Source organism: Microcystis sp. LE18-22.4A (genome assembly GCF_027531105.1).
GTDB classification, from domain to species: domain Bacteria; phylum Cyanobacteriota; class Cyanobacteriia; order Cyanobacteriales; family Microcystaceae; genus Microcystis; species Microcystis aeruginosa.
Window position 1 is genome coordinate 1 of the sequence record NZ_JAPZRB010000151.1, and the last position, 53,205, is coordinate 53,205.

Here is a 53,205-nt window from a genome sequence, read left to right on the forward strand (position 1 = left end):
AGAAAAACTTGATTAATAATGTACAGGATTAATTCTACTACAAAATTGGAAGGAGGAGGCAACCATCGACCCCTACCTCCTACACTCCGAGAATGATTATTATTCTTGAGCATGAATAGTTTATTTTTTGGAAGTCCCTTAGTCCTTTAATTTCTGTAGTTAGTCGCTCATCTAAGGCTTTAATGTCCCCTCTGATCTCCGATTGTCCTATTTCTACTTTGGTTAACCGTTCATCGATTTTGTCGAATTTTTGATTGACATCTCTTTGTAGGGAGTCTATTTTCCCCTCGATCCTTGTCAGAACAGCTTCTAGGGAATAAGTAACGGTTTCGTTAGCCATTTTCTGTCTCCTATATTTTCTTTAATTGCGATCGCTCGCGAGATTGGGGATACCTAGATAGGGTTGGCTGAATAATGGTAAAACCCTTTTAAAATAAGGCTTTTGACCTGTTAAAATCCGATGTTCATGCTGCGAAAATCCGATTGGGACTCTCAAAAACCTTGCATTATCCCTCTCGTAGTACATAAATTGGTACAAAAAAGAGGGCAACAAAGCCTGAAACGACCAGCTACTGACTCCTGACTCCTGACTCCTGACTCCTAACCCCACCAACAAACTTTTTCAGCAAACCCTAGGTAAGAATCAGAGCAGCACAAGGCTGACATTTAGGGGCTGGGCGCGATAGGATGAAAAAGTGCTAGATAAAAACTCCTCTCCCTTAGAGTCCTTAGTTGCGGGTCACTGGTTCAAGCTCATCTGTGGAGCCAGTTACCAAGATTTGCCCACGATTCGCAACCTCGCTTTGACCTATACTATCGCCGGGGCCGATTGTATTGATGTGGCCGCCGACCGGGCCGTGATTGTTGCGGCCAAAGAAGGCATCGAAACCGCCGCAAAAATCGCTGGATTATCTCCCAATCGACGACCTTGGTTGATGGTCAGTCTCAATGACGGGGAAGATCCCCACTTTCGTAAAGCTGTCTTTAACCCGCAACTCTGTCCGGTCGATTGTCCCCGTCCCTGCGAAAAAATCTGTCCCGCTTATGCTATTGATGGGGGAGGAGTGATTGAACAGCGCTGTTATGGTTGCGGTCGCTGCTTACCCGTTTGTCCCCGGCAAATAATCGAGACAAGATCCCGTGTCTGTCAACCCCAAGAAATTATCCCCTTAATTATCGAAATGGGAGTCGATGCGATCGAAATTCATACCCAAGTCGGTCATGGAGAGGAATTTGCTCGACTCTGGCCAGCGATCGCACCTGTCAGTAAAAACCTAAAAATCCTGGCCATAAGTTGCCAAGATCATGAATATATCATTGATTACCTCCACTATCTGCGAGAAACTATTTCACCCCTAAGCTGTCCTCTGATTTGGCAGACTGACGGCCGACCGATGAGCGGCGATATCGGCAAAGGAACCACCCACCCGGCCATTAACATGGCCAAAAAAGTCCTCTGTGCCAATCTAGCCGGATTTGTGCAGTTAGCTGGGGGAACCAATGACCATACCGTGACCAAATTACAGCAACTGGGACTGAGAGAAAAAATCGCTGGTATTGCATCTGGAAGTTACGCCCGTTCATTGATTTTGCCAATTTTAGAGCATTTAGACCAGCCTAACCTTGAAAATGACCCCCAAGCCCACCAAGAAGCCGTTAAAGCCGCTTCTATTCTCGTTGCTCAATTGAAAGCCTAGCCTTGGTCAAAAAACTATAATATTTTTTTAATTGACAACTAACCCCTAAATGTGTTAGACCCCAAGAAAATCTTGGCAATAAAAACAGCCAATTATCGCCAAAACCTTTTACTATTAATGCCAGAAACCCTACCCTCCTCTCGGATGCCAGTTACCGACGATTTAAACAAACTCTTGGCAATTCTACCCGCGCGGATTCGCACCAAAATCGAGGAACACCCGCGGCAGCATCAACTGATCGAAGTGGTTATGGATTTGGGACGCATACCAGAAGCGCGTTTTCCCGATGGGGCGATCGATCTGGGGGACGAACCGATCTCAAAAGAAGAAATCCAGTATTCGATCGCCCGGGTGGGCAGTTTTAGCGGCGATAATCGCGCCGGGATTGAACGCACCCTGCACCGCATCAGTGCCATTCGCAATCGAGACGGGGAAATTATCGGTTTAACCTGTCGTATCGGTCGGGCCGTTTTCGGTACGATCACCCTGATTAACGACCTAGTGGAAACGGGTAAATCCCTGCTGCTGCTCGGTCGTCCGGGGGTAGGGAAAACCACCGCTCTCCGGGAAATAGCCCGAGTTTTAGCCGACGACCTCAATAAACGGGTAGTGATTATCGACACCTCCAACGAAATCGCCGGGGATGGAGATATTCCCCATCCGGCCATCGGTCGCGCTCGTCGGATGCAGGTGGCCCGTCCGGAATTGCAGCATCAAGTCATGATCGAAGCGGTGGAAAACCATATGCCAGAGGTGATCGTGATCGATGAGATCGGTACGGAATTAGAAGCTCTGGCCGCTCGCACGATCGCCGAACGCGGGGTGCAGTTAGTGGGAACCGCCCACGGCAATCAACTGGAAAATTTAATTAAAAATCCGACTTTATCGGATTTAGTCGGGGGAATTCAGGCAGTAACTCTCGGAGACGAAGAAGCGCGCCGCCGGGGTTCCCAAAAAACCGTTTTAGAACGCAAAGCACCGCCCACCTTTGACATTGCCATCGAAATGTTGGAACGTCAGCGCTGGGTCATCCACGAAGACGTATCCACCACTATCGACCAACTGCTGCGGGGACGGGAAGCAATTGCCCAAATCCGTTGGGTAGATGAGGAGGGAAAAGTACAGGTCACTCAGGAAGAACCAAAACCGGAAAAGTTGACCCCTTTGCGCGGCAATTATCTGCCGGAAATGGATAAACCCAAGGGATGGCGGGCCGATGGCCGGATGACTCCCGTGGCCCGTTTCGGTGCAGGCGGACTCAACCAGGAAAACGATTTCGATCGCCTCCTCGAACAATCCTGGCTGCAGGAAGAACCGGAAACGGAAAAAATCCGCATCCCCGGTCCCAATGGCGAAGATTGGCCGGTTTATGTCTATCCCTACGGAGTCAGTCGCGCCCCGATCGAACAGGTAGTACAGGCCCTAGATTTGCCGATCGTTTTGACCAAAAATTTACAGGAGGCCGACGCAGTGCTGGCCCTGCGTTCCCACGTTAAAAATCAGTCAAAATTGCGGCAAATTGCCAAAGTAAGACAAATTCCCATCCACGGCATCAAATCCAATACCCTGCCCCAAATTTCTCGCGGTTTAAAGCGGATTTTGGGCATTGATGACCCGATGAATCAGGAAGGTGCGGATATGCGTTTATTTGCCCGCAGCGGTAGCGATGACGAGATCGAAGCTTTGGAGGAGGCCCGGTTAGCGGTGGAACAAATCGTTATCCCTACCGGCCAACCGGTGGAGTTACTGCCGCGATCGGCGAAAGTGCGGAAAATGCAACACGAATTAGTGGAACATTACCGTCTCCAATCCGATAGCTTCGGAGAGGAACCGAATCGCCGTATTCGCATCTATCCAGCTTAGGAGTCGGGAATTTGAAGCGACGCACGCTAATTATTATGGGTACGGGGGCGGCGATCGGTGCGGTGGCCGTCCGGATTGTCCATCGTCCCCAATCGGCGGCGGAATTGCGGGCTAAAATGCCCCTAGCTGCAAGAATTAAGCTCTGTCTCGATCTGGCTAAGATTAAACTAGATACCACGATCGACTATCTCGATAGTTATGCCCGTCGGGGAATTCTCTATCCCTATCTTACCCATCCAGAGCCATCGGGTTTTAATTTCTTCAATTGGCTACGGAGGAGGAATAGTCCCACCCCCGGCACTTGGAAGTTAGAAAAGGCTGATTTTTGGGCAGCCGGAGCTTTTGCTGCTTTATTATGGAAAATTGCTGACTTAGAATCAAACCCTATGGATGCGGGATTTTGGGCAGCTGCCGCGAAAAAATGGAGCGATCCCTTAAAAGAAGCGAGTTTGAAGAACAAAGACATCGCTCTCAATAATGTGCTGGTGTTTGCTCCTTGGTTTGAGTCGGGACGGGGCCAGGAAAAACAGGCAGCTTTAGAGATAACTTTACAGTCCGCCAGACAACTAGCGCAACCTTTTCAGGATGGCAAAGGGAGTTATCACACCGATATCGGGACTTTTGGCTGGTTACGCAAGGCCGATCGCACCGATCAGCAAGAACATTGGCAGGTTTTTATCGACCATACGATCAATATAGAACAAATGCTCTGGGCAAGTCTCCACAATCCTGACCCCAAGGAGGCAAAAGATTGGCAAGAAAAGGCCCTTTCCCACATCCGCACCATTAGCCGCACCTTTGGGGCTAACCGTCGCCCGGGTAAAACGGGAACTTGGCAAAGAGGCTATTTTGATCAAAATGTCAACTCTCCTACCTATAGAAATTTCTTATTTAATGAGGGAAAACAGGGCTGGCGCGATGATAGCACTTGGTCCCGGGGTCAAGCTTGGTTTATTTATAGTGCCACGACGGCCTATATTTACACCGGCGATCCGGAAATGTTAACCATTGCCAAGGATGCCATTAATTAGGGTCTGCTGAATAAAGCTAAAAACCTTACAGGAAAGGGCTTTTAGCTTGATTGAGAGCTTCCCAAATGCACTTAAATCTGCTAGAATCGCTCAAAACCCCTGCATCTTCTCTCCTTAGTGCTAATGTACCGTAAAATCGAGTTACCCTCAACCCCACCGGAAAACTTCGAGCTGCCCTTTGAGGGGAAATTATCCCAAGACAATCGTTGGGTAATTATGACCAACTTAATTCCCTGGGAAAAATTTGAAGAAAAATACGCAAAAAGCTTTTCCGAAAACAAGGGGGCACCCGCCTTACCATTTAGGATAGCATTGGCAGCATTAATTATTCAAGAAAGATTAGGAATAAGCGACAGAGAAACCGTCGAACAAATTAGGGAAAACCCTTACCTACAATACTTTATTGGGCTAACAAACTATCAAATAGAAGCCCCATTTGATGCCTCAATGATGGTATATTTTCGGAAAAGAATTAAGTTAAATCTCCTCAACAAAATTAACCAAGAAATGGTGAAAAAAGGACGAGAAATTCTCGAAGACAAAGAATCTGATGCCAGAGCAGAAGAGCGAGGAGAAGAAAGTGAGCGGCCCAATTCAGGAAAATTAATATTAGATGCGACTTGTGCGCCTGCCGATATTAAGTATCCCACAGATTTAGACCTATTAAATCAAGCTCGTCAAGGAACGGAAAAAATCCTAGATTGTCTCTACAGGGAAGTCAAAGACAAGTTAACTAAGAAACCAAGAACTTCCCGAAAAATAGCGAGAAAAAACTATTTAAAAGTCGCTAAAAAACGTCGTCCCTCTCAAAAAGAAAGACGGAAAGCCATTGGTCAACAACTGGGATATATTCAAAGAAACTTAGGTTATATAGACCAACTAATTGAATTAGGAGCCTCCTTAACTTGTTTAAGTAAAAGACAATATAAAATGCTATTAGTCATTGAAGAAGTCTCTCGTCAACAACGGGAGATGTGGTCAGAGAAAAAAACAAGGGTTGACCAGAGAATTGTCAGTTTAAGTCAACCTCATGTACGTCCTATTGTGAGAGGCAAAGCCGGAAAACCGACGGAATTTGGGGCAAAGCTCTCGGTGTCTTGTGTGGATAATTATGTATTTTTACACCGTTTGTCTTGGGAAAACTTTAATGAATCTCAAGATTTGAAAGCGCAAGTAGAAAACTTTAAAGAGACTTATGGTTGTTAGCCAGCAATCCGTTCATGTCGATAAAATTTATCGAACCAGAGAAAACTTGGCATGGTGCAAGGAAAGAGGGATAAGATTAAGTGGATTACCCTTGGGAAGACCACCGAAGAATCGCAGCGCTGAACTAAAAAAACAAGCTGAAGAGGACGAGAGTTTTCGCAATGCAATAGAAGGGAAATTCGGACAAGCTAAGAGAAGATTTGGTTTAAATCTGTGCATGACAAAACTACCTGAAACTTCAGAAACGTCCATTGCTCTTACCTTTTTGGTTGTCAATCTTTCCCGACTGCTTCGGCAGTTTTTTGGGCTTTTTTTGTCTTTCTGGCTTTTTCGGCGAACAAATGAACTAAGATGCCGCCAACGCTTTAATAAAAATTATGTTAAAAGTTATTTTACTCAAGTAAAACTTATCATTTGAACGACAAATTATTGGCACTTAATAGCATAATTCTTTGAGCGACTTTTTCAGCAAGCCCTACTTAAGTGGCAAGTGCGGAGCTTTCTTTTCACTGATTACTGATTAAGCTAAGACGCATTTAAACCGCTTATTCTTAGATTAGCCCCCCTTGCCCCCCACCCCCCCGATGTTGGTAGTAGGGTTGATTCATGAATCAACCCTACCTTGAATCAACCCTAGGGGGGGTGGGGGGTTGCCCCTTGCCTTCAGAAGCTGATAACTGATTTAATCTAGAGTTTCACTGTATAAGCATCACGGATACCGGGGACTTTAGTAATTTCCGAGAGAAGACCTTCTGGTAAAGGATCATCGAGACTCAGGGCCATAACTGCGTCACCGCGAATAATTTTGCGTCCTACCTGCATACTGGCGATATTGACATTAAAACTGCCTAAAAGTGCGCCAATTTTGCCGATAATACCGGGCATATCCTGGTGAAGGGTGAATAGCATATGATTACTCGGTGGCACGTTAATTGGGAACTCATCGAGGTCAGTAATGCGGATTTCTCCGTTACTTAACAGCGCTCCGGTGACGGAATGGGTCCCCATGGAACCATTGGCTTCCAAATGAATCGATCCCGAATAGTCCCGGGTGGAAGCATCCCGGGTTTCGATTACCCGGATACCGCGTTCCTTAGCTTCGATCGCCGCATTAACATAGTTTACCCGTTCCCGGAGGGCTTGGGAAAGTAAACCCTTAATTGCCGCTACCACCAGAGGTTGACTGTCTTTAGTGGCCAATTCTCCCTGTAAACGGACATTTAACGAGTCACAGCGACCTCCTGCCAACTGACTGACAAGATTACCCATAGTTTCCGCTAATTGCAGGTAAGGGCGCAGTTTTTCCATAACATCGGGAGTTAGTCCGGGGATATTAACGGCCGAACGCGCTGGCAAACCGAGGAGGACATCGCGAATTTGTTCGGCCACATCAATAGCCACATTCACCTGTGCTTCCGTAGTCGATGCGCCTAGGTGGGGAGTGAGGATGACGTTAGATAATTCTCTTAATCTAGATTCGCCTAAAGGTTCCTGTTCAAATACATCCAAGGCTGCCCCGGCGATTCTACCGGATTCGAGGGCTTCAATTAAAGCCAACTCGTCGATAATGCCGCCGCGGGAACAGTTAATGATGCGGACCGTGGGTTTCATCTTAGCGATGGTTTCCCGACCGATGAGATGCTGGGTTTCGGGAGTTTTCGGGACGTGGAGAGTGATAAAATCGGACTCAGCAAAGAGTAATTCCAGATCTACCAAGGTGCAACCGAGTTGATCGGCGCGTTCTTTGGAAATAAAGGGATCGTAGGCGAGAATTTTCATGCCCAGAGATCTAGCAACGGCGGCGACGTGGGAACCAATTTTACCTAAACCGACGACTCCTAGGTTCTTTTTATAAACTTCTGTGCCGATAAAGCGATTTCTTTCCCATTTATTCGCTTTTACCGACTGATTGGCATCGGGAATATGACGGGAGAGGGATAACATCATGGCCAAGGCGTGTTCGGCAGCGGCGATCGTGTTACCTTCGGGAGAGTTAACGACAATAATACCCTGACGAGTGGCTGCGGGAACATCGATATTATCGACTCCTACCCCCGCGCGGCCGATAATTTGCAGTTTGCTGCCCGCTTCGACGATTTCTTTGGTGACGCGGGTACTGGAACGGAGCATCAGTGCGTCGTATTCGGGGATAATTTGAATGATTTCCTCAGCGGATAGTCCTGTTTTCACGTCCACTTGGGCAACCTGTGACAGAATTTCTACTCCTACCGGATCGATCGAATCGGATACCAGAACTTTGGCCATAATCTTTATAACGTGCTTTTTTCAGTCTACGGGCAAATGCTAGACCAATATTGGTATCTAGCCGCAATAGCCCATTTTAGAAGCAAAGGGTGCAGTCTATGGCAAAATTAGCGAAAAGATTTTAGGTTGTCATTCTTAATTGTCGTCCATGGTGTTGATGTCAGTCTCTTGCCGTTGTCACTGAGATATGGCTAATTTAATCACGGTGGCGATCAAGTTTTCTGCTTCTTTTTCTAGGGCCTTTTCTAGGGCTGCCATTGCTTCTGTTTGAAAATTTCTAAGTAGCTGGTTATAATTAAATTAAGAATAGATTTTAGGTTCGATCCCCCCTGCCCCCCTTGATAAGGGGGGTGCCGATCCTTCCTTGATAAGGGGGGTTTCTGATAATTTTTAACGCCTACCTACTTATGCTGTTCACATAGTAGAGAAAAAGCCAAAAACCTCCGTTAAGTATAACGGAGGCTGGTTAATTAATTAACAATTTTCGGCTACAATTTCGCCCCACATTCAGGACAGAATTTATTATTCCAACTGTTAACCGCGCCACAACTGGGACAATTGTGCATTTCACAACCCCCGGTGACAATTTTCGGTAAACCAATCATACGGGCATTACTTTGGCCGGGGGCGACCATGGGATAACAATTTTCGTCCTTAGTCACGATCGCATTGACCAAAACCGGACCATCATGGGCCAACATTTCGGCAATTTTTGCGGCTAATTCATCTCGATGGCGAATAGTAATCCCTTTAATGCCGTAAGCTTGGGCTAACAGTTCCACATTTGGCATTCCCGCTTCCATATTGGAATTAGAATAACGTTCCCCATAGAAAGCTTCTTGCCATTGACGTACCATACCCTGCCAACCATTATTAATAATAATCGTCTTGGCATGGATATTAAATTGGGTTAGGGTGGCCAATTCCTGTAGATTCATTTGGAAACTGGAATCACCACTAATACAGATGACCTCCTCATCGGGAATAGCCACCTTTACCCCCATCGCAGCAGGTAAACCGAAACCCATCGTCCCCAATCCCGCGCTAGAAATCCAACGTCGGGGTCCATTTTTGAGGAATTGGGCCGCCCACATCTGATGCTGGCCCACATCGGTGGTATAGTAGGCGTGGGGTGCTTGACGACCCACCTCAACGATTACTTCTTGGGGGGAAAGTCTGCCTTCTGGTCGAGGTACTTGCAGGGGATAATCTTGTCGCCAGCGCTCGATCTGGGCTAACCAAGCTTGGGTGCGATCGGAATTAGTGGGATAATCAAATTCTCTGGCTTTTTGGAGTATTTGTTCTAAAACTACCCGCACATCCCCGACAATCGGCACGTCAGGGGCGCGATTTTTGCCCACTTCCGCCGGGTCAATATCCACATGGATTACCTTAGCTTTTGAGGCGAATTCGTCCAATTTCCCCGTTACTCGGTCATCAAAACGAGCGCCGACGGCAATTAATAAATCACACCCGGTCACGGCAAAATTAGCGTAGGCAGTGCCGTGCATTCCTAACATTCCCACCGAGAGGGGATGATGTTCATCAAAAGCACCAATCCCCATTAACGTGGTGGTAACGGGTAACTGAAAACGCTCGGCAAACTCGGCAATTTGGGCGTGGGCATTAGCTGCGATCGCACCTCCGCCAACGTACAGTAAAGGTTTTTCGGCGGTTTCCAAGAGGTGCAAAGCGGCCTCGATTTGACGGCGATTACCCTTAACCGTGGGACGATAACCGGTTAGTTTCACATCTCCCGGTTCGACGGGGATATAATCGCATAGTTCTAAACCGACATCTTTGGGAATATCGACTAAAACCGGTCCTGGTCGTCCTGTACTGGCGATATGGAAGGCTTCAGCGACGATTCTCGCTACTTCCCGGGCGTTTCTAGCCACATAGGAATGTTTAACAATCGGGAGAGTAATGCCATAAATATCGGTTTCTTGGAAAGCATCGGAACCGATGGCCGCCCGACTCACCTGACCGGTGATAATTACCATCGGGATGGAGTCCATGTGTGCGTTAGCGATGCCTGTCACCAAATTGGTCGCCCCGGGGCCGGAAGTACCGAAACAGACTCCCACTTTGCCGGTGGCCCTAGCGTAGGCATCGGCGGCATGGGCGGCCGCTTGTTCGTGGCGCACTAAAATATGTTGTAATTCTCCCCGCTCTTCAAAGCGGTAGAGTTCGTCATAGATGGGCAGGATCGCACCTCCGGGATAACCGAAGATGTGCTTAACACCATGACGTTTGAGACTGTCCATCAAGGCATAAGCACCAGAACAACGCTGGGGAACCGTTGTTAAAGAGTCATTGGGCTTGGGAAGTGATGAAACCACAGGGCAAACCGTCCAATTTCTAACTAGAGGGATAATTGCAATTCTGTTGCCTAGGATGCAACTTGAAAAATAGCAAAATTGATAACCTTATACTTTTAGTGTATTCCATCTCACCTTTTTGGCCGCAGTTTTTTTTCTTTTTGCATCTTACCCATGCAATATCTGGGGAAGTGGGAAGTGGGGTGATGGGGAAGTGGGGTGATGGGGAAGTGGGGAAGTGGGGTGTGGGGTGTGGGGTGTGGGGTGTGGGGTGTGGGGTGATGGGGAAGTGGGGAAGTGGGGAAGTGGGGAAGTGGGGAAGTGGGGAAGTGGGGATAAGATGATAAATATTGGTGATTTTACCTGATCTTGACTGAGCCTGGGAGTTTTATGAATAGTCTTTTGATTGCGGCTACGGATACCGATGCGGGTAAAACCGTTGTCACCACTGCTTTAGTGGCTTATTGGCAAAAATACTATCCCTCCAAGGCCCTGGGGCTGATGAAATTAATGCAAACGGGTCAAGGCGATCGAGAATGGTATGAGGGCTTATTTCAGGGTCAATTAGAAATGATCACACCGCTGCAATATCAAGCACCCTTAGCACCTCCTGTGGCTGCTGATTTGGAAGGTCGAGATATTCCTTTGGGGACAGTGTGGCAAGCTCTGCTGAACCTACAAAAAAGCCAAGATTTGGTTTTAATTGAGGGTTTGGGGGGTTTAGGTTGTCCTGTCACTCACGAGCTAACTTTGGCGGATTTAGCGGCTCAATGGCGGTTAAAAACCCTTTTAGTGGTGCCGGTGAAATTGGGGGCGATTTCCCAAACGGTGGCTAATATTGCCCTAGCAGAGCAGAAAAAGGTCAATTTGGGCGGAATTATCCTTAATTGTCTCGAACCGCGCACGGAGACGGAAATAGAGCAGTTAACACCGATCGATTTAATTCAATCCTTGACTAATTGTCCGGTTTTAGGTGTTTTTCCCTTTATCGAAGATCGTCGGGATTTGGATAAATTGGCCTCGGTGGTAGCTAGTTGGCCAGAAATTAAGCTGCCCGCGCATTTAAATTGCTTGTTGACATGAGGCAAAAGGCACAAGGCAAAGCGGATTCCCAGCATCTTTCAATTTGACAACACCCATTGTAGGGCTAATTCATGAATTAGCCCTACAGGACATCGGGGGGGTAAGGGTAGGGTTGATTCATAGTAGGGTTAATTCATAGTAGGGTTAATTCATAGTAGGGTTAATTCATAGTAGGGTTGATTCATAGTAGGGTTAATTCATAGTAGGGTTAATTCATAGTAGGGTTAATTCATAGTAGGGTTAATTCATAGTAGGGTTAATTCATAGTAGGGTTGATTCATTGTAGGGTTGATTCATTGTAGGGTTGATTCATGAATCAACCCTACACGACATCGGGGGGGTAGGAGAATAAATTAGGGTAAGTCCAGATATTCTTGTTCTGTTAGGGCAAATTCTGGATCAATGATTTTTACTTCATTATAGGTGAGTTGATAGAGTTTGTAAACTAAGTGATCAATCTGCTTTTCTAATTCGCTTGTGTCAGCGTTAGGATCGTCTTTTTTAGCAGTGAGAATTTTGTCAACTAATAACTTAATTTTTATTTGATATTTGTGATCTACAATTTTAATAGGAATCGGCGAAATAAATTGTTTATTCGCCTCGAAAAAACCATTGTCTTTTGGCTTGCCAACTAATTTAAAATAAAAATTTGCAACTTTAGAGTTTAAAATACCCAATAAATATTTTATATCTACTTCATCTTCATTGATAGGTTTAATTCCATTAACTCGAACGTTATTTAAGAAAAAATCTCCTTTTTCATCAAGAAAACATTGTAAATCAGAGACAGTTTGAGCAACTCCTATTTTAGAGTAATGTTGCTTATCAATATTTTGGTTCCTTCCAAATTGATACCAATAATCATCATTATTAAATTTATTGTTTTCTCGACTTCTCAAAATAGCTTCATTATCTTTTAAATATCTAAAAGCTTTTGGATAATTATTTCTCAACAAGTTAATGTCAAACAAAGCAAAATTACCACTCGCTTCATAAGGATGAAGCAAATATTTATTTGTATTTGGAATTTTATACCGTTTAGCATCTGTTCCTGAAATTAGTGGTTTCATAATAGCGTCTTCAATTTCAACTTCTTTATCTAGTATTTTTGAAAAATATATTCCTTGCGAAATTTTTTGTAAATGATAAATATTGTCTGCACTTGTTTGAATACCAACAAAAATTTGCGCTATTTCACCTAAAGGTTTTGAATTTAACTCAAGCTTTTCTTTGATTAACAAAATATGTTCTTTTCCCAAACTCCAATTATTTTCATTTAAGCTAGAAAAATAAATTTCCGAAAATCCTTCAGTCTCAAAGTTATCAGCTTCTGTTTTTAAATATCTAAAAAAAGGTCTAGGTCTTTTACTAAATTGTTGACAAGCAGTATAAATAGTTGCATCAATAAAAACTTGGGTAGAGCCAAAATCTAAAAATCTTAATAAATAATGAGATTTAATCATTAAGCTTCTTAGGGGTTTTCCGTACTCGTTATAAATCCAAAGAGAAGGCATTATAAAATCAACTATACCGTGCGAATTTAACAAGCTTAATGATTTTTCAACGAAAGGAAGATAAATATCAAAGTTACCTTTTTTTGCTGTTTGATAATTTTTAGAATAATAATCACAAACCAAAGAATTAGATTTTTTTAAATCTTGTATTGAAATATAGGGAGGATTCCCAATCACCACATCAAACCCAACAAAATCCCCGTCATCATTCAACACTTCAGGAAACTCAAACCGCCATTCCAAAGCATTATTATACAGCTTACCGCTTTCAATATCTGCAATTTCAGCAGTTAGCTTATCAATCTCATTATTTAACTTAGTTACTTTTTTCTCCCGCGCTTTTTGCTCCGTCTTAGTCTGCTCAAACAATAAACCCTGATTTTCCAGATTATAAAGCTCCCCTTGTAATTGACGTAACTTCACCTTCTTAGGATCACTAATTAATAAATTAGCACTAAACCCAGCCTTAATCTTAGCAATCAGCGTTTCCATCTGCCGCTTTTGTTCCTTATTTTCCGCATTGCGATAAGTCTGTACCGCATTGCGATATTCCTCAATACTAAACTTCTGCTTCTGTAAAACCTGTTTAACATCCACATCCAAAGCAAAGCGACTAATCAAAGAATTACCACACTTGATATTAATATCAATATTTGGCAAAGTTTCTAAATTGCCATCCTCTCGATAATAAGCATTTTTTAAAAGCTCAATCCATAACCGCAACTGACAAATAGTCACGGAATTAGGGTTAATATCCACCCCAAATAAACACCCCTCGATAATCGTCTGTTTCTCATGAAATAAGGCTTGCTGTACCCGTTGCTTTTCTTTATTATTCGGATGATAAGCAAATAAATTCCCCTCATCATCGTAAACCAATAACTTATCGTTTCGCACCTCTACCCGATAATCTTTTAAGGACTTACCCGAACTATCTAATAAAACCCGTAACTCACTCTTAATCGCGATTATCTCATTCAAAGCTGAAACCAAAAAATGTCCTGAACCCACGGCCGGATCGCAAATCTTCAGGCTATTAATAATAACATTTGCCTCTCTTTTATCCTCAATTCGTTCATATAAATCATCTAAACTTTGACAATTCCAGCCTTTTACTTCATTAAACTTCTGCACGATCGCTCTTCCTATCGTTTCCCGACACATATACATGGTAATAAAACTCGGCGTATAAAAAGAACCGTCCTTATAACCATTAATCTTTTCAAAAATTAACCCCAACACCGAAGCATTAATTAACTTTTCGCTATCTTCTTGAGGATTTTCTAACTCATCTCGATCAAACTTATAAGCATCCAAAAACTCAAACAAATAAGCCAACGCATTTAACTCGCCTACTCGCTTATTACCCTGATTATCTTTTAGCACCGTCGCTGTAAAAATGGGTAAAGTTCGCTCCCGCAAATTGCCAATGACAATCGTTTGCTGTTCCGTCTCCGTTGGTTCAAATAGCGAACTATTTAAATAAGGTACATGAGCAAAAGTCGTTTTAACCTTAGCCTCGCGCTTATTTGTCTCCTTGGCTAACACATCAAAAAACAAACTATCGAGATCATCATAACTGGGAACTTTCGCCAAATTGAGAAAGGCAAAATCTCGATCGCCTTGATGATATTTAATTAACTGCGCTTCCAATAATTTGAGAAACAAAACCCGATTAATCCAATTAATTGATAACCGCAACGCCACATTATACAGCCGTTCCTCATCCGTAGTTCCAAACTCTTCAGTTAATTTTGAAGTCTTATCTAGACTATCCAACCGACTAATCGCATTTTCAATCAGGGAACCATCACAGCGATCGCCTTCTTTCATTCGTCCGATTAACTTCTTCCCTTTATCCTTAATTTCCGTCAAACCAATAATATACAAAAGCTCATTATAAAAAGGCTTATTTAAAGTATTACTGTCATTAACAAAAGGTAACTTAAGTAAATGTTCTGGCGAAAGAATCTTGTAAATATCAAGCAAATCTAAATTTTCCAGACCTCGCAGATCAAAATGGGTAAATTTAATTTGCTCAATAACTTTAGTGATCGCTGGTTCGGCAATTTGTTGATAGAAAAAATCCGTTTTCGTACTACTCAGTCTCCCGGCTTCAAAATCGCAAAACTGGTTAACTAGAGCCTTATTAGCAAAAAACAACTCCTCAAAAATCTTCGCATCGAAAATAAACCACTCATAAATATTTGTCACGATCAAGTGTTTAATCTCAAGATTTTTATCCGTCACCCTTTCGCGGAGAAAATATAAAACTAACTGCTGAAAAGCCTTAGTATTGAGATGATCCAGTCTTGGCATTTCTGCATTTATTGTCCGAGTAGGCTTCTTCGTCTCAAAAATGACCCCCACTGGACTTTTAACATCCTGGTTATTATGAATCACCAGATCAATGCGCTCTTTTGTATTGATAAAATAGCGATCAGCATAATAGGTATTTTTTAAAAAATCTATCAGCAAATTTTTATTAAACTCTTCCGACTTTTTGCTGTCACATTGGTCCAACAAGCGCACCAAATTAGCTCGAAAAACCTGAATTGTTTCAGCATCAGGCTTGATTTTTAAGTACACCCGATTTAAGGCTTGCTTGAGTTCTCGCTTATTGACAATCATAAAAGTTTACCTCTAGGGAAACTACCGACTAATTTTATTATAAGTAGGGAGGCACAATTATTTGTAGGATGGGTTAGCGGTAGGACTTAATTAGTCGTCGCCGGCAACTTGTCGAGATGCGGACTGCCGAAAAGAACCGACGGGAACGCGCTCGCGGTAAAGCTTTGGCCGATATCGAAGCCGATCTTGAGTATCTCGATAACTGCCTTGAAAAACTCAATCAAGAAATTGAGGAATTGACCCAAGCTAACCAACAATGGCCCGAGAAAGTCAAGTAATTTCTACTACTCTCGTCTCCGACTTACCAGAACTCGGTCAATTAACCGCCAAACAAATCTCTCGCTTAGTTCCTAGAGATTCACACTTTTTGTTATCTCTAATCAAGGGTTGCGCTTGCTTTGGTTTAACCTGAGCAGCTTAGCTTTTGCTGCGCTTTTTTCCGGCTTGAGATTTTGAGTTTTACGGCAACTGCTTGAGTTTTTTTGAATTACCCCTTGACCATCAAGACAGTCGCTACACTATACTCGTTGTCAAACAGCCAAGTTATGGTTCACAATTGTGCCATTTTATGGGTAAATTCACAAACTGTCACAACCGTTAGTGAAACTTGATCAATCTTTTTCTAACATAAAAGAAAGAGAAATAAAAATGGGGGGATTGAGATGTTTTTAAGCTATCTAGGATTTATCGGATTTTGTGTGATTTTTGGAGCCTTAGTCTTACTAGCTTTTGGAATTTTACAATGGTTGCACATCCCGTCAGGAAATTTAATCGATTGGTTGATTGGGATCGCCAGTTTTTGGTGGTTGTTAGTGATTGTGACTGTTCCTTGGAACATTTATTTTGATGCCCAGGAAGTCATCGCAGAAGCAGCAATTTCTCAAGAAAAAAATATTCCCGTAGATCGGAAACAAGTTGATTATGTTAAGACAGTAGCGCGTTGGTCAATTCGGCTCGCAATCGCCTTACATTTGCTGTCAGGAATTGGACTTTATACCTTAGCAGCAACGGGAATTAGTGCAGTAGGATATGTGAGTTCCGGTGCAACTTTATTATTGACAGCTTTACGTCCGGCGATTCGGGCTTATCAATATTTAGCCGTGCGTTTGTCAATGATTCGAGAACAGATTAAGTATCCCAGAGAGGATGTAGTAGAGTTGCGCGTTTGCGTCTCTAATTTAGAGGCTAATGTGGCAATAATTAGGGAAAAACTCGATACAGAAGCAAATATACAGCAACAAGAAGTCAAAATAACTCGCCAAGAATTAGCCCGTCTGAAAGCCTTACTAGAAAAATTAGAAGCTAAAAATCAGGTTGAACATGAAACCTTATCTCAGGAAGCACAAAATGCGATCGCACAACTGACAGAAGACAGTCAATTTCTCAATCATGTACGAGAGATTATTCGCTTTTTCAAGACAGCTTAGATGAGATTAATTTCTTAAGAGATCTAACCAAGGCTGAAACCCTTACTGTTCCCTGTTCCCTTGTCTCCACAGTTAACTTTAACTTTACCTTTAAGTGGTCGGACAAAAGTAAAGTTAACCGTGGGAGTCAGGAGTCAGGAGTCAGCAAGAATTGCCAGAATTACATTTCTTAAGACAGACGAGAGAATTTATGTCCGACTACTTATCTGATTACTTATGTCCTTTCAAGAGAAGCGAATCATCCCCATAGAAATCGTCAATCCCAACTCGCCAGCCGAACTTTTACTAGCTCTCAATCAATGGCTAGAATTAGAGTTGATTGCCGACAAAAGACTAGAATTAGCAATAAATGCGAGAGAAAATTCAGTTCAAGAAACCCTCGCTCTGACAATAACCACCAGCGTCCCTTTATCTAACTTTTTAGAAGGTTTGGGGCAATGGCAGGAGCGAGGCTGGCTGACTGCTTCTCAAATCCGGGTTGTTATAAGAGTGAGAGCTTCCCATCCCTCTCTACTACAAGGTTTAGAACAATGGCTCCAATTAGGATTACTTGGGGAATCTCAAGTCAAGCAACTGTGTCGGGAAAACCTCTCCTGTGTCATGCCTATACTGACAACTGCCCCTACCAGAGAGCCGCTGCCAGACCCCATCTCCTCCCAGCCGCCTCCCCCACCCGCGCTACCTTCTCGACGGCCAGAAGCTCCCCGTAGAATCCCGCCACAGCCGCCAACATCTCCTCGACGGCAGGAAACTCCCAGCCAGTTTGGACAAATGTTACAGTCTCTGATGGCAGAATTGAGCGTCCTCTGGCTGCTGCTGTTGGGAGTCTTCATGGTGGTCATCTCCTCTGGTGTCCTCGCCGCCAACTTTTGGGAAAAATTCTCAAGCGCCGGACAGTATGGGGTTTTGTGGCTTTATACTTTAGCTTTTTGGGGAGCCAGTTTTTGGAGTAGCCAACAGCCGGGCCTGCGCCTGACCAGTCAAGCTTTGCGCCTGGTTACCCTGTTGCTAGTACCGATGAATTTTCTGGCCATGGATAGCTTGGGCTTGTGGCGCAACCCTCTAGACTGGTTGATTGTGGTAGTGGCTGCCCTTTCCCTTACCGCCGTAACAGTTCAACTATTCCGGGGGAGGTACGGGGGAACTGGCCCGGCAGGATTTTCTCAAAGTCTGCCGAATCACTTGGGATTGAGCTATCTGCATTGGGGATGGGCAATTGGGGGTTTTCCCTTGCTGGCAACTTACTTGGGCGTGGTGGGAACAACTTTGATCTCCCTTTCCCGTGTTCCTGAAGGAGCCGGACAAGAAGCAGCATCAAGGAGAGAAAGATTAGCCCCTTTTAGCTTAAATGAGGCAATTGTCGTCTATGGGCTGGTTATCCTGCTGGTGCGGGCAATTTTTATCGCTCAGGTAGAGATTAGCCAATTGGGGCTGGCTGTGGGGATTTGCGGCTGGTTAGCCAGTTGGCAGACCAGACAATCTGTTTCCTTGTGGCAGCGTATCGGCGGTAGCTTGCTGCTGCTAGGTTGGTTACTGTCGGTGGGTGAAACACCTTGGCAAGCCCTAGCAGTGAGTGGTTTATCACTCCTGTTTTTTGCCCGACGCATCGGTTACTCCTGGCGGAAGTTCGACTTGGCAGCAGCCTTGCTGATTGGGTTGCAGGGGTTGTGGCTGGCTTGGCGCTTACTTCCAGACACTTTCAGGCAAGGGGCAATCACCTTGGGGACTGGTTTAACTGGCGCTGAAGCTACCCCTTGGGCGTTACTAAGCTTAGTTCTCTTTCCTTACCTAGTCTTGATCCTATTCCTGACAGATTGGTTCTCCCAATTGGGCAAGCGGGAATTAGCCTCTTTTACCGGCTCGATAGCCTTGTTCTGGGGAACAACCTTGACCTTTTGCTCCTTAGTCAATCCTGCCTTGAGGACGCTCAACTTGGCAGCTTCAACCCTGGCGTTAGTAATTTTCAGCCAACGGCAAGTCAAACTAGCTTCCCTTCAAGAGATTTCCCGCCGTTTTCTCTCCCTGGCCTATCTCACTCACCTAGCTGGCTTGCTCACCCTAATTTTGGCGATTGACTGGGGATGGCCAAGGCTGAGTTGGGCAGTTTGGGGCGTGATTTTAATCATGCTGGCGGTGCTGGAATTGGCATTCAGCGTGAAACAGCCCTTTCCTCCTACTTCCTTGCTCCATCTCCTACACCACACAACTTGGAAGCTGGGACTAATCTTGGCAGGGCTATCCTATGGCTTGTTTGTCCTCAATCAGGTGGCAGTTTTCGCCCAGTTGACCTCTGTGTTGGAGCGCCCGCTTATGGGGCTAGAGTGGGGCTTAGTCTGGGGTTTGGCTCCCCTGGCCCTGACTGGGGTGGGAACTTGGAATCTGGCTCGGCGGGAAGTTGCCAGTTGGTTGAGTATAGACGCTTTAGCCCTGTGGCAGTGGCTTATCTTAACAGCCCGACCCCCGCAAGGGTTGGAACCAGGAATTGCCTCAATTAGCTTAGGGATAGCTACAGGATTGATGTTCGTCAATAGCCGTAACTTAGAGCAGGTAGCAGCAGCAGCGATTACCGTAGGTTTTGGCTTGAGTTGGCTGGCACTGTCTTTGTGGGATGGCAGTTTTGGTTGGGCATTGCGGCAAGAAGCAAGCTGGCTGTTGGCAGGGGTAATTACTGCGACAAGCTTGTGGATTCTCCGCCAATGCTTAAGGGCATTACCGAATAATTTGGCGAGAATTTATGCCCAGGTTAGCGATGGTTGGGCAACTTGCCTCTCGCTCCTGATGTTATTGGCGCTTTCTGGTAATGTCCTTAATGCTCCAGACGGTAGAGAAGCGATCGCCACTTGGCTGCTGATGGGGGCGACAGCTTATCGCAGTTGGCAACCCTCGCGCCAACCTAACCTAGTCATTTGGTTGAGCATCTCAGTCCTGCTAGTTGCCCAAATTCCCACCTGGGTAGGGGAAGAAACTCGTCTCGTCACCCTAGCGATCGCCACTGGTTTGATGTTCTTTCAGACTCATCGCCTACAAAAATTAGCAGCGGCTGCCATCACGGTCGGCTTGTCCTTGGGCTTGAGCGTTGCCTTACTAGAGAGATTGCCTCTCCCTGGATTAGATTGGCTGTTGGCGGGGGCAATCGCCCTTATCCCCCTCTCCCTCTGGCTGTTGCGCTATTGGTTGAGCCAGCGTACTTCTGCACTTGCTCTCCTCTATGCCCGCGCCTGCGATGGCTGGGCAATTGCCCTCTGTAGTCTGGAGTTAGTCGCCCTGACTCTCCATTCTCTAGCCGTTTACTCGGATTGGATGGCTGCCTCGAGCCTTCCTGTCCTAGCGGCTGCCCTGACTTTAGGGGCGATCGCCTATCGAAGCTACCTCGAGCCGAGTAACTGGGGCATCTACGGGGTAGGCTGGAGCTTGGAACTGTTCACCATCGAAGTTCTCAACCTAACTAAGCAGTCTTTAATTGCCCTAGCGATCGCCAATATTCTCTTGGGATTGCTTACCCAACTGTTGGGAGATTGGTGGCACAGAGATCACAGGCGGGAAATGCTCAATAGCTGGAATATCCTACCCTTGCTCTATGGGGCCTTAGGAGCGGCTCTGCGTTGGGGATTTTTCAGTAGTTGGACTGGCTTGAGTTCTCTGGGACTGGTACTGATTGCCATCGGGGTTGGGCGGCGCTCCCCGGCAGGGAAGCCCTTGTTGTACCTGGGAATTGGCGGGATCTCCATCTCAGCCTACGAGCTATTGTTTTATCAAATTGCCGACCTGTCCCAAGGCGATCAATTTTTGGCAATGGCAGCCCTGGCCGCCAACTTGGTTTACGGCTATCGGTTGCTCTCTCCCTGGTTGGCTGGCTACTTGTATCTGACAGGTTCAGAATTGAAGTTGGTTGCCCACCTGCACTGGGCTTTGGGCAGTTGCCTGTTACTAGGGGCTTTATTCTATCCCGTTGCAGTCAATCAACTGTTGGGATTGGCAACCGGTATCTTTTTGACTCGTTATGCTATCTGGCAAGGGCGCAACCATCCTGACCAGGCGATCGCTGAAATCTGGGTCTATCTGGGTATTCTAGAAGCCACTGGGATTGGGGCCTATGCTGCCAATACTATTCCTCCGATGGAATTCTTCTCTCAATACCTAGTTTCTTGGTTGGGAGTAATCGCCTCTGGGGTGGCTGTTTTCACCTATCTGCTCCCTTGGCGGCTTTGGGGCTGGCCGCCTCGTCCTTGGCAATTCCTCGCTCTTGTTCTTCCAGGACTCGCCCTTGGGGGCAGTTTAGACAAGCTCAATCCCCTAAGTTTGCTGGTGGTGGCTGGATTCTATGCTTGGCTGGCTTGGCTGCGGCAGCAACCCCGGTGGCGCTATCTTACCCTCTTGTTAGTGAATTGGGCGATCGCCCTTGGGCTGGCGGATTTCTCTCTGGCAACTCCCTTCGCCTACAGCAGTCTTGTCGGATTGTCTATCCTCTGTCTTGTCTGGATAGAACCTACCTGTCAGGGGAGGCAAGGCAAATCCTTGCGCCACCTGCTTCGCCTCTTGGGAACAGGCATTATTGCTAGTGCGGCTCTCTGGTTTCATCATCAGACGGGAATCCTGCCTGGCATCCTCAGTTTAGTGGCAATTTTTGCCGGATTAGCCTTACGAATTCGCGCCTTCCTCTATCTTGGCACTTTTACTTTTGTGGCTAATGCTTTCTATCAGTTGGTAATTTTGATTTCCCTTTATCCTCTGCTTAAATGGATTATCGGATTGCTGGTGGGGGTTAGCTTGCTCTCAATTGCTGGCAATTTTGAAACTCGCCGTACTCAATTAACTAGCTTGCTGCAAAATTGGCTCAGAGACTTACAGGAGTGGGATTGACATACTCCCACCGTCACAGCCTAACTTGACGGGGGGAGTATGTCACTGTTGTAATGCTTTTAAGAAGCGTCCCATAGTGGCAAATAAACCGGACTTTTTGGCTTTATTAGCAGGATTAGAACTATCATTAGGAGTATTACTAGAAGCTTTCAGAATCAGATTTTCTAAAGCTTCGCCCATGGGTTTAGTGGATTGTTCGGAAATTAACTCGTAACCGTCTTCTTTTTCGAGCCAAACTTGCCACAAAGAAGGATAGGAACGATACACAATCGCTGATTCCAAGGGACGAAAATAATAACAACTTTCTAGGGTACTTAAAAATCTTTCTCGCAATTGTCGGGCTGCGTAACCGATACCCACTACCGATACATCTTCCAATTGGGGAATCAGAAGAACCACGGGGCGATCTTCGGCCAGGTTACAGAGTTTTTCTACGGAATTAATCTCAACCGAGGAGGGACAAACAACTAAAAACGCTTCATCTTCGGGCTTAATTTTGTTTTCGATGGGAATAAAACGACTACCTAAATCTCCCAGTTGAAAAACTGTTTCTCCCCAATCCCGTCGGGCTAACATGGCAGCCCCGGTATCGGGAAAAATTACCCTTAAACCAGAACCATAACTGTCAAAAATAGATGTAAAATCAAGGGCTAAAGCTTGCGCTTGTAGAGCAATTTCTGGGATAACTAATTCCACTTGTATGCGTCTGTCTCCCGATTCTAGAGCCAGTTGAGTGGCGGCTTTCGCTTGCAGGATCGTTTCTTCTAGGGAATTGGGTAGGGTCATTTCAGTTATCAGTTATCAGTTATCAGTTATCAGTTATCAGTGACTACCTCTGGTCGTCGGGGGCTTAAAATCAGAAAGATTTTAATTTTTATAAAAGGTAGGGTTGATTCATAGTAGGGTTGATTCATAGTAGGGTTGATTCATAGTAGGGTTGATTCATAGTAGGGTTGATTCATAGTAGGGTTGATTCATGAATCAACCCTACCCTTAATAGATGAAGTGTGAGAAGACTTGGCATCATCCCCAGCATTAAGATAAATCCTATAAAATACTTTTAGTTTTTAAGAAGAAAGTCGGTAATCGGGGAAAAGGTGAGGAGAGAAAGCTTAGGAAAGCTGATAGGAGCCGTGACGTTGGGCATAATAATCGAGAATTGCCGTCACCAGAGGGCGATCGCTTTCCTGAAAAGTCTCGGTATAGTTAATTTCTAGACTACCGATCTGACTTTGATGATAATCGAATTGTTGGAACTGCTGGGGAGTGAGATGGGTTTCCACACCCTGAACCTGTTCTAAATGGCTGGCTATCTCCCGATAGATAGCCAAGGGCATTCGCGGATAAATAATGGTTTGTTTTTGTTGAATAGCAATCGATCGCACGGGTTTTATTCTCCTGATTCGGAAACATTATAGCTGATCGAGGCTTGCGGTGCGGCGGCGGGTTCGGGGACACCATCCCCTAAACGACGGGTAATAGTTCGACCGTATTGTTCTAAGACAATATAGGGGTTATCGGGATTAGTATCGATCGCTTTAACTAAAATTAAACCATTAGAGAGGGTAGAACCGGGGATAACTCGACGTTCCGTGGCTTCTCCGGGGGCTTTCACGATCGCCATAGGAGTGGTAGGTAACTGGACGATGCCCGATACTTGCACTTCTTCCGCTTCCGTCGGTTGCGGTGGTGGCGGCGGCGCTTTAACTATCGGTCCTCTGGGAGTGGCACGATTGCCTACGGATGCGGATGGGGGTGCGGCTGCGGTAGCCGCCGGAGTCCCAGCTGGGGGTTTTTCTTCCGCTGTAATCGTAATATTTGGTTGTAGGGGAAAGGGGGCAAAGGGATCGCTGCGACCGCGATTAATTTCTGCCCGTTTTTGGTCAGGATCGGTGGCGGGAATCAATCCCGCTACCCTTGGGGGGGTTGGTTCGGTGGCCGGTTGCACAGCACCGCTAAAGGCCGGTGGTTGGGCAGCCGGGGGACTAGGAGAGGGGGTGGGGGTTTCTTGGCTGGGCGGTGGGGATTGATTAGCTTGGTTAGAAGCTGGACATCCCACCAACAATAAAGCGACACTCCCCACCGATAGGATTAGCGGCAATTTTTTCATACGGAAACAAAGACGAAATAGCCCGGTCGGATAACCTTACATACTAACATAACCTATGTTTCCCAGAAATCTCGATGATAGGGGGAAAGTCAGGAGCTTTGCCCCGGTAGTCCAGTTTTAATACTGACTACCGGATTTGCGATGACCGATGGCGGTGACACCGTTACTATCCAAAACTTGACCCCGCTCGACGGTAGCATAGAGTAACCAGCGATCGCCGCAGAGTTGTCGCTCTTTGACCGTACACTCTAGATAGGCGAGACTTTCGCTTAAAATCAGACAGCCATTTTCCCCGACTTGGGTTTCTAATCCCGTAAAGACATCGCCGCCGGATTTGATGCGATTGGAAAAATGACGGCGTAAATTGCGCCCTTCCTTGAGAATATTCAAGGTAAAGGCGGTTCCCGAGTTAATTAGGCGATCGGCGGCTTGTTCGTCAGCAACGGCGATAATTAGCCCCGGGGGGTTAAAACTGGCTTGGGATACCCAAGAGGTCAGGAAACCAGCATGATCCTCGCCCTGACGAGTGGTGAGAACAGAGAGGGAACCGACAATCCGACCAACGGCCTGGGCAGTGCGATCGATTTGTGTTTCGGTCATTCCCTGTTGGGGAACCCGCAATTTTTTGGTTTTTTTCAAGGCCCTGGCGAAGGTTTCTCCAGCTAAATAACCTGCTTGTAAACAGCTTTCTGTGGGGCTAAAACGCACGCGCAAAGATTCAAAACCGAGGCGATAATTAGCATCTTTGAGTTTAGTTTCAATTAAATCTACAGCTTCCCCACTCCAACCGTAGGAACCAAAAACCCCGGCTAATTTAGTTTTTGCTGCCGTGGAAAGAACGATTCCTAAAGCGGTTTGGATCTGGGTAGGAGCGTGACCGGCTAAGGTGGGAGAACCGATAATAAATCCGTCACAATTTTCGATCGCTTGACTAATTTCGGCGGGGGTGGCAAACTCACAATTTATTGATTCTACGGCCAGATCATTTTCTAATAATCCTCGTTCGATCGAGCGGGCCAGGGTGGCAGTATTTCCGTAGGCAGAAGCATATAATAAAGCCACTTGTAGAGGTCGAGTTTTTTGTTCTTGACACCAATAACGATAATCGTGGGCAAGACGACTAAGACTATAACGAATTATCGGACCGTGGGCAGGTGCATAATATTGGGCGGGAAATTCTTTAATTTTGTCGAGGGCTGTTTCTACCGCTTTGGATTGCACGGCATGGAGACAATCAAAATAATAACGACGATCCACATCTAATTCTTTCCAATTTTTATCCCAAAGAGCGTCACTGCACAGATGTACACTAAAGAATTTATCGCTGTATAAAATTTGGGTTTTTTGGTCAAAAGTGCAGATACCATCAGGCCAGCGGGGCGTAGGGACATTAATAAAACTTAGTTGATGACCTTGCCCTAAATCAAGGATTTCATCGCTTCGTATGCCCAAAATTTGGGCATCGGGAAAGGCATTTTTAAGGGTATTGACGGCAGATTTAGAACAGAGGATGGTGATTTGATGGGTGGCGGCTAATAAGGCCTTTAAAGTGACGATACGGTTGGGATTAACGTGACTGAGAATCAGATAATCGAGACGATGTAAGGAGATATATTGACGAATTTCTTCTAAATAAATTTCCGTGAAGGATTCTCCAGGGGGATCGATTAAGGCGGTTTTATCGCCACAGATAAGATAGGAATTAGCCGTGGTTCCCCGTTGACGAGCATATTCTATTTCAAATTTTAATCTGTCCCAAGTACGGGAGCGAAAAACCCAAGTTTTATCGGCAATTTCTGCGGTTTGAACATCGCGGGAGCGATTATTGATAGCAGGATTGGGAATTAAGGTATTAGTGGTCATAATTGTTAAGTTGGGTGTTGGGTGTTGGGTGTTGGGTGTGGGGTGTGGGGTGTGGGGTGTGGGGTGTGGGGTGTGGGGGGAGTGAGGTTTTAGAGTTTTAGTTGAAATTACTCTATCTCCCCATTACCCTATTCCCCCATTTTCCTATCCCCTTCTAACTGATAACTGATAACTGATAACTGATAACTGATAACTGATAACTGACTAAATTTTGCTGTTTATTTCAGTTAATTCTTTAACTAAATGTTGACGATAACGTTCAGAAACTTTTTGTTCAGGATCGATACCTTCAAAGGTGGGAGGAAGCCAAACTCTTAACACCATTAATGTACCGAGAACTATTAGAAAAGCACAGGCAGCTAATACTTGTGTCCAATTAGTTTCTAGGACTCCTCTGACAATTAATTCTCGCAAAACCGAGACGATAGAAACTTCCACGGCAACACCGATAGAAACTCGTTTTTCTTGCAAATAAATAATCAACAATCGGAACAATTCTACTAGAATTAAGAGGAATAAAATATCGGCGGTAATAATCCGAAATTGAATCGGTGGCAGCAGAGACATAAACATTTCTCTGACTTCTAACACCATGAAGCTAAATAAACCGATACAGAGAGAAATGACAATTAAATCTTGAATCATTTCTAAGACTTGCACTACTCGCACCATCATTGGGGAAGGGTTTTTAATTGGTTCGTACATTTTATTTCTCCTAAGATTGATAGAATTGGATGTTTCAGTGATCAGTGAGCAGTAAACAGTAATCAGTGAAAAGAAAGCGGCAACTTCCTACTTAACACTATCCACTGAACAATCAAATCTGATAACTAAGTAGGTGGGTGGAATTAAATATAAGATGAACGTAGGTTGGGTTGAAGCATGAAACCCAACGCTCGATTATGTTACGCTACCGCTAACCCATCCTGCAAATAATTGTGCCTCCCTACTTAATAACTGATAACTGATAACTGATAACTGTTAATAATGGTTGCCAACTTTGCGATGATGGACAGCAGTTAAGACATCTAAACGGGCAACTCGTCCGGTATTAACGGTACAATAAACTACCCAATGATCGCCGCAATCTAAACGACTGGTGACTTCACATTCTATGTAAGCTAAGGCATCCGCTAAAATTGGTGATCCATTATTGGCAGTATAGGTTTTAATGCCTTCAAAACGATTGGCACCGGGAGAGAAACGCTTGAGGAAATGTTTCATTAATTTCTGGTAATTATCCTCAGCTAAAACATTTAAAACAAAGGTATCGCTAGGCTGTAAAAAGGATACCATTGCCCGATCTTTGGCCACTGCAATCGCCACACCTAAAGGATTTAAACTTGCTTGTGTCACCCAAGAGGCAATCATGGCACTAGATAAATCGGCTTTTTGGGAAGTAATTAGATACAATCCGGTACTAATACGGCCTAAAGCTCTTTCTAAGTCGTTGTTAATCGATTTAATTTGTTTAATCGTTTTTTCTCGGCTTAACCATTGGCCGAGGTCGGTTCCTGCTTCATCGGCAATAAAATCGAGGGATTGATTGGGATTGTCTTTAACTAAAAGAGGAGGAAAAGCTTCGATCGCGACCATTTCCTGTAATTTATTTCTCAAGGGAAAAATTGGTTCATCTTCCCCACCTCCTGACTCAAATAATCCTACCGCTTGTTTGCCATTAACTGCAGCAAGAATCGTGCTTAAAATCGTCTGGTTAGTCAGGGAAGATTGGGGAGGCATTCCGATGACAACTCCCTTAGACTGATTGATTAATTCTCTGACTTCGTGGGGATCAGCATTATTCATATCGACTAATTCTGTCACCACATCAGTTTTAGTCAAACCCTGACTAATCATAGTAGCTAAATGTTCGCTTTGTCCGTAATCTTGGGTAAAGAATATAGCCACTAAAGTATCGGCAGAAGTTTGTTCTTGACTCCAAGTTTGATAGCGTCCCACCCAATCAGAAATATGGTGTTTTAATAGGGGACCGTGACCAGTGGCAATGAGATTAATCTCAAATTTCTCGATTCTTTTAATTGCCCCTAAAACTGAACGAGCATTCGGTCGCATCAGACAGTTATAATAGGTTTGAAAATCGGCTTCTAGCAGGTCTTTTTCTCGATCGTAGATTTGATCATCACAAAAGTGCATTCCGAAAGCATCACAGGTAAAAAGGGTGGCAGTTTTAGCATCAAAAGTGAAGATAGTATCAGGCCAATGAAGATTAGGGGCTGAAACAAATTCTAAGACATGACCATTGCCTAAATCTAAAGTATCACCACTTTTAACGATTAACTGTTTAAAGGGTCTGTGTACCATGTTTTCGAGGAATTGCATGGCAACTTTTGCCCCAACCACGGTAACTTCTGGGACTAATTCCAAAACTTCTTTGACTAAACCACTGTGGTCGGGTTCGGTGTGACTGATAATTAAATAATCAAGATGATTGATGTTGATTAGTTTAGTTAATTCCTCCAGATAAAGGCGATCGAATTTGCGGTGAGATGTATCAATTAGGGCGGTTTTTTCCCCTTGAATAACAAAAGAGTTATAAGTGGTACCGTTTTCTAAACCAAATTCGATATCAAAACGATCGCGATCCCAATCCAAACAGCGCAAGGTAAAAGTATTTTCGGCGATTTCTTGGATTTGTGTGGTTAAACGGCTGGTTTTAGCGGGTTTTGGGGTGATTAAAGCAACCATAATTTTTATCTCCCACAGGATTTGATTCGGAACTGCATTTGCTTAATTCCTATGGTGACTTGCTTTCAGCGATTTGTAAAATACCAATTACTCAAGTAAATGATTAGCTAGATTTATATAACCTTTTCTCTATGATTGCGAGTATTAATTTGAGTGCTGGCCTTGCCGAATCAAGATCTGAATACTAAATCCGGTTATTAAAGACTGATTATTTATTGCCCCTTTTGCCTCTTGCATGAGTACCTTTTGCCTGTCCTCATAAATAGCCTATACTCAACGGATTTAGTATGAATAATAATTGTGCGTCGTATCCACAAGTTAGCTTAGTCCTCGGTTTTTAAAATTGCACTTTTACATATTTGTCAAGCTTTTTACATAATTCTTAATATTTATCTCGTTTTTGCTCTCTCGCTCTCCTCGGTTTTCTCGACCGAATCGCTAAAATGATTAGGGGGTGTTTTGTTTTCGATGTCAGTCTATGAGTGAACCTTTAACCCTTGAGGATATTTATCAGCTATTCCGCGCTGGCGAAACGTTTTTTTGTCTTAAAGTCAAGAAAACGGGTTTCTTCGAGAAACCCGTTTTCTTGGTAAACTTCGGGAAAGAAGAAGCATAAAAACGCTTCAAAATATTCGCTTAATGCTTTTTTTCAAGGTTCATCATAATTGGCGGTTTCTGATGTCATGTTTATTAAGATAATTTATTTAACATTATAGCCTTTTTCGTTTATGAGTAATTTCTGGAAGTCCCTAGCCAAAATAAATAAGACCCTAAACTATCTCCCTGTAACGCCTAAAAAAACGTTCATCTGTTGTGATCATTGGACAGCTTTTTATGCACTGCAAAAGCCCGATAAACACAATCATAAACCGTCTGTTGGATTCTCACAGCAATCTCTCCAGCTAAAGGAACTAATGAGACTTAGACAAAAAACAAATCGAGAAAAGCCTCAACTCCAATCCCCGCTTGGGATTTACTTCGAGAAGCCCAAAATCGCTGAAACCCAGATATATCAAGGAAAATCATAAATCGAGGTTAACCCTTTGTCCCGTAATGATTTGAGCCTTTTTTGCTGACCGAAAACGCCTAAGTCCCACTAACTGACTGGATTGATAAATTTGCGATAGATGTAACTAAGGATAATCCGACAAGGGAACTAAGGGCTAAAGATTTTAACAACATTTTCCTGTCCTCTTGCTGCGGGGTACAATGAAAACATTTTCCTTATGATAATTTCTGGAAAATCTTGTCAACAGACAGCCCGTCAAACTTTAATTTTTGTTGCCGATAACAAAAACCATCTACTAATAAAAATGATAATTCTTTACTTGTCTAACATTTTATCTAATCTTTCCTGAATCAATAAAGCCATGGAAGAACGCAGAAAAAATAAAGCAAATAACCCAGCTAAACTGAAGGGAATAATGGCCAGTTTGCTATAGTTGGTGTCTAATAAAAATATGGCTGAGATAATGCTAAATCCCAATAGACAGACATTAATTAATATTTTAATTCCCAGATAAATTCTTTTCAGAAGTCGTTCATTTTCCCGTGACTTAACTTGAAAAACTAAATTTCCTCGCTCGATTTTTTCCTCTAATTGACGGATCATTCTCTCGTTTTTATTACCTTTTTGCCATTGTTGTTTAAGAAAAGTGCGCGCTTGATTAGCTAGGGTAAGCATGGTGTTGGTAGTTCCTCCCGATACCGCTAGACTTTTCACAAAAGGTTGACTAGCTGCTAATAAATTATACTGGGGATCTAAAGAGCGGGCAATCCCATCCAAAGTGGTGACAGATTTAATAATAAAAGTCATTTGGGGAGGTAAGCGAAAAGGTTGCTGTTTAAACATTAAATACACTTGATCGCTAATTTGTTCAAAGGCCCTCACATCTACCGGTTTATCGCGAAATTCATCTAAGAGAAACTGCACGATATTTCGCACGGGTTGCAGCTCTACAACGGGTTCAATTAAACCCATATACATCAAGGTTTTTAAGACTGTTTCTGTATCCTTTCTCAAGATAGCGAAAAAGGTTTCAATCATTTGATCTTTAGCGACGGACTTTAACTCGAACATCGTGCCGAAATCGTAGAAAATTAACTCCCCTTCCTGACTGACTGCCATATTACCCGGATGGGGATCCGATTGAAAAAAACCATCCTGTAATAGTTGTTTGAGATAGGAACAGATCCCCAGTTGAATAATCCCATCTACATTAATACCGTTAGCTAGTAAAGTCTCTCGATCATCCACTTTAATCCCCGGCACATACTCCAAAGTTAATACCCTGCGGGTGGTATATTGCCAGTAAACTAAAGGAACTTTTACCTGAGGATAATTCTTAAAATTTTCCCGAAAGCGTTCGGCATTTTTGCCCTCATGAATATAATCGATTTCTTGAAAGAGTAGCTCAAAGAATTCTTGGTAGATAGCTTCTAAATTATATTTTTTCACCCCGGGGAAAATATTTAACCAACGGGTGAGACGATGCAACAATTCAAAATCGAGATTAAATAGTCCTTCCAGATTCGGTCTTTGTACCTTAATAACGACCTCTTCCCCACTTAATAACCGCGCTCGATGCACTTGTCCTAAACTGGCACAAGCGAGGGGAGACACGGTAAAACTTTCAAATAAATTATCTAGGGTTTGTCCTAATTCTGTTTCAATAACTCGGATCGCTTCTTGACTATTAAATTCGGGAACTCGATCCTGTAATTGGGTTAATTGTTCGATATATTCGAGCGGAATTAAATCTGCTCGCGTCGATAAAGATTGTCCAATTTTAATAAAAGTTGGTCCCAAATTAATGAGGCGATCAACTAACCATTTCGCTCTCCTTTGCCGTTTTTTGCCCCTATTAGCCCCCGTTAAACGATCCCAGAGCAAAAAAGTCAAAAACTGCATTGTAAAGCTAAATATCTCCAATTGACGAACAATCGGCGCTCGCAAGCTTTGCTGCCAATGTAAAGATTTGGGGGAATCAAAAGGAGTAAGCATCAGTTATCAGTTATCAGTCATCAGTTATCAGTGATCAGTGATCAGTGATCAGTTATCAGTTATCAGTCATCAGCAAAACCGATCTACAGCGTTTCTCATCAAGGTGAAGTATAAATTAAACCTTGCCGAAGTAAAAACTCCAGTTGCAAAAATGCAGATCATCTATCTGAGAAACGCTGTCAAGTATTCCGGAACTGTTGCCGAATTCGCCGGTAAAAATCCTGATTTTCAGCTTTTAATCTCTGGGACGAGGTAAACCGAGATCTACCGCTAGACGATGACCGCAAGCAAAACCGGAAAAGGCCACTGCGTTTAATCCTTGACCGGGGAAGGTACTATCTCCCACACAATAAAGATTAGGAATAGCTGTGCGATTAAAGGGCATTCCTAATAAGCCTAACAGTTTTCTTCGCGGTATTGGGCCGTAACTGCCATCGATTCTATTCAAAAAGCGGCGATGGGTGCGGGCCGTGCCAATTTCGATATAATCTAATCCTGTATCTAGTTTGGGAAAGAGTTTTTTCAGGCGATCGATGAGACGATGAGCAGCGGCCTCTTTTTTCTGTTGATATTCTTGGGGGGGCAGTTTTTGCCATTGATCAATCCAACTAGGGGTGAAAGTATGAATGATATGATGGTCCGGGGGTGCGAGGGAGGGATCGAGTAAGGTAGGAATAGAAACAAAGATAGTTCCCTGTTCTGCTTCCATATTTTCCCAATCTTCTAGTAAAATATGGTGACATTCGCTTCCTGACGGTAATACATCGGCCTTGACTCCCAGATGCAAACTGAGGAAACTGGGGGATTTTTGATAGCGTTTTTGCCAATTTTTTTCACTGCGGGGGAGAGATTCCGGGGGGAGTAGTTTCTCGAAGGTATCCCAACGGGTGGCATTAGAAACAATCTTTTTAGCGTAATATTCCTTACCATTGGTCAATCTTACCCCGATCGCCCGTCCTGCATCTAAAATAATCTTGGTAACTCTCGCTTGATACTGGATTTCACCACCGGCTTTTTCCAATCCCGCGACTAACTTGAGAGCAATCTGTCCTACTCCCCCTCGGGGATAGTTAATTCCGCCGTAATGGCGATCGCTAAAGACCATTCCCGCGTTAATCATCGGAGTGCGATCGGCGGGTACTACCGACCAACAATAACATTCCATGTCGATAAATTTCAATAATTTCGGGTCTTTAATATATTTTCTGGCCACATCTCCCGCATTTTGGGGTAAATACTTGACCAATCCCAAACAGGATAAGGGATGCTGGAAAAAAACCCTAGTCAGATAGCGGGGTTCTTCCAGCGATAGTAAATCCATACTATTGAGGCAATTAAACACCTGCCAGCATTCATCGTAAAAGCGCCGGATACCGGTTTTTTCTGCGGGAAAATGGCTAATTAATTCCTGTAAAAATTGTTCGTAGTCGCGATGAACTTTTAAGTCTAATCCGTCCGGGAGATGATAATGAATCTGGACGGGATCGGCAATGGTTTCGATACTCATATCCACCGCTGCCAAAGCTTTGGTTAAGAGGTTAGTCGTCCCCTTTTTGCCAAAACCAAAAATCATCGAAGCACCCACATCAAAACGATAACCCTCTCGTTCAAAATAACCCGCGCTGCCCCCCGGGATCAGATAACTCTCTAAAACTAAGACTTTTGCCCCTTTTGCCGCTAATTGCGTCGCTGTCACCAATCCCCCGATTCCCGACCCAATCACGATCGCATCGTACTGATTACTCATAACTTGACTCGATAAATTTTTGTGTCAATTCTTGATTTTAACCTTGACTAGCGGTGATTTATCGGCTAGTTTGCGGGAGCAGAAAATTTTTGGGGAGAGATGAAAAGTTGGTAAAAGGAAAAAAAGTCTTGACAAATCCCGCCACTTGACATAATTGGGTTTGGGTGATATCATCTCCGGAAAGACGGGCAGCTCGGCAGCTCTACTGTTATCAAGAATATATTGGCTCTTCTTGTTTCTGTGTGGAAGCAAGAAGAATAGGGATAATTTTCTGGAAAGATAGTCTTCAAAGCCTTGCCTAGCAAGACTACTAGAAACGATAAACACTGATTATCACACCAAGTCGGGGAGAGCCAAACATCATTTTACCTAAAATTAATTAATCAATTGGATAATGTATAGAAAACTGGCCAACAAAATCCTTAAATTAGCTAATTCCCTATCTAGGTCATCGAAGCGATCTCTTTTAATGGTCACCGATTGCCTTATTTTTAGTCTAACCATCTATCTAGCCTTCTCTCTCAGGTTTAATCTTAGCCTCGAATATCAGCAAATTAGACCTTTTTTAGGGGAAATATTGGGCTTAATCGCCATTAAAACTCTAGTTTTCTATCTCAAAGGTATTTACCGTCCCGTAGTACGTTATACAGGATTAGAGTTTCTTTCGTCCGTAATGCAAGCGGTTCTCTATAGTTCAGGGGTTTTAATCAGTCTGGCCTACTTTCAAAGGGATGCCTTTTTGCCGCGTTCAGTCCTGATTATCGACGCATTGTTAACCCTAGTATTGGTTATTGGGGTGAGATTGTTGATTCGTTCTGTCTTTCACCGTCTGAATATTTACGTCAGTAGTGTAGATAAGGAACCGACAATTGTTATCTATGGTGCGGGGGTTGTGGGTTGTCAATTAGCACGTTCCCTACAAAATGACCCCCACTATCGTTTATTGGCCTTTGTTGATGATAATCCCGATTTGCAGCAGCGAGTTATCCAAGGCATTAGGGTTTATTCCCCCTCTCAATTGACACTACTGCACCAAAAACGGGCCTTTGACTGGGTTGTTCTCGCTATTCCGAATGTAGCCAAGGCCAAAAAGCGGCAAATCATCGAAAGTCTAGAAACTTTACCCATCGTCATCAAAACCGTCCCTCCCCTCTCAAAAATTTTATCGGGAGAAGCGGCCATCAATCAGATTCGCAGTGTCGATGTCTCGGAATTATTAGGACGGGAAGAAATTCTACCCCATGCCGAACTTTTGGGAAAAAATGTCACGGGTAAAGCGGTGTTAGTCACTGGGGGGGGCGGTTCCATCGGTTCGGAATTATGCCGACAAATCGCCTTCCTCAAGCCAAAATGCTTGGTAATCTACGAATTAAACGAGTTTTCCCTCTACAAAATCGATCTCGATTTAAGTGAAAATTATGCCGATTTACGCAAGTATGCCTATCTAGGCAATGTTCTCGACCGCAATCATCTGGCCCGAGTCATCCAACAACACCAGATTGAGACAATTTATCACACGGCCGCCTATAAGCACGTTCCCCTTGTGGAAGCCAATGCTAGTCAGGGGATTTACACTAATGTTTGGGGAACCTTAAATGTCGCTCAGACCGCGATCGAGAATTCAGTTAGTAATTTAGTTCTCATTTCCACCGATAAGGCCGTCAGACCGACTAACATTATGGGGGCCAGTAAACGCTGTGCTGAGTTAGTCGTGCAAGCTTTGGCCGCTTTACCCGACACTTCCACCTGTTGCGCTATCGTCCGCTTTGGCAATGTTCTCGATAGTAGCGGTTCCGTGGTGCCGCGTTTCCGGGAACAAATCGCCCAACGTAAGAATATTACCCTCACCCATCGCGATATTATTCGCTATTTTATGTCTATTCCAGAGGCGGTGCGTTTGGTTATACAAGCAGGAGCCATGGCCCGAGGGGGTGAGGTATTCCTGTTAGATATGGGTGAACCGGTAAGAATTTACGATTTGGCCCTACAGATGATTCGTTTAAGTGGCTTGGAATTAGGACAAGATATCAATATTGAAATCACAGGATTAAGACCAGGGGAAAAACTCTACGAAGAATTATTAATCGATACCGATAAAGCTCTTCCCACCGCTCACCCAAAGATTTTTTGCGCTCATGAACACTTTCTTGCTTGGGACAAATTGCAAATCAAATTAGAGCAACTGCTTAATTATATTCAACTTAATGACCGTCAGGGCTTAGTTAAGTCCCTACAAGATTTAGTTCCTGAATACCGGACCCCGCAGCAAATAGCCGGTAATTTGTCAAGTAAAAAGTGAAAAAGAGGAGTTTTAGCGAGTGCATCCCACATTTGCAGAAATACCGACAATTAGCAATTATCAGTGACTCTTAAATTAGTACAAAAATATGAACAATCGCGTGTAAGCATCCCACCGAAAAACTAATGCGCTCCGGGGTTTGGGCCCCAACGGGGGGTTTGGGTAGGGTTGATTCATGAATCAACCCTACTATCACTCAACCCTAGGGTTGAGTGATAAAACCGAAAGTAACGCCCAATTTTAGGAGAAAGTTTCCCCTTAAAAATCCCAAATTAGTAGATTTACCAAAATGAGATGCACCCCCTGAATACTGATAACTGAATACTGGCTCCCCAAAACGAAAACTTCGCACCTCACCCTTAAGATAACTGCTATAAATAGACTTTTAATAACCAAAGAAAGAAAGGAATAGTCAGAAAACTAGCAAGGGTAGTGACCACAACTGTGCGGGCCATTAAAGCGGCTGAACCACCGAATTCTGTGACTAAAATGACGGTATTAACGGCGGTGGGCATGGCACTCTGTAGGATAAGAATTTTTAGATCCATACCAGTTAATCCTAAACTACTGCCGATCGCAAATGCCAAAAGAGGAGCGACTAAAAGACGCAAACCGGCTCCTAATAATTCTAATTTACCGATCGCTAATTTTTGCTGAGATAATTGAATACCTAGGATAATTAAAGCCAAAGGAATTGCCGCTTGTCCTAGATAGCTAATACTTTTATCTAATTGCAGGGGAAGATGAAAAGAGAAAGTTTGAAAGCTAATGCCGATAAAAATTGACCAGATTAAGGGCAAGCGAAAAACTAGGCGAAATCCTGAAAGAAAGCTTTTTCCTCGCAAATAAGCGGGACTAATACCAAATAACAGAATACTAGAGCCAATCATATAGATTATCGCTCTTTCCAGTCCGGCCGCACCCAGGGCAAAACTAGCCACAGGTAAACCCATATTACCGTTATTAGGCATCACGGCGGCAGCCATGAGGCTTTTGCGGGTATCATCATCGAGACTGAGACAATAGGCGATAATTTCGACGACAATCACTATTACCAGTGAAATAAGGGCAAAGCCTAGGAGAATTAAACCGATATTGCTGCCGGATAAAGTGGTGCGATAGAGTCCATCAATCACCAAAGCGGGAGCAAGAATATACACCGTGATTTGGGAAAGGGAATGCACTTCAACGGTGAGAATTTTTCCTGCTATCACACCGATGAGGATAATAAAACCCACTGGAATAATAGCGGAGAGAATAGCAAGCATTAATCAAGTAAAAAGTAAATAGTACATAGAAAAAAACTGATCTGATTTTTTAACGGATTTCTGTTATATCTTCATATAAAGATGCGATCGCACAGTGAAAATCGATACTAGCTAGATAAATATCTGCTCCTTTGCTGTAGGGATAAAGAACCCAGAATCCTTCGTCATTGCGACGAAAACAATCCACACTGATGCGTTCTTGACTGATAAGAACGTATTCTTCTAAAGTTTCAAGGGAACGATAGTCGGCAAATTTATCACCCCGATCTCGCTTCGCGAGCGCGTTGCGAGCAAAGGCAGCCGTAGTGGGGGATAATACTTCTACAATCAAGCGCGGATAACGGATAAAATCTTCCGAGAAAGACTGATTATCTCGCGAGTCGCAAGTAACTACAAGATCGGGATAAAAATAACTATTAGCTATTTCTAGACGAACTTTCATATCTGTGGCATAGACAAGACAACCACTACCCCGCAGCCGGTTTTTTAAAAGTGTGGCTAAGTTGATAATAATCATACCGTGGGCTTTACTTGCACCAGCCATGGCGTAGGTTTGACCGCGAATATATTCGTGTTTATACTTGGCTATTCTCTCCGTTGCTAAATAATCTTCCGGGGAAAGATAGTTATGGTCAAAGTTAGCAATCATTTGGTTAAATCACCTTTATTGTCTCTAAAATCAATTCTAACTCTCGATCGAGGAGCGGTACATTTTCAAAAATTGTCTGACCAACACCTGCCAATTTTGCCAGTTGCTCGGCAAATTGTTGAGCTAATTGACCTGCTCGGACAATATCTAGTAAAAAAGCCTTATCCCGCCACATAAATCACTTGCGCTGTCCCTAAAATCTCTCGTTGACGAATCCAATTATGACTCTGCTCGATCGATTTTTTCGTTAGCAAATCAACTTTCCGTCCCAATAAATTCTCTAATTCCCGTTTCATCCTCGAAAACTCCAGAAGTCCCCAAGAAACACTATCTTGAAAACTGACCAGTATATCAATATCGCTATCTGGACGAAAATCTTCCCGCAAAACCGATCCGAATAAACACATTTCAGATATCTGCCATTTCTGACAAAATTCGCTGATTATTTGCTGGGGTAGTTCTATGTTCAATTTTTTCACCTCCCTGTCACCAGTAATCAGTGATCGGTTTTCAGATTTAAGGAGAATTATCGCTAACGACACGAAAACCAATATCATAGAGTCCAGCAGTAGCCATAAATTTGACTCGGTAGGCCGAGCGACATTTGTTGGGACCGTCATTCCAGGAACCGCCGCGTAAAACTCGTCTGTCCCTATCTTCTATTGTGGCTGCTTCGTAGTTATCGCGCCAGTAATCTGCACACCATTCCCTGACATTTCCGTGCAAATCGTAGAGTCCGAAAGGGTTAGCGACGGCAAACATTCCCACCGGTGTGGTTTCCCTGCGATCGCATCCTAGGCGACCTTCCCCATAACGACCAGAACTGCACACTTTGCCGCCATAATCCCAGTCCACCCCGGAATAGTTGGCTAAATCAGTGGAAATTGTCGGGCCAAAGTGGAAGGGGGTTGATGTACCCCCCCGACAAGCGTATTCCCATTCTTTTTCTGCGGGTAAACGATAATTGAGTCCGGTGAGACGGGATAGGCGATCGCAAAATTCCACCGCTTCCCACCAGTTAATTTGTTCTACTGGGCGATCATAACCTTCAAAATGGGCCGGATAGGGATTAAGTTCAATATTTACCGGTTCTAATTTTGCCACCTCGCGCCATTGTCGTTGGGTGATTGGGTAGCGACTCAGACAAAAAGCCTGAATATTAACCAGAGATTGGGGACTTTGACTCAATTTCCAGCCTAACTCGCTTTTGGGCGCACCGATGAGGTATTGACCGCTAGGGATAGAAATCATTTCTAAAAAGGTTTTTTTGCTTAAAAAATATTTATAACCTCGATTAGTGACTTTTTCCCGTTTAATTTCCTCACCTTTGCCATTAACAGTGACCACTTCATCGGTAAAATCTAACCATTCTCCCATTCTGCACCCCTCTATCGGTTATCGGTTGATCGGGTTAAGCTGCGGGCCTAGAAAAATCCCAAAACCTACCAGTTTAAGAATAACAAGACTTCGATCGCTTATCCCCCGATGAGTTTTAATTTTAATTAATTTTTTGCTTTGACAGCAAATCGGTTTTTAACAGATGGATTGTTTCCCCCCACTTCCCACCTTCCCACTCCCCATATTAATTGCTGGAGTGATTAACAACTTCAGGGACAATCTCTAATTCTTGTTCACCAATTACAGGTAAATGATTTTTCTGTAAACCCATAGCAGTTAAACAAGTATTGAGAGAGTTGATCGCTTGATTATAATCCTCAATTTTTTGGTGAATTTCTTCCTGTTTTCGGGCATTATTCGCAATTTTTTCCGCTGCTTCCTGTTCTAAAGTTTGTTCTAGATAAGAACGAGCTTGATTGAACTGTTGTAGAATAGTATCCGCTTGTTTTTTTGCCATTGGTATCAATTGATTTTTCAGAGTATTATTAACAGTTTGGCGGAAGTTTTTATGAATTGTTGCTGATACTTTTGGCTCAAAATCTAACTTAAGTAATTGACGGATAGCAGGTTCGGCAGCAAGAATACTTTCACAGTCATAACCTTGGGCAGTTTGTTGCACAGTTTCCCGAAATTGAAAGATCGAAAAAGTGCCTTCGTTGTAAAAATTATGATTTTCTCTTACATAGCGATCACACTCAGTTTTTGCTTCGGAAATCAAGGCATGAATTAACTGCAATTCTAGCTGTTTTAGCTGACTTTCTAGGTGGCCATCATTGCCTAATAAACGATAGATTTGCCGATAATAATCACCTTGTCTTACCGCATCTAAAAGACGCTGACAAAAGCGACTAATTAAACTGGTTGACTCCTCAATTAACACATCTTCTAGCTGGTTAGACAGATAATAAAAAGCTTCCACTAATACTGCTAATAAAGGTGCTGTAGCATTGCGAGGATGAGTTAAAGTCGCTTGCGAGTAAGCATTTTTAACAGAAAAAGTATTTAATAACTCATCCAATCTTGATACCATTCTCGCTTTCAGTTTCTTAAAGTCTTCCTCAAAGTTTTCATCGCTATTAACCACGATAGCATTGACATAACCATCGATATGTTTAGTTAATTTCTCTCCCACTTCCTTTAACTCTTGATTGAGGTGATTTAACTCCAGAGCTTTCATCGCCTCAATTTCTCGTGGTTGACTTTCTAAATCACTATAAATCCCTTGATAATGATTTTTGAGAGTGATACAGAGAGATTGTAAATCATCAGCTAAAGTTGCAAACAATTGCGGACGTTTTTCTTCGGTAAGATAACGAGTAATTGCCCTGCGAAATTCTTCGATACCGCTATCAGCAATTAACTGCTCTAGTAAAGGAGTTCCCCACTCACTTAAAACTCGGAAGTAATTTTTATTAGGAGTTTCATAACCGTGGATGGAAACTTTAAAGGGAGTTGCCAGTAATTTACCAGAGTTGGCACAATAGTTATTAAACTCGCTGACAAATTGCGGTGTTTCTTCTTGTCCTCCTAAATTTTTAACACTTTCGGCAAAGATAGAATCTAACCCATAACGCTGATTAATATTGGTTTGATTTTTCACCTGATACCCATAAAACCCTAAAAGTCCGCTGGTTTTGTAAATGCGGGAAGTATCACGAAATTGCGTTTGAATTAGGTTCTCTAAACGCTGTTTTAGTTGGGCTGAGTACCAGGTTTCATCAATGCGGTTAAAAACATAAAAAACTCGATCACGAATACCAGCATTAGAGCTAATTTTTTCGAGTAATTCCGTTTCTTCTGTGGCTAATTCTCCCGCAGAAGCAGCCTTTAAAACACAAACCACTGCTGAAGTATCAGGATGCTCTATTTTACGATAGGCTAATGCGGCATCTTTTTTGACTGGGGCATCAATACCGGGCAAATCTACCAAAACGTTACCATCTTTAAGGAGAGGATGATGACAGTAATATTCTAGACGTTTTAAGACGGCGCTATTGCTACCACGACGGGCAAAACTTGCCGCTTCTGCTAAATTAGAAAAGTGAAATTGTTCCATGGAATAGGTGGCATTATGCAGCGTATGGATCCGCTCACGATTTTGAGTAAATCCTTCAATTAATAATTTTAAACCCTGAGCTTGTTTAGCTCGCTCGGATTTGCCTTCTCCCCCTTCCTGTTCGATAATTTTTTGACAGTATTGGTTTAACTGACTACAGTATTCGGGGGAATTAATGTTACTGGGATTAGTTAATTGCAGATTTTGACAGACGGTATCGACTAAAGTACGAATTTCTACTTCGCTGAGAAAGGTTAAAACCACTCTTTCCCCATCAGCTTCTGCGTACTCAATATAACATTCTGTACCCGTTGCGTGTCCTTCGGCACTATACAGCAATTCTCGCTCTAAAAGTGCATTGATTAACATTGATTTGCCGGCACTAAAAGCACCGGCAAAAACGATTTCAAATTTGGGAGAAATAACTTTTTGTAGGGCAATTTCTATCTTGCTGGTATCCTGTTGATTGCGGAGAGAGGATTCGCCTTTGAATAGTTCAATTATACTGTTAACATTACCAGCCAGATTACTGCATTGGGGTAAAAGTTCAGTCATGGTAAAACCCAAATCTAGAAGAACAGTGCTATTGTTCCCCAGATTATAACAAAATTCCCTAACTAGATGTCACATCTTTGGTCAGCGATTTAAGCAATCAAAGACAAAGCCATCGTCTTCAATCTAGAATCAGGATTGATTATAATCAATTTAGTACATACAGATTTCCGAGAACCTCCTTAGGTAAAAATTCCCTCCTGAATCCTAGGGTAATGATAATTATGTGGACAAAAATGGCAATAGATAAATTGAGATTAAAAAAAATTCGGCCTATGGGACAGTTGGGATTTTTGTTAGGAACAGTTTTTCTTTTGGGTGGCTGTCATTCTCTGAATGTTATCCAAAATCGTCCCCAACCCTTGCCCCAAGATCAATATATTCAAGTCTATTTTAATTATAATCAAGCCCAGGGTTCAAATTATACCGATCCCTATCGCCAAATTAATCGCCCGGGGGATAATTTAGAACAGGTTATTATTGATCATATCAACTCGGCAAAAAGTTCGCTCGATCTAGCGGTGCAAGAGTTACGTTTACCCGCCATCGCTCAAGCTTTAGTTGCTCGTCATCAGCAGGGAATTAAAGTTAGGGTTATTCTCGAAAATATTTACAATAAACCGATTAATAGTTTAGCTAAAAATCAAGAACAATCAAGCGATCGAGAACAGGAACGTTATCAAAACCTTTTTGACTTAGTTGATCTAAATCGAGATGGTAAATTAAGTGCGGAGGAAATCGCCCAAAGAGATGCAATTACTATCCTCAAAAAAGCTGGTATTCCCCTAATTGATGATAGGGCAGATCGCTCAAAAGGTAGCAGTTTAATGCACCATAAATTCATGGTTATTGATAATTACACTACTTTAATCAGTTCAGCTAACTATACCTTAAGTGATATTCATGGAGACTTTTCTAATCCCAAAACTGTCGGGAATGCCAATCACTTATTAGTCATTACTAATCCCCCACTAGCTAGAGTTTTTCAACAAGAATTTAATCTGATGTGGGGAAGGGAAGATCGTCCTAGATTTGGGTTAGATAAACCCCAAAGAAAACCGCAAAAAATTACTATCGGTAATAGTAGTCTGACGGTAAAATTTTCCCCCGATTCTACCACTTATCCCTGGGCAATTACTAGCAATGGTCTCATTGGTGAAACTTTAAATAAAGCTGAAAAATCCGTGAATTTAGCCCTGTTTGTCCTGACGGAACAGCCTCTAGCTAATATTCTCGCCCAACGACATCAAAAAGGGATAGAAATTAAAGCTTTAATTGATCCTAGTTTTGCCTTCCGATACTATAGCGAAGGATTAGATTTATTAGGAGTTGCTCTCAGTAATAAATGTCGTTATGAACCAGATAATCAGCCTTGGCAAAACCCAATTAATACCCTAGGAGTTACCGATCTAGCCCCGGGAGATAAATTACACCATAAATTCGGTTTAATCGATGATAAAATTGTGATTACTGGTTCTCATAATTGGTCAAGAGCTGCTAACCATCAAAACGATGAAGCTTTAGTTATTATCGATAATCCCACCGTTGCCGCTCATTTCGATCGAGAATTTCAATATCTTTACCGTACCGCTAAATTAGGACTGCCGGAAACTATTAAAAATCGGATCGAACAGGATAGAAAAAACTGCCCCCAATCTGTAACAATTAAAAGCGATCGCTTAATTAATTTAAACACCGCCACCAAAGAAGAATTAGATAGTTTACCCGGTATCAGTGGCAAATTAGCCGAAAAAATTATCGCTGCCAGGCAACAAAAACCCTTTACTTCCCTAGAAGATTTGGATCGAGTATCGGGAATCGGTCAGGGAAAAATTAGCAAGCTCCAAGGCAAAGTCAGCTGGTAATGATTGCCTCGTCTGTATTTTTTGCCATAGACAAAAACTAGCAATTTTCCCTTGTTACGGCAAGCTAAGTAGGTAGGTGTTAAAATCGTCAGCCCCCCTTATTAAGGGGGATCCCCCCGCCTATTGGCACCCCCCTTATCAAGGGGGGCAGGGGGGATCGAACCCAAAATCTATCTTCTATTTAATTAGAACCACTTACTTACCACAGTCCAAAAGGGTTATTTTAACGGTTCGGGAATACTATCGGAAGGAGCTTCAAACTGTCCGGTAATAACGTATTCTAGACGCAATTTCAGCCAAGTAATAAACTGTTGATTGAGAGAAACAATCGCCGCTGCCGGTTGGGGAGTTTTCTTTTTGATATCGGCAAAAGCGGGAGCATCTAAAAAAGCTGGATTGGCAATTAACCAAAAATCAATTTCTTGACCTTTTTCTTGATAATTCCTGATTCTTTCCTTCAAAACTTCCTTTTCGATCGCTTCTTCTTCTAAAAACTTTTGACTGGCTACCAAATAATAATAAGTTGTCATCATCTTTCCTTTAATTTTTCAGTGTAATTGTTCGTTAGTCGGGAGATTAGCTGATAGCTGATGGCTTTTACAATTGTCCACGCATAGCCAATTTCATTTCCCTAACAGCCCGTTCCAACCCGACCAAAACCGCACGACTGATAATTGTGTGACCAATGTTCAATTCTTCCATATTGGGCAAACAGGCGACGGCATAAACATTCCCATAGGTCAAACCGTGACCAGCATTCACCCGCAAACCCAGAGAGGAAGCGTATTCACAACCTTCTTTAAGAATTGTTAACGATGCTTGACGATCGCTCTCCTGTTGTGCTTCGGCGTATTGACCGGTATGGAGTTCAATAAATTTCGCCCCCGTATTAGCGGCCGCTTGAATTTGGGCAAAATCGGCATCAATAAACCAACTAACGGGGATATTAGCCGCTTGCAGGCGCTCTACAACCCGACAAAAACGGTCAAAATTGCCCAGCATATCGATCCCCCCTTCCGTGGTCACTTCCTGGCGCTTTTCGGGGACAAGGGTGACATAATCGGGTTTAATATCGAGAGCAATGGCGATCATTTCCTCCGTCGGGGCCATTTCCAGATTCAGATGAGTCCGCACCGTTTGCCGGAGAATCCGCACATCGCGATCTTGGATATGACGACGATCCTCGCGCAAGTGAACGGTAATGCCATCAGCACCACCGATTTCGGCCAAAACTGCCGCCGCCACGGGATCCGGTTCCACGGTGCGGCGCGCTTGGCGAATTGTGGCCACATGGTCGATATTGACACCCAAAGTCAGCAAAGTTGAACCTCCTTGTTTGTTAGTCCAACTTTCCATCTTACCATTGCCGTCAAAAGCGATTACATACTGGGGATATTTAAACCACTGGTCAGTTCTTCCATTTTGCTGCGCATGGTTTCCGTGGAGGCACTATAGGCGACTTTCATGGCTTCTAGAATAGACCCAGCCACAATCTCCAGATCTTGGGAGAGGAGAGAAGGGTCGATTTCAATCCCCCGGGGTTCTTGGTTGCCACTGAGATAGACTGTCACCAAGCCATTTTCACTCTGGCCGGGAATTTCCATATTTTCCAGTTCTTCTTGCAGAACTTTGGCCCCTTGTTGCACCTGTTGCGCTTTTTGGAAAGCGTCTTGTAATTCTTTAATCTTACCGAGACCGAATCCGAATCCTTGTCCTTGTGCCATGATGTTTTTTTTGTTTAAGGGGTCACTCAAGGTTTTTATTGTACTGCTTAAGGTGAACTGGGGTCAACTTTTGGCCATTTGAGGGCAAAAAGTGATTATTGACAACGATGACTTTCTGACTGGGTTAAGGTTTGAGGGAACTTGTTCTCTCTTCATCCGTCACGGGATGGTCAGAAAGAGAAATCCGAAAAATTATCCTAACCACTCAGTCGATTACCCCACGCCATAATACAATTGTTGCTTTGACGAGGAGAATAGCAATTTTGAACGCCAAAAAAACGGGAATTTTCTTGACAATTGCCCTAAGTTGTGCTTTAGCGGGGAAAGCTGCGATCGCTAATACTTCCCCTTTGGAGGGGACTCGATGGAAACTAAGGGGGTGGACAGCCGGAAGTTTGGTCAAAGAAACGGAAATTACTGCCGCTTTCCAGAAAAATATCCTCAGTGGTTCGGCCGGATGCAACCAGTATAATACCGGCTATCAAGTCAATAATGGCACGTTCCAGATCAACCAAGCGATCGCTACTACCAAAAAAGCTTGTCCGGAACCGCAGATGAAACAAGAAAATCAATATCTGGCCGCCTTGCAAGGAGTGGAACAATTCCAAGTGACAGCTAAAGGCGATTTACAATTATTTTATCGTACTCCCGAAGGTTTAGGAATCCTCACTTTTACCCCCGCACCGACCACCACGCGCACGGAAAAGACAATTTATATCAATTCTAGGAAACAACCCTGTAGCCAAGGCCCAACCAAAGACTGTTTACAGATGCGAGAAAAACCAGAGGAAAACTGGAGATTGTTCGCCAATAGTATCGAGGGATTTGATTATAAACCAGGATTTTTATATCAAATTAAAGTTAGCGTTGAAACCGTCTCAAATCCAGCTAATAATCAAAATTCGGAAACATGGAAGCTATTAGAAGTTATTAGCCAAACCCCAGAAAAAGAGACTCCGCGAGCTTGGTTTGATCGACCGTTAACTAATTGGAATAAAGCCAAGGCACCTATCCCCAAATCTCCCGTTAAAACCGTGATTGATAACCAGTGTCGTGAACAGGTTCGTCCGGCAATTACTGCCAATGATCAAGCGCTTAATAAAGCAGGATGGTTACTGTACGGGGCCGTGCAAACCTATGGTAAAACTAGCATTATTTCGGCCATGAGTGGAGTGGATGGAATGTGCCGACCGATGGGTTATCAAGACTTTGTTTTTGTCGATGGTAAATTCGCTGGCACTCTTTCCCCGCGACCGATGGATTCTCGCGCTGATGGGGCATCTCAGAGAATTGTTTTACAAAATAGCGATCGAATTATTGTGGTTTTTAATCGCTATAAAGACACGGATCCTCTCTGTTGTCCTTCCCAATTAAGTCGCGTTATTTATCAAATCGAAACAGTCAGCGGAGTGCCGGTTATTGTTCCCAAAGAAGTGGAAACAGAAGCGGTGAGAAACTAATTCAGTTATCAGTTATCAGTTATCAGTTATCAGTTATCAGTTATCAGTTATCAGTTATCAGTTATCAGTTATCAGTTATCAGTTATCAGTTATCAGTTATCAGTTATCAGTTATCAGTTATCAGTTATCAGTGAGATAGGGAGATAGGGAGATAGGGAGAAAAAGAACGTAGGTTGGGTTGAAGCATGAAACCCAACGCCCGATTATGTTACGCTACCGCTAACCCATCCTACAAATAATTGTGCCTCCCTACTTAATAGCTTACTTTTTTATTATATCTCCCGCAAAATTGAGTTTTTAATCGCAGACTTGCTCTTAAAGTCCTTAATTTAAGGATTTTTTCAGAAAAAGATCGCTTTTCTACTGCCAGGAAATAATCTATTTCTTTCTGCTTCTCCTGACTCGGAGAATACTGGCTCGGAGACTCCTCACTTAACGGAAGATTTTTGATTTATGCAGCAGGTTTAGTGATTAGGCACTGATACTAGATAAGTAGTTATAGAATTCTAATAACTCCTCATTAGTTAGCAGTAAACGGGACTTTTTGCCATAGCTAGAAATCAGGTATTCCCGACCTTTTTCTGTGGTCCAAGCTAATCGTTTCATCTCCACATCAATTTTAGTTTTAAGAACTGAATAATCGATTTCTTCAGGAATAACAACAACTGGTTCCGGTTCTGGGGGTTCTTCTTCGGTTAAACTCGCTTCTTCTGGCAATTCTGATAATAAGGAGTAATTATCGGTTTCCATTTCTAATAATAAAGGCTCTGGTTCCGGTAAAGGAATATCCTTAACTTGGGGTAATTCTGGTTCAATTTTAGCTGGGGTAATATCCTTAACTTGAGGTAATTCCGGTTCAATTTTAGCTGGGGGAATATCCTTAACTTGAGGTAATTCCGGTTCAATTTTAGCTTCAGGACGAGGTATTTCAGTGACTTTAGGCGTTTTGGTCGATTTTTTGGCACTAGCGACGGGTTTAGGTAAATCGGACGGTAGAGAAATATTATTGGGGCTGACTTTTTCCACAAGCTGGAGATCGGGGGTGCTTTCAGCCTCTAAAAGCAGTAAAGCCCGTTCTCTGGCTCTATCTTCGGCGATTTCCACCGTATCTGCCGCCGCTAAACCTGTAACGACCGTTTTTCCCTCAATTTCGACGATCGCTTTCACAATATACTTGCCGTGATCGATTTGAACTAACTCACTAATCAGGGCAACTTGGGGGTAACGTTGGCGTAACTTTTGCAACATGGTGACTTTTTCGAGTTCTTTTGTACTTATATTAGAATACTCTATCGCAATTCTGGAAAAATGTAGCAAGTTCTTGCTAAGATTAAAGGTTAGATAAAATTTTCAGTCCTAGGATTAGCCTTGCCCACAGTAACAAGATTCTACTAGGCTGAAGCTTCTGCCAGAAAGACTAGCGATCGCCGAAAAGTTTGCCGGTGTTCGCTATTGGCTTATACTAACGAAGGCTTCGATAATTCTCAGGGTAGGTTCGGGTGTTCGATGCTTGGTCAGTTTACCTTCACTGTCACCACCAGCGATCGCAATTACCCCGACAGAGATAATCTCTCGAGTCAATAGTTTAAATCAATCTTCCCATTATTAAGTATTTAAACTTAATTATTCACGATTCCGTCAGTGTCTTGTAAGTAAGGATTATTGTTAGATGGACTTCTCGATCGCCACACTCCTCTCTCATCTTAGTGATGATAAATTAGCTACGGGTAAACTTCTCGAAAAAAAACTGGGCTGCGAAGACGATCCCGAAAGCTGCGAAAAATTGCAAGTGATTCTCGGTGCTTTGGAACGTCTGGGAATGGTTGTCAAAGAACGCGGGCGCTATCGTCGTGTGATCGAGGAAAATGTCGTAGAAGCAAAGCTGCGCTGTTCCAGTAAAGAATTTTGCTTTGCTATCCAAGATATCGAAGATGCTGATGACATCTACGTCTCGAAAAATCATTTAAGTAACGCTTGGAATGGCGATCGAGTTTTAGTCAAAATCATCCGCGAGGGGACCCGTCGTCGTTCCCCGGAGGGAGAGGTGAGATTAATTCTCGAACGGGCTAATCCTTCGCTTCTAGCGCAAGTAAAACAGGAAAATGAGCGGTTTGTGGCGGTTCCTCTGGATGATCGCCTCAAATTTACCCTTAATCTCCTCGAAAACGGTCAAAATCTCCAAGAAAACATCGATCACCTCGTTCATGTTTCCGTCCTCCGTTATCCCCTAGGGGAAATGCCTCCCATCGGTAAAGTTACTCGTGTTCTCGGTTCCACGGCCGAGGCCGCTGCCGACACCGATATCGTCTCCTGTAAACACGATCTACCCCATAATTTTCCGCCGGAAGCCCTCGAAATTGCCGATAATTTAGCGGATTTCTTCGATAGTGGCGAAAAAGAACAACTGCGAGATTTAACCCAATTTTTCACTTTTACCATCGAAGATGACAACCCCCTGGATTATCCCCCGATCATTGAAAATGCCTTTTCTTTAGAGAAAATCAACCAAAATCGCTGGCGAGTCGCCATTCATATCAGCGATGTGGCCCGTTACATTGAACGGGGCGGATTATTGGATAAAGTTGCCAAAAAACGGGGAACTGCCGTCTATTTAGGCGAAAAAGTGCTGCCATTGGTTCCAGCTGCCGTTACCAGTCGTTGTTCCCTGTCACCGCAAGAACAGCGCCCCGCTATTTCTATCCTCGTCACCCTCGATGACAAGGGGGAGCTAGTGGAGTACGAAATCACCCGCAGCCTCATCCAAGTGGATCAACATTTTACCTATCAACAGGTGCGCGATCTGCTCAGTGAAGAAGATAGCGCAGCTGCCCCCACCGATACCGTTGAAACCCTGAAAGATTTATTTTTTAGCGTTTGCCCCACCCTAAAATCCCAACGTCTGCAGCGGGGTAGTTTTGATATTCAATTAGACAAAATCTCTCCCTACAAAGACGAAGGACGGGGGGGGACTGTTCTCGCTTCTAATAATTTACCGGCCCGTTCTTTACTGACAGAAGTGGCAATTTTAGCCGGCAAAGTCGTCGCTGAACATTTGCAAGCTTTACACTTACCCTGTATCTACTGTGGACAATCGGAACCGGATTGGGATGAATTGGAGGATTTACTCAAATTAGCCAATAATTTAGGGGCAGAATTAAATTTAACTGCCGAGGAGGAGATTAAACCCAATGACTATCAAAATCTCACCCGCATTTTTTCCGCTTCCACATCGGTGAAAGTCCTCAATTATCTCCTGCAAGAAACTCTCAAATTAGTTAGATATAGCAGCCATCCTTTACAGCATTTTGGGTTGGCCTATCCTGGCAATTATACCCACTGTCTCTCACCCCTGCAAAGATATGCCGATCTTTGGGTACAACGGGTGTTAAAAATCTTATTAACAGAGGGGAAAGATCGCCGCAGCAAAATCGTCAAAGTCGGGGTTAATTTGGGCAGTAATAGCTGTCATGGACAGATTCATTGGAATATTCTACCGAGCCAAATTCAGGAGGAGTTAGAAGAAGAAAGCCACCTAATTGTTTCCCATCTCAATGATCGCTCAAAAATTGCTGAAGATGCGGAAAAAGACCTAGAAGGATTGAAAAAAGCCGAGAAAATGAAAGAAAGAATGGGTCAAGTTTTTCGCGGCTTAATTACTGGTGTACAATCCTATGGTTTCTTCGTGGAAATTTCCGATTTATTAGTGGAAGGATTGGTTCATGTTTCTTCTCTCAAGGATGACTGGTACGAATATCGCGCTCGTCATAGCTGTTTGGTAGGACGGAAAAATCGCGTTGCCTATCGTCTCGGTGATGAGGTAGAAGTGGAGGTAAAAGATGTAGACTATTATCGTCAGCAAATCGATCTAGTTACGGTTAGCGGTGGCAGTTCAGCAAGTTATGACGACTTAGAAGAAGATTAATTATGAATCAACCAACCACCGAAAAAATCGGAAAAACCCGCTTTATTCTGCCCTTTTTATGCGGTATTTTTCTCTTTTTAACTGGCTGTGTCCGTTACGATGTGGGCATTAATTTTCCCCACCAACACCACGGGGAAATTATTCAACATATCACCCTCGGACAACGCTTAACCAGTCTCAGTCAAACCGAAGCCACTAAATGGTTAAATAGTATCGAACAGAGGGCAAAATTACTTAAGGGGAAAACCGCTCCTATTTCCGAACGAGAAATAATTGTGACTATTCCCTTTAGTAATAGTCAGGAATTAGAGGAAAAATTTAATCAATTTTTTGATCCTAGTTCTTCCTTTAAAATCAAAAACTCTGCTAATACCGATGATAGCAAGTTACTGCAACTAGACTCAAAACTGGCAGTTACAGAACGAGATTGGTTCTTTTTGAGCCAGAAAAACTTAAAATTAACTGTTGATTTGCGGGCTTTAGGTGTACTTTCCGAACAGGGAAATATTATCGTTAGTCCCGGTTCTTTAGTCGATATCGACTTCGCTTTAAAGACTCCCTTAGCTGGTCAAAATCTTGAAGATGACTCAGGATTAAATCCCCCGGTAGAAAAAGTTGATGATCAGTTAATTTGGCATTTAAAACCGGGAGAAATTAACACCATTGCGGCAGCTTTTTGGGTTCCTAACTATTTAGGTATCGGCACAATAGTTATTGTTTTAATAACAGGTTTTGCCTATTACTTGAAATATAAACGCTTGCCCGGTGTATCCCCATCGACTTAAATTGAGAAGGCAACTATTGACCGGGATTTAATGATCAATGAGGGGAAAATTAGCCAACTCTAAAACTGATCTAAAAATTGGCCCGCAATAGGGAAAATCTTGGCTAGGATCAAATCATAGTCACAATTGAGACTAGACGGGTTTCCCTTTTTTACTTTATTACTGGCAATTACAGTTATGGTTAGCAATATTCCCTTTTCTATCCCCGAACATAGCCTCGATCGAGATTGTACCACCCTCTCCCGTCACGTCCTGCAACAACTACAAAGCTTTTCCTCCGACGCGCAGGATTTAAGCGCAATTATGAGTCGGATTGCCCTAGCGGGGAAATTAATTGCCCGTCGTCTCAGTAAAGCGGGATTAATGGCGGATGTGCTAGGTTTTACTGGAGAAACCAACGTCCAAGGGGAATCAGTCAAGAAAATGGACGTTTTTGCCAATGAAGTATTTATCTCGGTTTTTAAGCAAAGTGGTTTAGTTTGCCGTCTTGCTTCCGAGGAAATGGATAAACCCTATTATATCCCAGAAAACTGTCCCATCGGTCGCTATACCCTACTCTACGACCCGATCGATGGTTCTTCCAATGTGGATATTAACCTAAATGTGGGTTCGATTTTTGCCATCCGTCAACAGGAAGGCAATGATTTAGACGGAGAAGCGCGGGATTTACTGCAAAATGGTCGTCAACAAATCGCCGCCGGTTATATTCTCTACGGACCCTCGACTATCTTAGTTTACTCGATCGGTCGCGGTGTTCATGCCTTTGTCCTTGACCCCAGTTTAGGGGAATTTATCCTCGCCCAAGAGAATATTATTATCCCCGATCACGGTCCGATTTATAGTACCAATGAGGGCAATTTTTGGCAGTGGGATGAGGCAATTCGCGACTATACTCGTTATGTCCACCGTCATGATGGTTACACAGCCCGTTACAGTGGGGCATTAGTGGGAGATATCCATCGAATTTTAATGCAGGGTGGTGTTTTTCTCTATCCAGGTACTGTTAAAAATCCCCAGGGAAAATTGCGCTTAATTTATGAAACTGCCCCCCTTGCTTTTTTAATTGAACAGGCAGGAGGCAAAGCTAGTGATGGGGTGACAAATCTTTTAGATATCGTTCCCGATAAATTACACACCCGCACACCTTTAGTGATCGGTAGTGTCGAAGATGTTAAATTGGTAGAGTCTTTTATCGCTGATCGCCGTCATCGCGATCGAGTTTAACTTATAGTTTTATTTCGAGATATTGACATGGATTTACAAGCTCTGAAGTGGACTAAAAATGTCAGGCGAAACGATGGTACATGGGCATATCGGGAATATAAGGTTTCTGATCCCTTCCAACTGGCATGGAAAGACGATGAAGTCAATGCCAATAAACCCGAAAAAGATAGTTTGATACTACTCAGACAGCGAGGGTATGTTACCCATTTAGTAAAAGTTCTCGACTGCAAAGCCAAACGTGAAATTGGCAAGGATGATTATGACATCTATCGAATTGTTAAGGTGCTTTGGGCTATTGATTTTGATAATCCACCTGTATCAGCAAAAGCAGATGCGATGTTTGATTATCGAGTCAGGTATCAGGGTGGGAATGTGATGGAATTGGAGAAGTTACCGACTTTCAGACAGCGTTGGGATGACGATGGCGGTTTGGGGGGATTCCAAACTTACATTCAGAATTTATTGGGGCTGTCAAGCAATGACTAAGCTCCTTGTTAAGCTTGTGTTATAGTATTGAGCAGATATAGGGCAACCGCTATGACTGCTATAGTTCAGGAACTTTTAGATACCTTTGACCGCTTGACAGACTCAGAGCGGTTAGATTTGCTATTAGAGATTCTGAAGCGGACAATTCACCTGGATTTTCCGCCCTTATCTGATGAAGATCTAGTCCTC

At 43.4% G+C, this 53,205-nt stretch carries 37 protein-coding genes and 2 pseudogenes; 16 read left to right on the forward strand and 23 right to left on the reverse strand.

From position 1 onward, the window contains the following. Window positions 1–79: 79 nt before the first annotated feature. Window positions 80–340 (reverse strand): DUF4164 domain-containing protein, encoded by a 261-nt coding sequence (locus O9295_RS06855; RefSeq protein ID WP_353851846.1) that lies wholly within the window; start codon window positions 338–340, stop codon window positions 80–82. Between the two features lie 355 nt (window positions 341–695). Here O9295_RS06855 and ldpA point away from each other — a divergent pair, with 355 nt between their 5' ends. The 4 genes and pseudogenes from ldpA to O9295_RS06875 all read left to right on the forward strand — a co-directional run bounded on the left by ldpA (window position 696) and on the right by O9295_RS06875 (window position 6,215). Then, window positions 696–1,697: a circadian clock protein LdpA gene (ldpA, locus tag O9295_RS06860; protein ID WP_147071191.1), complete on the forward strand. Its 1,002-nt coding sequence runs from the start codon at window positions 696–698 to the stop codon at window positions 1,695–1,697. Between the two features lie 117 nt (window positions 1,698–1,814). Beyond that, window positions 1,815–3,560 (forward strand): R3H domain-containing nucleic acid-binding protein, encoded by a 1,746-nt coding sequence (locus O9295_RS06865; RefSeq protein ID WP_502846493.1) that lies wholly within the window; start codon window positions 1,815–1,817, stop codon window positions 3,558–3,560. A gap of 11 nt (window positions 3,561–3,571) precedes the next feature. After that, window positions 3,572–4,588, forward strand: a pseudogene (locus O9295_RS06870) (hypothetical protein); the annotation flags it as partial. 126 nt (window positions 4,589–4,714) lie between these two features. Continuing rightward, window positions 4,715–6,215, forward strand: a protein-coding gene (locus tag O9295_RS06875; RefSeq protein ID WP_502846492.1) for an IS5 family transposase whose coding sequence is annotated in 2 segments (ribosomal slippage) — window positions 4,715–5,791 and window positions 5,793–6,215 — 1,500 coding nt in all. Because the reading frame shifts where the segments join, the coding sequence is not laid out codon by codon here. 269 nt (window positions 6,216–6,484) lie between these two features. On the opposite strand, the gene serA is transcribed toward O9295_RS06875, so the two are convergent. Then, the gene (gene serA / locus O9295_RS06880) at window positions 6,485–8,062 is read right to left on the reverse strand and encodes a phosphoglycerate dehydrogenase (RefSeq protein ID WP_287658469.1); all 1,578 of its coding nucleotides are present in this window, start codon (window positions 8,060–8,062) and stop codon (window positions 6,485–6,487) included. A gap of 488 nt (window positions 8,063–8,550) precedes the next feature. Next, window positions 8,551–10,404 carry a biosynthetic-type acetolactate synthase large subunit gene (gene ilvB / locus O9295_RS06885; RefSeq protein WP_288032460.1) on the reverse strand — a complete coding sequence of 618 codons (1,854 nt, stop codon included), beginning with the start codon at window positions 10,402–10,404 and terminating at the stop codon, window positions 8,551–8,553. Between the two features lie 369 nt (window positions 10,405–10,773). Between ilvB and bioD the strand changes: the two genes are divergently transcribed. Then, a complete protein-coding gene (gene bioD, locus O9295_RS06890) occupies window positions 10,774–11,466 on the forward strand; it encodes a dethiobiotin synthase (protein WP_061432288.1) in 693 nt (230 codons plus the stop codon). A 353-nt stretch (window positions 11,467–11,819) separates the two neighbouring features. On the opposite strand, the gene O9295_RS06895 is transcribed toward bioD, so the two are convergent. Beyond that, window positions 11,820–15,611, reverse strand: coding sequence for a DUF7149 domain-containing protein (locus O9295_RS06895; protein WP_288032461.1), 3,792 nt, complete (start codon window positions 15,609–15,611; stop codon window positions 11,820–11,822). 83 nt (window positions 15,612–15,694) lie between these two features. On the opposite strand from O9295_RS06895, the pseudogene O9295_RS27735 reads away from it, so the two are divergent. From O9295_RS27735 to O9295_RS06910, 3 genes and pseudogenes are all read left to right on the forward strand, one after another. Next, a pseudogene (locus O9295_RS27735) lies at window positions 15,695–15,960 on the forward strand (IS110 family transposase); the annotation flags it as partial. 313 nt (window positions 15,961–16,273) lie between these two features. Then, window positions 16,274–17,038: a hypothetical protein gene (locus O9295_RS06905; RefSeq protein ID WP_012267507.1), complete on the forward strand. Its 765-nt coding sequence runs from the start codon at window positions 16,274–16,276 to the stop codon at window positions 17,036–17,038. Window positions 17,039–17,254: 216 nt separating this feature from the next. After that, window positions 17,255–21,898, forward strand: a complete 4,644-nt coding sequence (locus O9295_RS06910; RefSeq protein ID WP_288032462.1) for a hypothetical protein — start codon at window positions 17,255–17,257, stop codon at window positions 21,896–21,898. A gap of 42 nt (window positions 21,899–21,940) precedes the next feature. Here the strand turns inward: O9295_RS06910 and O9295_RS06915 are convergent, their stop codons facing one another. From O9295_RS06915 to O9295_RS06940, 6 genes are all read right to left on the reverse strand, one after another. Next, complete coding sequence (locus tag O9295_RS06915) at window positions 21,941–22,684, reverse strand: DUF1995 family protein (RefSeq protein WP_002795902.1); 744 nt, start codon at window positions 22,682–22,684, stop codon at window positions 21,941–21,943. Between the two features lie 326 nt (window positions 22,685–23,010). Next, complete coding sequence (locus O9295_RS06920) at window positions 23,011–23,283, reverse strand: hypothetical protein (protein WP_147070969.1); 273 nt, start codon at window positions 23,281–23,283, stop codon at window positions 23,011–23,013. A gap of 5 nt (window positions 23,284–23,288) precedes the next feature. Further along, a complete protein-coding gene (locus O9295_RS06925; protein WP_288032463.1) occupies window positions 23,289–24,008 on the reverse strand; it encodes a hypothetical protein in 720 nt (239 codons plus the stop codon). Between the two features lie 117 nt (window positions 24,009–24,125). After that, a complete protein-coding gene (locus O9295_RS06930) occupies window positions 24,126–25,871 on the reverse strand; it encodes a diflavin flavoprotein (protein ID WP_288032465.1) in 1,746 nt (581 codons plus the stop codon). A 204-nt stretch (window positions 25,872–26,075) separates the two neighbouring features. After that, on the reverse strand, window positions 26,076–26,576 hold the full coding sequence (locus O9295_RS06935) for a phosphate-starvation-inducible PsiE family protein (RefSeq protein ID WP_002763297.1): 501 nt from the start codon (window positions 26,574–26,576) through the stop codon (window positions 26,076–26,078). A 276-nt stretch (window positions 26,577–26,852) separates the two neighbouring features. Continuing rightward, window positions 26,853–28,577 carry a diflavin flavoprotein gene (locus tag O9295_RS06940; RefSeq protein ID WP_288032466.1) on the reverse strand — a complete coding sequence of 575 codons (1,725 nt, stop codon included), beginning with the start codon at window positions 28,575–28,577 and terminating at the stop codon, window positions 26,853–26,855. A 478-nt stretch (window positions 28,578–29,055) separates the two neighbouring features. On the opposite strand from O9295_RS06940, the gene O9295_RS06945 reads away from it, so the two are divergent. Beyond that, window positions 29,056–29,193 (forward strand): hypothetical protein, encoded by a 138-nt coding sequence (locus O9295_RS06945; protein WP_170915387.1) that lies wholly within the window; start codon window positions 29,056–29,058, stop codon window positions 29,191–29,193. 708 nt (window positions 29,194–29,901) lie between these two features. On the opposite strand, the gene O9295_RS06950 is transcribed toward O9295_RS06945, so the two are convergent. After that, window positions 29,902–31,581 carry an ABC1 kinase family protein gene (locus O9295_RS06950; RefSeq protein WP_288032467.1) on the reverse strand — a complete coding sequence of 560 codons (1,680 nt, stop codon included), beginning with the start codon at window positions 31,579–31,581 and terminating at the stop codon, window positions 29,902–29,904. A 235-nt stretch (window positions 31,582–31,816) separates the two neighbouring features. Further along, window positions 31,817–33,328 (reverse strand): carotenoid isomerase, encoded by a 1,512-nt coding sequence (gene crtH / locus O9295_RS06955; protein ID WP_288032468.1) that lies wholly within the window; start codon window positions 33,326–33,328, stop codon window positions 31,817–31,819. Between the two features lie 394 nt (window positions 33,329–33,722). Between crtH and O9295_RS06960 the strand changes: the two genes are divergently transcribed. Next, window positions 33,723–35,627, forward strand: a complete 1,905-nt coding sequence (locus O9295_RS06960) for a polysaccharide biosynthesis protein (protein WP_288032469.1) — start codon at window positions 33,723–33,725, stop codon at window positions 35,625–35,627. A 371-nt stretch (window positions 35,628–35,998) separates the two neighbouring features. Here the strand turns inward: O9295_RS06960 and O9295_RS06965 are convergent, their stop codons facing one another. The 6 genes from O9295_RS06965 to O9295_RS06990 all read right to left on the reverse strand — a co-directional run bounded on the left by O9295_RS06965 (window position 35,999) and on the right by O9295_RS06990 (window position 41,553). Next, window positions 35,999–36,895, reverse strand: coding sequence for an AEC family transporter (locus tag O9295_RS06965; protein ID WP_288032470.1), 897 nt, complete (start codon window positions 36,893–36,895; stop codon window positions 35,999–36,001). Between the two features lie 49 nt (window positions 36,896–36,944). Beyond that, window positions 36,945–37,544: a Uma2 family endonuclease gene (locus O9295_RS06970; protein WP_287969449.1), complete on the reverse strand. Its 600-nt coding sequence runs from the start codon at window positions 37,542–37,544 to the stop codon at window positions 36,945–36,947. Between the two features lie 4 nt (window positions 37,545–37,548). Then, entirely contained in the window at window positions 37,549–37,719 is a 171-nt protein-coding gene (locus O9295_RS06975) for a hypothetical protein (protein ID WP_288032471.1), read from the reverse strand. Further along, window positions 37,706–38,101, reverse strand: a complete 396-nt coding sequence (locus O9295_RS06980) for a nucleotidyltransferase family protein (RefSeq protein WP_353851847.1) — start codon at window positions 38,099–38,101, stop codon at window positions 37,706–37,708. Before O9295_RS06980 ends, O9295_RS06975 begins: the two co-directional genes overlap by 14 nt. After that, window positions 38,061–38,921: a formylglycine-generating enzyme family protein gene (locus O9295_RS06985; RefSeq protein WP_288032472.1), complete on the reverse strand. Its 861-nt coding sequence runs from the start codon at window positions 38,919–38,921 to the stop codon at window positions 38,061–38,063. The genes O9295_RS06980 and O9295_RS06985 overlap by 41 nt, the downstream gene beginning before the upstream one ends. A 205-nt stretch (window positions 38,922–39,126) precedes the next feature. Continuing rightward, window positions 39,127–41,553, reverse strand: coding sequence for a dynamin family protein (locus O9295_RS06990; protein WP_288032473.1), 2,427 nt, complete (start codon window positions 41,551–41,553; stop codon window positions 39,127–39,129). 221 nt (window positions 41,554–41,774) lie between these two features. On the opposite strand from O9295_RS06990, the gene O9295_RS06995 reads away from it, so the two are divergent. Beyond that, the gene (locus O9295_RS06995) at window positions 41,775–43,415 is read left to right on the forward strand and encodes a DUF655 domain-containing protein (RefSeq protein WP_288032474.1); all 1,641 of its coding nucleotides are present in this window, start codon (window positions 41,775–41,777) and stop codon (window positions 43,413–43,415) included. Window positions 43,416–43,633: 218 nt separating this feature from the next. On the opposite strand, the gene O9295_RS07000 is transcribed toward O9295_RS06995, so the two are convergent. The 3 genes from O9295_RS07000 to O9295_RS07010 form a co-directional block, all read right to left on the reverse strand. Next, window positions 43,634–43,945 carry an MgPME-cyclase complex family protein gene (locus O9295_RS07000; protein WP_045358973.1) on the reverse strand — a complete coding sequence of 104 codons (312 nt, stop codon included), beginning with the start codon at window positions 43,943–43,945 and terminating at the stop codon, window positions 43,634–43,636. A 67-nt stretch (window positions 43,946–44,012) separates the two neighbouring features. Then, window positions 44,013–44,735: a pyridoxine 5'-phosphate synthase gene (locus tag O9295_RS07005; RefSeq protein WP_288032482.1), complete on the reverse strand. Its 723-nt coding sequence runs from the start codon at window positions 44,733–44,735 to the stop codon at window positions 44,013–44,015. A 59-nt stretch (window positions 44,736–44,794) separates the two neighbouring features. Then, window positions 44,795–45,139 carry a YbaB/EbfC family nucleoid-associated protein gene (locus O9295_RS07010; protein ID WP_149987929.1) on the reverse strand — a complete coding sequence of 115 codons (345 nt, stop codon included), beginning with the start codon at window positions 45,137–45,139 and terminating at the stop codon, window positions 44,795–44,797. Window positions 45,140–45,402: 263 nt separating this feature from the next. Here O9295_RS07010 and O9295_RS07015 point away from each other — a divergent pair, with 263 nt between their 5' ends. Beyond that, window positions 45,403–46,599, forward strand: coding sequence for a DUF4377 domain-containing protein (locus O9295_RS07015; protein WP_288032475.1), 1,197 nt, complete (start codon window positions 45,403–45,405; stop codon window positions 46,597–46,599). Window positions 46,600–47,070: 471 nt separating this feature from the next. Here the strand turns inward: O9295_RS07015 and O9295_RS07020 are convergent, their stop codons facing one another. After that, entirely contained in the window at window positions 47,071–47,847 is a 777-nt protein-coding gene (locus O9295_RS07020) for a slr1353 family protein (RefSeq protein WP_288032476.1), read from the reverse strand. Window positions 47,848–48,048: 201 nt separating this feature from the next. Next, the gene (locus O9295_RS07025; protein WP_261779241.1) at window positions 48,049–48,180 is read right to left on the reverse strand and encodes a hypothetical protein; all 132 of its coding nucleotides are present in this window, start codon (window positions 48,178–48,180) and stop codon (window positions 48,049–48,051) included. 88 nt (window positions 48,181–48,268) lie between these two features. Between O9295_RS07025 and O9295_RS07030 the strand changes: the two genes are divergently transcribed. The 4 genes from O9295_RS07030 to O9295_RS07045 all read left to right on the forward strand — a co-directional run bounded on the left by O9295_RS07030 (window position 48,269) and on the right by O9295_RS07045 (window position 53,016). Next, the gene (locus O9295_RS07030; RefSeq protein WP_288032477.1) at window positions 48,269–50,521 is read left to right on the forward strand and encodes a ribonuclease R family protein; all 2,253 of its coding nucleotides are present in this window, start codon (window positions 48,269–48,271) and stop codon (window positions 50,519–50,521) included. A gap of 2 nt (window positions 50,522–50,523) precedes the next feature. After that, complete coding sequence (locus O9295_RS07035; RefSeq protein ID WP_288032479.1) at window positions 50,524–51,306, forward strand: DUF3153 domain-containing protein; 783 nt, start codon at window positions 50,524–50,526, stop codon at window positions 51,304–51,306. 177 nt (window positions 51,307–51,483) lie between these two features. Further along, entirely contained in the window at window positions 51,484–52,530 is a 1,047-nt protein-coding gene (gene fbp, locus O9295_RS07040; RefSeq protein WP_147068674.1) for a class 1 fructose-bisphosphatase, read from the forward strand. A gap of 27 nt (window positions 52,531–52,557) precedes the next feature. Further along, window positions 52,558–53,016: a hypothetical protein gene (locus O9295_RS07045; protein ID WP_288032480.1), complete on the forward strand. Its 459-nt coding sequence runs from the start codon at window positions 52,558–52,560 to the stop codon at window positions 53,014–53,016. Window positions 53,017–53,205: the final 189 nt, after the last annotated feature.

What these genes read in the sequence shown, in the direction of transcription:
- O9295_RS06855 (WP_353851846.1), bottom strand. Translation starts at nt 340, where the DNA reads ATGGCTAACGAAACCGTTACTTATTCCCTAGAAGCTGTTCTGACAAGG.
- O9295_RS06865 (WP_502846493.1), top strand. Translation starts at nt 1,815, where the DNA reads ATGCCAGAAACCCTACCCTCCTCTCGGATGCCAGTTACCGACGATTTA.
- serA (WP_287658469.1), bottom strand. Translation starts at nt 8,062, where the DNA reads ATGGCCAAAGTTCTGGTATCCGATTCGATCGATCCGGTAGGAGTAGAA.
- bioD (WP_061432288.1), top strand. Translation starts at nt 10,774, where the DNA reads ATGAATAGTCTTTTGATTGCGGCTACGGATACCGATGCGGGTAAAACC.
- O9295_RS06895 (WP_288032461.1), bottom strand. Translation starts at nt 15,611, where the DNA reads ATGATTGTCAATAAGCGAGAACTCAAGCAAGCCTTAAATCGGGTGTAC.
- O9295_RS06905 (WP_012267507.1), top strand. Translation starts at nt 16,274, where the DNA reads ATGTTTTTAAGCTATCTAGGATTTATCGGATTTTGTGTGATTTTTGGA.
- O9295_RS06910 (WP_288032462.1), top strand. Translation starts at nt 17,255, where the DNA reads ATGTCCTTTCAAGAGAAGCGAATCATCCCCATAGAAATCGTCAATCCC.
- O9295_RS06915 (WP_002795902.1), bottom strand. Translation starts at nt 22,684, where the DNA reads ATGACCCTACCCAATTCCCTAGAAGAAACGATCCTGCAAGCGAAAGCC.
- O9295_RS06925 (WP_288032463.1), bottom strand. Translation starts at nt 24,008, where the DNA reads ATGAAAAAATTGCCGCTAATCCTATCGGTGGGGAGTGTCGCTTTATTG.
- O9295_RS06930 (WP_288032465.1), bottom strand. Translation starts at nt 25,871, where the DNA reads ATGACCACTAATACCTTAATTCCCAATCCTGCTATCAATAATCGCTCC.
- O9295_RS06935 (WP_002763297.1), bottom strand. Translation starts at nt 26,576, where the DNA reads ATGTACGAACCAATTAAAAACCCTTCCCCAATGATGGTGCGAGTAGTG.
- O9295_RS06940 (WP_288032466.1), bottom strand. Translation starts at nt 28,577, where the DNA reads ATGGTTGCTTTAATCACCCCAAAACCCGCTAAAACCAGCCGTTTAACC.
- O9295_RS06945 (WP_170915387.1), top strand. Translation starts at nt 29,056, where the DNA reads ATGAGTGAACCTTTAACCCTTGAGGATATTTATCAGCTATTCCGCGCT.
- O9295_RS06950 (WP_288032467.1), bottom strand. Translation starts at nt 31,581, where the DNA reads ATGCTTACTCCTTTTGATTCCCCCAAATCTTTACATTGGCAGCAAAGC.
- crtH (WP_288032468.1), bottom strand. Translation starts at nt 33,328, where the DNA reads ATGAGTAATCAGTACGATGCGATCGTGATTGGGTCGGGAATCGGGGGA.
- O9295_RS06960 (WP_288032469.1), top strand. Translation starts at nt 33,723, where the DNA reads ATGTATAGAAAACTGGCCAACAAAATCCTTAAATTAGCTAATTCCCTA.
- O9295_RS06965 (WP_288032470.1), bottom strand. Translation starts at nt 36,895, where the DNA reads ATGCTTGCTATTCTCTCCGCTATTATTCCAGTGGGTTTTATTATCCTC.
- O9295_RS06970 (WP_287969449.1), bottom strand. Translation starts at nt 37,544, where the DNA reads ATGATTGCTAACTTTGACCATAACTATCTTTCCCCGGAAGATTATTTA.
- O9295_RS06975 (WP_288032471.1), bottom strand. Translation starts at nt 37,719, where the DNA reads ATGTGGCGGGATAAGGCTTTTTTACTAGATATTGTCCGAGCAGGTCAA.
- O9295_RS06980 (WP_353851847.1), bottom strand. Translation starts at nt 38,101, where the DNA reads ATGATATTGGTTTTCGTGTCGTTAGCGATAATTCTCCTTAAATCTGAA.
- O9295_RS06985 (WP_288032472.1), bottom strand. Translation starts at nt 38,921, where the DNA reads ATGGGAGAATGGTTAGATTTTACCGATGAAGTGGTCACTGTTAATGGC.
- O9295_RS06990 (WP_288032473.1), bottom strand. Translation starts at nt 41,553, where the DNA reads ATGACTGAACTTTTACCCCAATGCAGTAATCTGGCTGGTAATGTTAAC.
- O9295_RS06995 (WP_288032474.1), top strand. Translation starts at nt 41,775, where the DNA reads ATGTGGACAAAAATGGCAATAGATAAATTGAGATTAAAAAAAATTCGG.
- O9295_RS07000 (WP_045358973.1), bottom strand. Translation starts at nt 43,945, where the DNA reads ATGACAACTTATTATTATTTGGTAGCCAGTCAAAAGTTTTTAGAAGAA.
- O9295_RS07010 (WP_149987929.1), bottom strand. Translation starts at nt 45,139, where the DNA reads ATGGCACAAGGACAAGGATTCGGATTCGGTCTCGGTAAGATTAAAGAA.
- O9295_RS07020 (WP_288032476.1), bottom strand. Translation starts at nt 47,847, where the DNA reads ATGTTGCAAAAGTTACGCCAACGTTACCCCCAAGTTGCCCTGATTAGT.
- O9295_RS07030 (WP_288032477.1), top strand. Translation starts at nt 48,269, where the DNA reads ATGGACTTCTCGATCGCCACACTCCTCTCTCATCTTAGTGATGATAAA.
- O9295_RS07035 (WP_288032479.1), top strand. Translation starts at nt 50,524, where the DNA reads ATGAATCAACCAACCACCGAAAAAATCGGAAAAACCCGCTTTATTCTG.
- fbp (WP_147068674.1), top strand. Translation starts at nt 51,484, where the DNA reads ATGGTTAGCAATATTCCCTTTTCTATCCCCGAACATAGCCTCGATCGA.
- O9295_RS07045 (WP_288032480.1), top strand. Translation starts at nt 52,558, where the DNA reads ATGGATTTACAAGCTCTGAAGTGGACTAAAAATGTCAGGCGAAACGAT.